46 protein-coding genes and 5 pseudogenes (2 of these 51 only partly in view) are annotated in these 57,671 nt (G+C 61.3%); 31 read left to right on the plus strand and 20 right to left on the minus strand.

Annotation, left to right across the window (positions count from 1 at the left end; all coding sequences use genetic code 11):
* Together gmd and AC0NID_RS01560 are read right to left on the minus strand one after the other, a co-directional pair.
* Nucleotides 1–88 carry the 5' portion of a GDP-mannose 4,6-dehydratase gene (gmd, locus tag AC0NID_RS01555; protein WP_473458485.1) on the minus strand. It extends 1,004 nt beyond the left edge of the window, so only the first 88 of its 1,092 coding nucleotides appear in the window; the start codon lies at nt 86–88; the stop codon falls past the left edge of the window.
* A gap of 141 nt (nt 89–229) precedes the next feature.
* Nucleotides 230–1,219, minus strand: a complete 990-nt coding sequence (locus tag AC0NID_RS01560) for a nodulation protein NodZ (protein WP_473458487.1) — start codon at nt 1,217–1,219, stop codon at nt 230–232.
* Nucleotides 1,220–2,095: 876 nt separating this feature from the next.
* Between AC0NID_RS01560 and AC0NID_RS01565 the strand changes: the two genes are divergently transcribed.
* Nucleotides 2,096–2,521 (plus strand): nicotinate-nucleotide diphosphorylase, encoded by a 426-nt coding sequence (locus AC0NID_RS01565; protein WP_473458488.1) that lies wholly within the window; start codon nt 2,096–2,098, stop codon nt 2,519–2,521.
* Here the strand turns inward: AC0NID_RS01565 and AC0NID_RS01570 are convergent.
* From AC0NID_RS01570 to AC0NID_RS01595, 6 genes and pseudogenes are all read right to left on the minus strand, one after another.
* Nucleotides 2,516–3,106, minus strand: coding sequence for a NodA family N-acyltransferase (locus AC0NID_RS01570; protein WP_473458558.1), 591 nt, complete (start codon nt 3,104–3,106; stop codon nt 2,516–2,518). The genes AC0NID_RS01565 and AC0NID_RS01570 overlap by 6 nt on opposite strands.
* A gap of 473 nt (nt 3,107–3,579) precedes the next feature.
* Complete coding sequence (fabG, locus tag AC0NID_RS01575) at nt 3,580–4,317, minus strand: 3-oxoacyl-[acyl-carrier-protein] reductase (RefSeq protein WP_473458490.1); 738 nt, start codon at nt 4,315–4,317, stop codon at nt 3,580–3,582.
* Between the two features lie 231 nt (nt 4,318–4,548).
* Nucleotides 4,549–5,757: a beta-ketoacyl-[acyl-carrier-protein] synthase family protein gene (locus AC0NID_RS01580; RefSeq protein WP_473458492.1), complete on the minus strand. Its 1,209-nt coding sequence runs from the start codon at nt 5,755–5,757 to the stop codon at nt 4,549–4,551.
* Entirely contained in the window at nt 5,758–6,039 is a 282-nt protein-coding gene (locus AC0NID_RS01585) for an acyl carrier protein (RefSeq protein ID WP_473458494.1), read from the minus strand. It abuts the gene before it with no gap.
* Between the two features lie 831 nt (nt 6,040–6,870).
* Complete coding sequence (locus tag AC0NID_RS01590; protein WP_473458496.1) at nt 6,871–7,257, minus strand: SGNH hydrolase domain-containing protein; 387 nt, start codon at nt 7,255–7,257, stop codon at nt 6,871–6,873.
* Nucleotides 7,258–7,345: 88 nt separating this feature from the next.
* Nucleotides 7,346–7,579, minus strand: a pseudogene (locus tag AC0NID_RS01595) (IS66 family transposase); the annotation flags it as partial.
* A gap of 1,155 nt (nt 7,580–8,734) precedes the next feature.
* Between AC0NID_RS01595 and AC0NID_RS01600 the strand changes: the two are divergent.
* The 11 genes and pseudogenes from AC0NID_RS01600 (at nt 8,735) to AC0NID_RS01650 (ending at nt 21,070) form a co-directional block, all read left to right on the plus strand.
* Complete coding sequence (locus AC0NID_RS01600; RefSeq protein ID WP_474033412.1) at nt 8,735–9,802, plus strand: cytochrome P450 family protein; 1,068 nt, start codon at nt 8,735–8,737, stop codon at nt 9,800–9,802.
* Between the two features lie 16 nt (nt 9,803–9,818).
* Nucleotides 9,819–11,021: a cytochrome P450 gene (locus tag AC0NID_RS01605; RefSeq protein ID WP_473458500.1), complete on the plus strand. Its 1,203-nt coding sequence runs from the start codon at nt 9,819–9,821 to the stop codon at nt 11,019–11,021.
* Nucleotides 11,022–11,115: 94 nt separating this feature from the next.
* Complete coding sequence (locus tag AC0NID_RS01610) at nt 11,116–12,405, plus strand: cytochrome P450 (protein WP_473458502.1); 1,290 nt, start codon at nt 11,116–11,118, stop codon at nt 12,403–12,405.
* A gap of 1 nt (nt 12,406) precedes the next feature.
* Nucleotides 12,407–12,715 (plus strand): ferredoxin, encoded by a 309-nt coding sequence (locus AC0NID_RS01615; protein ID WP_473458560.1) that lies wholly within the window; start codon nt 12,407–12,409, stop codon nt 12,713–12,715.
* Nucleotides 12,702–13,547, plus strand: a complete 846-nt coding sequence (locus tag AC0NID_RS01620) for an SDR family oxidoreductase (RefSeq protein ID WP_473458562.1) — start codon at nt 12,702–12,704, stop codon at nt 13,545–13,547. Before AC0NID_RS01615 ends, AC0NID_RS01620 begins: the two co-directional genes overlap by 14 nt.
* Nucleotides 13,547–14,890 (plus strand): cytochrome P450, encoded by a 1,344-nt coding sequence (locus AC0NID_RS01625; RefSeq protein WP_473458504.1) that lies wholly within the window; start codon nt 13,547–13,549, stop codon nt 14,888–14,890. Before AC0NID_RS01620 ends, AC0NID_RS01625 begins: the two co-directional genes overlap by 1 nt.
* Before the next feature lie 148 nt (nt 14,891–15,038).
* The gene (locus AC0NID_RS01630) at nt 15,039–16,037 is read left to right on the plus strand and encodes a polyprenyl synthetase family protein (protein ID WP_473458564.1); all 999 of its coding nucleotides are present in this window, start codon (nt 15,039–15,041) and stop codon (nt 16,035–16,037) included.
* A 277-nt stretch (nt 16,038–16,314) separates the two neighbouring features.
* Entirely contained in the window at nt 16,315–17,865 is a 1,551-nt protein-coding gene (locus tag AC0NID_RS01635; protein ID WP_473458506.1) for a hypothetical protein, read from the plus strand.
* Nucleotides 17,862–18,763, plus strand: a pseudogene (locus tag AC0NID_RS01640) (terpene synthase family protein). Before AC0NID_RS01635 ends, AC0NID_RS01640 begins: the two are co-directional and overlap by 4 nt.
* An 85-nt stretch (nt 18,764–18,848) precedes the next feature.
* On the plus strand, nt 18,849–19,898 hold the full coding sequence (gene fni, locus AC0NID_RS01645; protein WP_473458507.1) for a type 2 isopentenyl-diphosphate Delta-isomerase: 1,050 nt from the start codon (nt 18,849–18,851) through the stop codon (nt 19,896–19,898).
* Nucleotides 19,899–20,350: 452 nt separating this feature from the next.
* Complete coding sequence (locus tag AC0NID_RS01650; RefSeq protein WP_473458509.1) at nt 20,351–21,070, plus strand: hypothetical protein; 720 nt, start codon at nt 20,351–20,353, stop codon at nt 21,068–21,070.
* 181 nt (nt 21,071–21,251) lie between these two features.
* On the opposite strand, the gene AC0NID_RS01655 is transcribed toward AC0NID_RS01650, so the two are convergent.
* Nucleotides 21,252–21,542 (minus strand): hypothetical protein, encoded by a 291-nt coding sequence (locus AC0NID_RS01655; RefSeq protein WP_473458511.1) that lies wholly within the window; start codon nt 21,540–21,542, stop codon nt 21,252–21,254.
* Between AC0NID_RS01655 and AC0NID_RS01660 the strand changes: the two genes are divergently transcribed.
* On the plus strand, nt 21,526–21,975 hold the full coding sequence (locus AC0NID_RS01660; protein WP_473458513.1) for a hypothetical protein: 450 nt from the start codon (nt 21,526–21,528) through the stop codon (nt 21,973–21,975). The two genes, AC0NID_RS01655 and AC0NID_RS01660, sit on opposite strands and share 17 nt — an antisense overlap.
* A gap of 305 nt (nt 21,976–22,280) precedes the next feature.
* On the opposite strand, the gene AC0NID_RS01665 is transcribed toward AC0NID_RS01660, so the two are convergent.
* From AC0NID_RS01665 to AC0NID_RS01680, 4 genes are read right to left on the minus strand one after another with little or no spacing between them, the layout of a single operon-like run.
* The gene (locus AC0NID_RS01665) at nt 22,281–23,507 is read right to left on the minus strand and encodes a Wadjet anti-phage system protein JetD domain-containing protein (protein ID WP_473458514.1); all 1,227 of its coding nucleotides are present in this window, start codon (nt 23,505–23,507) and stop codon (nt 22,281–22,283) included.
* Nucleotides 23,504–26,932, minus strand: a complete 3,429-nt coding sequence (locus AC0NID_RS01670) for an SbcC/MukB-like Walker B domain-containing protein (protein ID WP_473458516.1) — start codon at nt 26,930–26,932, stop codon at nt 23,504–23,506. Before AC0NID_RS01670 ends, AC0NID_RS01665 begins: the two co-directional genes overlap by 4 nt.
* On the minus strand, nt 26,929–27,576 hold the full coding sequence (locus tag AC0NID_RS01675) for a DUF4194 domain-containing protein (RefSeq protein ID WP_473458518.1): 648 nt from the start codon (nt 27,574–27,576) through the stop codon (nt 26,929–26,931). Before AC0NID_RS01675 ends, AC0NID_RS01670 begins: the two co-directional genes overlap by 4 nt.
* Entirely contained in the window at nt 27,566–29,125 is a 1,560-nt protein-coding gene (locus AC0NID_RS01680) for a Wadjet anti-phage system protein JetA family protein (RefSeq protein ID WP_473458520.1), read from the minus strand. The genes AC0NID_RS01675 and AC0NID_RS01680 overlap by 11 nt, the downstream gene beginning before the upstream one ends.
* 1,054 nt (nt 29,126–30,179) lie before the next feature.
* On the opposite strand from AC0NID_RS01680, the gene aepX reads away from it, so the two are divergent.
* From aepX to AC0NID_RS01705, 5 genes are all read left to right on the plus strand, one after another.
* Nucleotides 30,180–31,079 carry a phosphoenolpyruvate mutase gene (gene aepX, locus AC0NID_RS01685; RefSeq protein WP_473458522.1) on the plus strand — a complete coding sequence of 300 codons (900 nt, stop codon included), beginning with the start codon at nt 30,180–30,182 and terminating at the stop codon, nt 31,077–31,079.
* Entirely contained in the window at nt 31,051–32,274 is a 1,224-nt protein-coding gene (locus AC0NID_RS01690; RefSeq protein ID WP_473458524.1) for an aminotransferase class I/II-fold pyridoxal phosphate-dependent enzyme, read from the plus strand. Before aepX ends, AC0NID_RS01690 begins: the two co-directional genes overlap by 29 nt.
* Nucleotides 32,275–32,278: 4 nt before the next feature.
* Nucleotides 32,279–33,079, plus strand: coding sequence for a phosphocholine cytidylyltransferase family protein (locus AC0NID_RS01695; protein WP_473458526.1), 801 nt, complete (start codon nt 32,279–32,281; stop codon nt 33,077–33,079).
* A gap of 16 nt (nt 33,080–33,095) precedes the next feature.
* Nucleotides 33,096–33,710: a CDP-alcohol phosphatidyltransferase family protein gene (locus AC0NID_RS01700; RefSeq protein WP_473458528.1), complete on the plus strand. Its 615-nt coding sequence runs from the start codon at nt 33,096–33,098 to the stop codon at nt 33,708–33,710.
* A 631-nt stretch (nt 33,711–34,341) separates the two neighbouring features.
* Nucleotides 34,342–35,442 (plus strand): pyridoxal phosphate-dependent aminotransferase, encoded by a 1,101-nt coding sequence (locus AC0NID_RS01705; RefSeq protein WP_473458530.1) that lies wholly within the window; start codon nt 34,342–34,344, stop codon nt 35,440–35,442.
* A gap of 252 nt (nt 35,443–35,694) precedes the next feature.
* On the opposite strand, the gene AC0NID_RS01710 is transcribed toward AC0NID_RS01705, so the two are convergent.
* The 6 genes from AC0NID_RS01710 to AC0NID_RS01735 all read right to left on the minus strand — a co-directional run bounded on the left by AC0NID_RS01710 (nt 35,695) and on the right by AC0NID_RS01735 (nt 43,094).
* Nucleotides 35,695–37,167, minus strand: a complete 1,473-nt coding sequence (locus tag AC0NID_RS01710; protein WP_473458532.1) for an alkaline phosphatase family protein — start codon at nt 37,165–37,167, stop codon at nt 35,695–35,697.
* 491 nt (nt 37,168–37,658) lie between these two features.
* The gene (locus AC0NID_RS01715) at nt 37,659–38,519 is read right to left on the minus strand and encodes an ABC transporter permease (RefSeq protein ID WP_065012176.1); all 861 of its coding nucleotides are present in this window, start codon (nt 38,517–38,519) and stop codon (nt 37,659–37,661) included.
* A 12-nt stretch (nt 38,520–38,531) separates the two neighbouring features.
* Nucleotides 38,532–39,467 (minus strand): ABC transporter permease, encoded by a 936-nt coding sequence (locus AC0NID_RS01720; RefSeq protein WP_473458534.1) that lies wholly within the window; start codon nt 39,465–39,467, stop codon nt 38,532–38,534.
* Nucleotides 39,467–40,459, minus strand: a complete 993-nt coding sequence (locus tag AC0NID_RS01725; protein ID WP_065012170.1) for an ABC transporter ATP-binding protein — start codon at nt 40,457–40,459, stop codon at nt 39,467–39,469. Before AC0NID_RS01725 ends, AC0NID_RS01720 begins: the two co-directional genes overlap by 1 nt.
* Nucleotides 40,456–41,505: an ABC transporter ATP-binding protein gene (locus AC0NID_RS01730; protein ID WP_065012177.1), complete on the minus strand. Its 1,050-nt coding sequence runs from the start codon at nt 41,503–41,505 to the stop codon at nt 40,456–40,458. Before AC0NID_RS01730 ends, AC0NID_RS01725 begins: the two co-directional genes overlap by 4 nt.
* A gap of 23 nt (nt 41,506–41,528) precedes the next feature.
* Nucleotides 41,529–43,094 carry an ABC transporter substrate-binding protein gene (locus tag AC0NID_RS01735; RefSeq protein WP_473458537.1) on the minus strand — a complete coding sequence of 522 codons (1,566 nt, stop codon included), beginning with the start codon at nt 43,092–43,094 and terminating at the stop codon, nt 41,529–41,531.
* 207 nt (nt 43,095–43,301) lie between these two features.
* Between AC0NID_RS01735 and AC0NID_RS01740 the strand changes: the two genes are divergently transcribed.
* The 3 genes from AC0NID_RS01740 (at nt 43,302) to AC0NID_RS01750 (ending at nt 46,428) form a co-directional block, all read left to right on the plus strand.
* Nucleotides 43,302–44,216, plus strand: coding sequence for a LysR family transcriptional regulator (locus AC0NID_RS01740; protein WP_473458540.1), 915 nt, complete (start codon nt 43,302–43,304; stop codon nt 44,214–44,216).
* Between the two features lie 179 nt (nt 44,217–44,395).
* Entirely contained in the window at nt 44,396–45,559 is a 1,164-nt protein-coding gene (locus AC0NID_RS01745; RefSeq protein ID WP_473522346.1) for a pyridoxal phosphate-dependent aminotransferase, read from the plus strand.
* A complete protein-coding gene (locus tag AC0NID_RS01750) occupies nt 45,556–46,428 on the plus strand; it encodes a phosphonopyruvate hydrolase (RefSeq protein WP_473458544.1) in 873 nt (290 codons plus the stop codon). Before AC0NID_RS01745 ends, AC0NID_RS01750 begins: the two co-directional genes overlap by 4 nt.
* Nucleotides 46,429–47,788: 1,360 nt before the next feature.
* Here AC0NID_RS01750 and AC0NID_RS01755 read toward each other — a convergent pair.
* The gene (locus AC0NID_RS01755) at nt 47,789–48,715 is read right to left on the minus strand and encodes a LysR family transcriptional regulator (protein ID WP_473458546.1); all 927 of its coding nucleotides are present in this window, start codon (nt 48,713–48,715) and stop codon (nt 47,789–47,791) included.
* 116 nt (nt 48,716–48,831) lie between these two features.
* On the opposite strand from AC0NID_RS01755, the gene AC0NID_RS01760 reads away from it, so the two are divergent.
* The 10 genes and pseudogenes from AC0NID_RS01760 to AC0NID_RS01805 form a co-directional block, all read left to right on the plus strand.
* The gene (locus AC0NID_RS01760; RefSeq protein WP_473458548.1) at nt 48,832–49,818 is read left to right on the plus strand and encodes an NAD(P)H-dependent flavin oxidoreductase; all 987 of its coding nucleotides are present in this window, start codon (nt 48,832–48,834) and stop codon (nt 49,816–49,818) included.
* A 60-nt stretch (nt 49,819–49,878) separates the two neighbouring features.
* The gene (locus AC0NID_RS01765) at nt 49,879–51,234 is read left to right on the plus strand and encodes an MFS transporter (RefSeq protein WP_473458550.1); all 1,356 of its coding nucleotides are present in this window, start codon (nt 49,879–49,881) and stop codon (nt 51,232–51,234) included.
* Between the two features lie 59 nt (nt 51,235–51,293).
* Nucleotides 51,294–51,692: a tautomerase family protein gene (locus AC0NID_RS01770; RefSeq protein WP_473458552.1), complete on the plus strand. Its 399-nt coding sequence runs from the start codon at nt 51,294–51,296 to the stop codon at nt 51,690–51,692.
* A 105-nt stretch (nt 51,693–51,797) separates the two neighbouring features.
* Nucleotides 51,798–52,694: an alpha/beta hydrolase family protein gene (locus AC0NID_RS01775; RefSeq protein ID WP_473458554.1), complete on the plus strand. Its 897-nt coding sequence runs from the start codon at nt 51,798–51,800 to the stop codon at nt 52,692–52,694.
* A 719-nt stretch (nt 52,695–53,413) separates the two neighbouring features.
* A pseudogene (locus tag AC0NID_RS01780) lies at nt 53,414–53,557 on the plus strand (IS6 family transposase); the annotation flags it as partial.
* Nucleotides 53,542–54,088, plus strand: a pseudogene (locus tag AC0NID_RS01785) (transposase); the annotation flags it as partial. The pseudogenes AC0NID_RS01780 and AC0NID_RS01785, both read left to right, overlap by 16 nt.
* Nucleotides 54,089–54,518: 430 nt before the next feature.
* Complete coding sequence (locus AC0NID_RS01790; RefSeq protein WP_473562975.1) at nt 54,519–55,322, plus strand: TIM barrel protein; 804 nt, start codon at nt 54,519–54,521, stop codon at nt 55,320–55,322.
* Nucleotides 55,323–55,438: 116 nt separating this feature from the next.
* A pseudogene (locus tag AC0NID_RS01795) lies at nt 55,439–56,141 on the plus strand (IS6 family transposase).
* A 262-nt stretch (nt 56,142–56,403) separates the two neighbouring features.
* Nucleotides 56,404–56,883 carry an Lrp/AsnC family transcriptional regulator gene (locus AC0NID_RS01800; protein WP_473459506.1) on the plus strand — a complete coding sequence of 160 codons (480 nt, stop codon included), beginning with the start codon at nt 56,404–56,406 and terminating at the stop codon, nt 56,881–56,883.
* Between the two features lie 302 nt (nt 56,884–57,185).
* Nucleotides 57,186–57,671 carry the 5' portion of an aminotransferase class IV gene (locus tag AC0NID_RS01805; RefSeq protein WP_473459508.1) on the plus strand. Its footprint extends 474 nt past the window's final position, so the window shows 486 of its 960 coding nt (coding positions 1–486); its start codon is at nt 57,186–57,188; its stop codon lies off the right edge, out of view.

Raw genomic sequence — 57,671 nt, forward strand, 5'->3', positions numbered from 1 at the left:
GCACAGAATAGCCCTTTTCCAAAAGCAATTCTGCGAGGTAGGAACCGTCTTGCCCCGTGACCCCGGTGATTAAAGCGACTTTTGACAAGCTTGAATCCTTTTGATTTTTACGCGCCGAAGAAAATGCTCGCCTGCGGCGGGATTGCGTGGCGAGAAGGGGCGCATTGGGCAGGGCGAACGGGGCCTCTGCGCGAAGGCAAGGGAGAGTTCGAGCGGGATGCCAACCCCTTCATGGGGCCGGGGAACGGTCGGAAGGGTTATCAATCAAGATCAAACGACGCGGGTCATTCAGATCGAATTCGACAATTCGTGGCACGAAGAGGCGGGCATAGCGGGAGAAGGCGCTAGTCGGAGGAAAGCGAATTACAGTATCGCATCTACCGAGGAGATACATCTCAACGAGAGCGGAAATACCCCCCTCAGTGCCCAGTGCTGCACTGTTTAAGGGGCCGGCCTGATCCGCTTGGAAGCGTTTTGGGACGGCGAAAAGTTCGGGAAATACGGCCGACAAGTGATCAACAACCTGGGCGCTGTCTGTACACAAGAACACCCTTACAGGCCTTGGATGCGGTTGCGCTTTGGCCATACGAATGGCAGTGCATACCTGCTCTAAGGCAACCTTTGGATCAGCCCAGTAAGGTGCGTGATCCATGATATCTCCGCCGTTGCCGTGGCGGACATGGACCCCGATTATGCTGTGCCCGGCAAAGTGTTCCTGGTAGAGCGCTTCAATCCGATCCTCAATTTCGACCCTCGGTCTGATGCTCCGAAATATCGTTCGCTCGGCTTGCTCATCGCAGCGCCACATCAAGCAAGCATCACACACTACCGTGTTGGCTTCACAATCATCCTGGGCTTGGAAAAGATCGTTAAGCTCGTCACGTTCTTGGAAAATCTGTTCATCCGGACGGTACACGCAGTCGATGGATGGCTTGTTCCACCACGACGGGAAGAAGGGACCGGGGAATGAGACGTGGTTGATCTCGTCATCGCAAATGACCCGTACACCACCAATCTCTTCAATTGGCTTGAAGAAAGCCGGAAAGGCATTCGCAAACGGGTTGTCGAGGTAACAAGAGCCGCGCCAATCTATTGCTAAAGCCCGTCCCGTCCGATGTGCGTAGTCCCATGCCGACGCGAGAGACCACAGGCAATCACCGAGACCCTCGCGCCGTCGAGAAACAACGAACCGATCTATCCTTGAGCCATCAACAAGCATTTAAATTGCCTCTTTCCAAAACACCACAAACCTCAGCTTTGCTGCTGCCTTTGAGGCAAGCGCCTGCGCAATTCGGGGGAGCTTGTCGTGCTGCGCCAATGCGATGTAGCTCCTGTCCACTCTGGCTGATTACGTCAACCGGAAGCTCAGGGCGTGGCCTTGCGTCGATCGCGGGGTGCCTCGCCGCGATGGACGCGCGCCTAGGCTGGTATTCGGCGCACGCCAGAAAATGCTCTTCAGAGCCAACGCAAACATCAACGACTTTCCCTAAAGGCTTACATCCTTTGAAGTCATTCTATGCAACGTGCCGCAACATCCGTAAAATCGTCTGTTTCGATGAAACGCATCCACGTGATGGATGGCTAGTGACATGGGTTCCAGGGCGTTGACCTGAACCCTCTCGTTGTGCGTCACTGCTAATCCCAGCGGAACCTTACGGCGGCAGCACGCAGCATGACCCAAGTCAGCCGGCCATGATCGCGACTGCAACGACGACATCCGAACGGAGCCGTTGACATGACTTCACTTGCACACTTCCTCAGATCATCATGGAGCCCATCGTGCGCCCCCTGCCGCTCTGCTGGAAGACCTGGGCAGAGCCGGCGATATCACGAGCGATGCAATTATCGCCGCCGATGCAAGGCCACGCTTTCGCTTAACGCGCGCCAAGCGCGGGTGGGTGCGGGGCTCGACCTGTGGCGTTTTCTTTCTTGCTCGGCGATCCAGCAATCGATGTGCAAATCCGGCGGCCGGTCAAACCAATACGATCGTAAACGGGCCGGCGCGCAGCCTGCTGACGGCCGAGCGGACCGCGCTCAATTTTCTGTGCGGTCTGAGCGACATTGCTACGGCTACGGCCGCGTTTGTCGAAGCGATATGCGGTCAGGCGCCAATCACCGCTTCGCGCTCGACGACGCGGTGCTCATCAAGGACAACCACATCGCCATTGCCGGCGACATCCGCACCGCAATCGAGCGGGCGCGTAGCGCCACAGGCCACATCGTCAAGATCGAGGTAGAGGTGGACAGGCTGGACCAGTTGGAGAGAGCCCTTACAGTGGGGGTCGACGCCTTGCTCCTCGACAACATGTCGGTCGAGGAGCTTGCGCAGGCTGTGCCTATGTCGGGCGCCGCGCGATCACCGAGGCCTCGGGGCCCGAGTAGCGCGGGCGAGCGCCCCGGCAATTGCGGCGACCGGCGTGGACCTCATATCGTGGCTGGCTTACCAGCAGCGCGCCCATTCTCGACATCGGTCTCGTGCTCGGCGCCGGCGCCATCACCCGGCACTTCAAGATGTTCATAGCTCCGGACCGTTCCGAACGATCAGGGTGCCGGATGGCCACTCGCTCATCGAGCGTCCAATCGGCACAACCACGACGAGCACGTCCTCAACGCGCGTGGGCGGCAGGTCGAGATACACATCTGCGAGAGTGGACCGCACGCGAACGCCCGACACAATCGCCGCCAGGCCGCCTCTGCAGAACCTTTCCATATGGTTCCGCATCGCGTGCCGAACGGTGCCGAAAGCGAATGGAACCCCAAGCTGCTGCATTACTGGATATAGAACGCTCATTGAATGACTGATCCCTTGTCCCTCAAGATCCGGACGCACCCCGTACAACCCCAGGTCGGCCACTAGGAGCTCGACCTCGTCAACCTTGATGAAGCGGCGTAGTATCCCGATATGAGCCGCTACGCCGTGCGCGTCGTAGCTGATTGCGCGGAGCTCCGGCCTCGCACCGGCCCAGCTACGGCCGCCTTCGAATGGCTCTGAGTTGAAGGCCCCAGTCGGTCCGTAGGTCTTTCGGAAAAACTCGGAGAGTTCGGCATGGTCGGCCTGTTGCAACTCATTTTCCCAGCACAACCTCCACCGCACGTCAGAGCACATGGAAAACCTCATCTTTTGTTGCTATTTTGTTGGGGAAGCGCCTAGCAGGGGGACGCTTGTCGAATCGAGCCGGCTCGATGTAGCTGGCGCACCGAAGAAACTAGCCGCAATGAACATGCGGCCCCGTTGTGTTCCGAGCACACCGGAAGGCGCACACCAGAATAATACTGTTCTGAACCAATGCAAAAATTCGATGACTACCTTGTGGCTTACATCTTTGAAATCTTGCTATGCGACGTTCTGCGAAATTGGCAAAATCGTTTCTTTGGATTAATGCATCCAAGCTATGGATAGGAAAAGACATGCGTTTCAAAGAACTTGATCTAAATCTCCGCCCGGCTTGATCAGGAGGCTTCGACCCGGCCAGTTGCCCGACCGACCCGCTCGTCAGTTGCCAGACCAACCGACTGCTTTGGGTGCGAACCTTCCCCCACCGTTGATAGCCGTCATTGGGCCGCACTGAACTTTTCACGCTAAATCATCGCCATGCCGCCATTCACGTGGATGGTCTGGCCGGTGACATAGGCGGCTTCGTTGGAAGCGAGGTAGGCGACGGCGGAGGCGACTTCGGCGCTGGTGCCCATGCGCCGTGTCGGAATCGCCGCCATGATCGCCTCTTTCTGCTTGTCGTTGAGCTTATCGGTCATCGCCGATTCGATGAAGCCCGGCGCGACGCAGTTGACGGTGATGTTGCGCGTGGCGATCTCCTGCGCCAGCGACTTGGAAAAGCCGATCATGCCGGCCTTGGAGGCGCAGTAATTGGTCTGGCCCGGATTGCCGGTGACGCCAACCACAGAGGTGATGTTGATGATGCGGCCATGCCGGCGCCGCATCATCGGATGGGTGAGTTCGCGGGTCAGCCGGAACACGGCGGTCAGATTGACCTCGAGCACCGTATCCCAGTCGGCGTCCGCCATGCGCACGAACAGCCCGTCCTTGGTGATGCCGGCATTGTTGACGAGAATGTCGACGCCGTCGAGATCAGCCTCTACCTTCTGGCCGAGCGCCTTGACCTCGTCGCGATTGGAAAGATTGGCCGGGAACAGCTTGACCCGGTCGCCGAGTTCAGCCGCCAGTGTTTCCAGCTTTTCGACGCGGGTGCCGTGCAGGCCGACGATTGCGCCCTGCGCATGCAGCACCCGGGCGATCGCCTCGCCGATGCCTCCCGATGCGCCTGTGACGAGCGCCTTGCGGCCGGTCAGATCGAACATTTATCGATTCCCTTTCTAAGACCGGCTTCGCACGGAAGCGGTCACTGGCGCCCTGCGCCTTCCAGACATTATCGGGTACATCTTTGGACAGGTCCTCGAGCCGAACTCGAAGGGCCTCGCTTAACCTTCCGGGTAGCGGTACCGTCCAAGTCGCTTCAACAGTTGAGAATTTTGCAAAAAACGGACCCCGGATACCAGAGATAGAGTTCCTGGAGGCATCTCGTATGGCTTCTACACCTGCTTGAACGCTAGAACTGCATTCATACCGCCCATAGCAAACGCGTTGCTCATCGCCACACGCACCTTACGCTCGCGCGGCACGTTGGGCGTGACATCGAGATCGCAAAGGGGATCTGGCTCGCGATAATTGGCGGTCGGCGGCACGACGCCCTCTTGGATCGCCATCACGCAGGCGATCATTTCAAGCGCGCTCGCTGCACCGAGGCAATGCGCGTGGGTGGACTTGGTGGAGGAGATTGACATCGAGTAAGCATGGTGGCCGAAGACGCGCTTGATCGCCGCCGTTTCGGTTTCGTCGTTGGCCTTGGTGCCGGTGCCGTGCGCGTTCAGGTAGTCCACGTCCTCGGGATTCAGCCCGGCATCGGCAAGACAGGCGCGTATCGCTGTTTCCGGGCCTTCGATAGATGGCGCGACTATGTGAAAAGCATCGCCGGAAAAACCGATGCCCGCGACCTCGGCAAGGATCGTAGCGCCGCGCGCGCTTGCGTGCTCAAAGCTCTCCAGCACGGCCATCCCCGCGCCCTCGCCCAGCACCACGCCCTTCCTGTCGCCGGAGAAGGGGCGGCAAGTGTCCGGGGCGAGTACGCGCAGTGCTTCCCAGCCCTTCATCACGAGCCAGACGAGTGGCGCGTCACTGCCTCCGGCAACCATAACGTCGGCGCGGCCGAGCTTGATCTGATCCACTGCAGAAGCGATTGCGTGGTTGGCCGACGCGCATGCTGATGCCAGGCCAAAGACCGGACCACGCAGGCCGAGGTTCATGCTGACTTGGCTGGCAGCGGCGCTCGGTAGCACCTTAGGTGCAGTGAGGATGGGAGCACGTCTGCCGTTGTTGAAGTCCAGGACACGATAGCTCCCTTCCATGGCTCCCCAGCCCCAGCCGCAGACGCCCACTGCCGTGCCGAAGCGATGAGCGTTATCTTCATAGAAGGAAAGTCCGGCTTGCCGCATCGCTTCGCGCGCTGCAAGCACCGCGAGCAGGCTGAATCGGTCCATCGAGACAGACTGGCTGCGTTCGATGTCATGGGCGGGTAGCTCCTTGATCTCGGCACCTATATGGCCCTCAAGCCCATGAAGCTCGGGAGTCACGATCGGGCCGATGGCGGAGCGCCCTTCACGCATTCCTGTCCAGATGGAGGCGGCATCAGTGCCCAGGCCGCACAGCCCGCCTAATCCGGTGATGACGACACGCCGATCCATTCAAGACGCCTTGCTTAGCAAGCCGCGGACGGCTTCCACCATATCGCCGACACTTTGGAGATTCGACCACGCCTCGGCCGAATTCATTTCGATCTTGATGCCGTAGGCCTGCTCCACATCCCAAAGGAGATCCGCCAGACCCAGCGAATCGACTCCCAGCGAGGTCAGTTCCGTGGCAGTCGTTATTTCGCCGGTGATGGGCACACTCTCTCCCTCGCCGCTCTCCGATTCGAGGCGGTTCTTGATCGTGGCAATGATTTCCGTTGTGAGTTGGTCAGCCATTCTGTTCCTTTCATAATAATGCCTTTTGACGTGGGTGCGGCGCCATGCCTCTGCCAGTCACCTCGCGAAAATCGTCCCTGACCAGGCTTGTGCCACTCACCAACAGCAATCGGAGCACGTCTGAGCTCATGGAAAAACTTCTCCTTTCGGGCTCTTTTTTCGCTGTCGTCACACGATATGGGAAGCGGGCGATCAGGGCGTGTGGGGTGCTGTCAATGCGAGATTCCGGAAAATTGATAAAATCGTTTGTTTCGATGAGATGCATCCACCCTGTGGATAGAGAGCCGCGACCGAACTGTGATGGTAGACACCAAGTCTCATACCGGAAGGGGAGCTCGGCTCCAGTATGTCATTGGCGCGCTCTCGATAAGAGGCGATCGCTTCTCCATGGCGCATAGGCCACGTCGTTCCCAGAGGAGCCGGTGGAAAACAATATGCATCTGATCTTTCGGCTACAAAGCGCGTCATCGCGGCCTCATCCGCCTTGCCGATTTCACCATTCTGACCATAGAATTTGATGCCATTGCGATCGGCTGGAATGTGCGACCGGTGACCATAAGTGCCGCCGTGCCGTGTCTGCGTGCATATAGTGCCAGGGCAGGCGTAGGTATGGCGCCGCGATCCATCGGCTGGAAACATTTGCGGCCAACGCCGCCATGCAATTGTTGACTATCGCCTGACTGCTGTCAGGTGGTCGCGGCCTATGAAGACCGAACTATTCCGGCTGAACCCGGCTCGAAATTAAACGCCAAGCGAAAGCTTCGGTATAAAGTCCGCTGGCCTTGCCGACCAATTCCGAATCCAAACCTCGAACGCCGCTTGACCCGAATTTCATGACTTCGCTTTGCTGGTGGACAGGCAGGGTGGGTAATGTTGCAGTGGGCTAGTGCTTCTATTGAAAGCGCCATCGTTCTCAGCCACCTGCTGTTCAGATATGCGGTTTCCACAACACGGTAACGGCCGATCAAATTTGCAGAATGATTCTTTTGAATCAGGGGCGTCAAATGGGCTCGAAATGACAACGGTCCTTATCTCCGGCCGATTTTTCAGGATACCCAAAACCCTGTCATTGAAGCGAACACAGTCCTCGGCGAAGGAGGGAGACGCTGCGCGCTTGGAGAAGGCAGCAACGCCGATGGCGGGGAAGCACCCGCTCATTGTGAGCTGAGCCAGGCCGGCCTCTCCGATCGTTTTGGCCAAGCCGGGAACCAGTGCCATGGCAAATGAATCGCCCCAAACCAGCAATTCGGGCCTGCCCGTCGTCTGACAGGCCCCTTCCCAGGCCGTAATTGATCCGTCGGCTCTCGGAAAAGCGGTCGGGATGATGATCGACGATGCGATCGAAATCCTCGCTCAGGGCACGGCTGTGCCCTTTATGTCCCGGCTTGGCGCCACCCGGCTTCGCCTTGTCGCGTCGCTCCTTGCGGTCGGTCGAGGGAGGATTCGACGACGTTCGCGACGTCTTCTCCGGCCGCTGCAACCGCAGCACCAAGTCTATCAGTTCGTCCTTCGACAGCTGCTGCAAATCACCGCGATCCATACCGTCATGGATTCAGGCTTCGACCCCGTTGGCAAGGGGGTGGGCAATTACTCAGCCCGAAAGGCGACCGCGCCGCCACCTCTTTGACGGGCAGCCCCAACACGTCGGCGACATATCCGAGCGCTAGCAGATCGCTCTCCATTCGATTGCATCCAAGTTGAAGCCGGACTTAGATATTCTCAAATTAAATGCCTATCCTCGTCGAACGACTGCATTCTCCAAGTTAACTGACAAGCGATATATGATTTACCAAACGTTTTCTGATTAACGATTTGTAGCACGGATATAAGCCTTCATAATTATTTATGAACTCATCGTTTCAGACATTTGAAAAGCAAGTAACCCTTTCCGATTCTGATCCTGACAATGGATTTGGCACAACAGAAGCAGGCGCGATCTCATCTGACGTGGCATGGGATGATGAGAGATGATGACACTGAAGGAGCCGGGGGGAGCTTACGGCGTCAATTTCTATCTCTGCGCCTATGTCTGATGACAGAAGTCTCCATGTTCTTGAGGCTGCTCCGAACCGACTGGACCGACGATGGCGTCGGCACCGTCGACATGATCCGGCAGACCGGCAAGTCCAAGAGCTGCATATGGCGTTGGCTGAGCGCTTCGCCGCCGAAGGCTTCAAGGGCTGTTGCGACAAGGCGCGGCCCTCCCGTATTGCGGCTCTCGGGCCCGAAGCCCTGCCGAGTGCGGTTCCGATACGTCGTGAGAGGAATCGGATGACGTGCCAGAATTGTGAAATATATTGCGTTATTATGTAATTTTAGAAGTCTCAGCAACAAATAAATTTAACATTCTTTTAACTTGAATTTTGGGGCTTGTTATTCAATTAACTAGGGCGCCCGAACCCGGCAAGATCAAGAGGGTTAGTCGAAATCCAATTTTGCTGGTGCTTTTTGAGGGATGAGACGCTACGAATTTTGCGCGAAGCTGCAAATGATTTGTAGCTTACATAATGGTTCTTTATGGAGTTGTTTGCATGCGCGTAGAAAACGATCATTGCGATGTGATCGGTGTGTCGGCCGCTCCCACGCAACTTAATAGTCTGTCTGGTGCGATTCTGCAGCAGGGGGGATGGCGCGAGTGTCGCTGCCAGCCAATGTGGTGACCTGGGCGGCAGGCCGTCACCAGACGCTCAGGCGGATGTTTTCCGACCAGCGTTTCAACAGGGACTGGCGACAGTGGCGGGCGCTGCAGGACGGCGAGATTCCCGAGGATCATCCGCTGATCGGGATGTGCAAAGTGGACAACATGGTCACTGCGCATGGCGCCGATCACCGGCGCTTGCGCGGCCTGCTGTCCAGGAGCTTCGCGCCCAGTCGTATCGCCTTGCTGGCGCCACGGATCGAACAATGCGTCGATCGACTCCTGGCCGAGATGGCGCAGCGCGGCGGCAGTGCCGATCTGATGTGCGAGTTCGCCGTTCCGCTGCCCACCAACGTGATCGCCGAACTGTTCGGTTTGCCGGACGAACAGCGCGAGGAGATCGTTTCGCTCACCTACAGCCGGGCCAACACCTCCGCCACAGCCGCAGAGGTGCGACAGACGCGGCAGCGCATCCCGGAGTTCTTCCGTCGCCTGGTCGCGCTCAAGCGGGGCCAGCTCGGCGACGATCTGGCTTCGGCCCTGATCGTCGCGCGCGACAACGGCGAGCTCGTTTCCGACAGCGAGCTCATCGACATGCTGTTCATGGTGCTCTCTGCGGGCTTCGTGACCACCACCGGCGTCATCGGCAATGGCGTGCTAGCATTGCTGACGCATCCGCAGCAACTGCACCTGGTGCGCAGCGGCCAAGTTCCGTGGTCACAGGCGATCGAGGAGATCCTGCGCTGGGGCAGCGCAGTGGCCAATCTGCCGTTCCGCTATGCCACCCAGGACGTGGAGATCGACGGATGCATGATCCGCCGCGGCGACGCCGTCCTGATGGCCTTTCATGCGGCGAACCGGGATGAAAGGGCCTTCGGTCCCGGCGCCGACAAGTTCGATGTCACCCGGCGGCACAACCCGCACCTGTCGTTCGGCGAGGGGCCGCATTCCTGCCTGGGAGCAGAGCTGGCGCGCCTGGAATTGCGCTGCGCCTTCCCCGCGCTGTTCGGGCGGCTGGAGGATCTGGCGCTGACCATCGCTGCGGAGGACGTCGTCTACATGCCGTCTTACGTCATTTGCTGCCCGCAGCGCCTGCCGGTCACCTTCCGCCCTTCCATAGCTTAGAGAGTGAAGTGCCACCATGTTCGAACAACCCCTGCCGAAGCTGCCGATGTGGCGCGTCGATCACATCGAGCCCTCGCCCGAGATGTTGGCGCTACGCGCCAACGGTCCGATCCACCGCGTGCGCTTCCCGTCCGGGCACGAAGGCTGGTGGGTGACAGGCTACGACGAGGCCAAGGCGGTGCTGTCCGACCCGGCGTTCCGGCCCACGGGAATGCCGCCGGCGGGATTCACCCCGGATTCGGTGATTCTCGGTTCGCCGGGGTGGCTGGTCTCGCACGAGGGGGGCGAGCATGCCCGGTTACGCACGATCGTGGCGCCGGCCTTCAGCAACCTCAGGGTGAAGCTGCTCGCGCAGCAGGTCGAGGCGATCGCCGCGCAGTTGTTCGAGACGCTGGCGGCCCAGCCCCAGCCCGCCGACCTGCGGCGCCACCTCTCCTTTCCGCTTCCAGCCATGGTCATCAGCGCGCTGATGGGCGTGCTCTACGAGGATCACGCCTTTTTCGCCCGGCTGTCCGACGAGGTGATGACGCATCAGCATGAAAGCGGCCCGCGCACCGCGTCGCGCCTGGCCTGGGAAGAACTGCGCGCCTACATTCGCGGCAAGATGCGGGACAAGCGCCAGGATCCGGGCGACAACCTGCTGACGGATCTGCTCGCAGCGGTCGACCAGGGCAAGGCAACCGAGGAAGAGGCGATCGGCCTGGCGGCGGGCATACTGGTGGCGGGGCACGAGAGCACTGTCGCGCAGATCGAATTTGGCCTGCTGGCCATGTTCCGCCATCCGCAACAGTGCGAACGCCTGGTCGGCGATCCGTCCCTGGTGGACAAGGCGGTGGAGGAAATCCTGCGCATGTACCCGCCGGGCGCGGGCTGGGACGGCATCATGCGCTATCCGAGGACCGACGTGACCATCGCGGGCGTGCATATTCCCGCGGAGAGCAAGGTGCTGGTCGGCCTGCCGGCGACGTCGTTCGATCCGCGCCATTTCGACGACCCGGAAATCTTCGACATCGGACGCGACGAAAACCCGCACCTGGCGTTCTCCTACGGCCCGCACAACTGTATCGGCGCGGCGCTGGCCAGGCTGGAACTCAAGGTGGTGTTCGGTTCGATCTTCCAGCGCTTTCCCGCGCTACGCCTAGCCGTGTCGCCCGAAGAACTGAAGTTGCGCAAGGAGATCATCACTGGCGGGTTCGACGAGCTCCCGGTGCTCTGGTGACGCGCGGACGCCGCCGAGATCGGGATCTTCTCCGCAATTTGCCGGCGCGCCTGGGTGCGCACCGGTCAGATCAGCCAGCCAACAGGTAACCAGGATGGACGTGCAAGGAACCAAAGCAGCATGCCGGGACGCCTTCGCCGAACTGGCGTCGTCAGCGTGCATCCACGACCCGTATCCGTTCATGCGGTGGTTGCGCGAGCACGATCCGGTGCATCGCGCGGCGTCGGGCCTCTTTCTGTTGAGCCGCCACGTCGACATTTGCTGGGCGCTCAAGGCCACGGGCGATGCGTTTCGGGGACCGGCGCCGGGCGAACTGGCGCGCTATTTCCCGCGTGCGGCGACCAGCCTGTCGCTCAGTCTGCTGGCGTCCACGCTAGCGATGAAGGACCCCCCGACGCATACGCGTCTGCGCCGGCTGATCTCGCGCGATTTCACCATGCGCCAGATCGACGACCTGCGGCCGAGCATCGCGCGCATCGTCGCAGCGCGCCTGGACGGCATGGCGCCCGCGCTGGAGCGCGGGGAGGCGGTGGACCTGCATCGGGAATTCGCGCTGGCCTTGCCCATGCTGGTGTTCGCCGAACTGTTCGGCATGCCCCAGGACGACGTGTTCGGGCTCGCCGCCGGCATCGGCACCATTCTGGAAGGCCTGAGTCCGCACGCCAGCGATCCCCAACTCGCCGCCTCGGACGAGGCCAGCGCCAAGGTGCAGGCCTACTTCGGCGACCTCATACAGCGCAGGCGCACCGATCCCCGCCACGACATCGTGTCGATGCTGGTCGGCGCACACGATGACGATACCGACACGCTGTCGGATGCGGAGTTGATCAGCATGCTGTGGGGCATGCTGCTGGGCGGCTTCGCCACCACTGCTGCGAGCATCGACCATGCGGTCCTGGCGATGCTGGCGTATCCCGAACAGCGACACTGGCTGCAGGGGGACGCCGTGGGGGTGAAGGGATTCGTGGAAGAAGTCCTGCGCTGCGATGCGCCCGCCATGTTCAGCTCCATTCCGCGTATCGCCCAGCGCGACATTGAACTGGGCGGCGTGGTGATTCCGAAGAACGCGGACGTGCGCGTGCTGATCGCGGCCGGCAATCGCGACCCGGAGGCCTTCGCCGATCCCGACCGCTTCGACCCCGCGCGGTTCTACTGCACCAGTCCTGGCATGTCGAGCGACGGGAAGATCATGCTGAGCTTCGGCCACGGCATCCACTTCTGCCTCGGTGCGCAACTGGCCCGGGTGCAGTTGGCCGAGAGCCTGCCGCGGATCCACGCGCGCTTCCCAACGCTGGCATTGGCCGAGCAGCCGACCCGGGAGCCCTCCGCGTTCCTTAGGACGTTCCGCGCGCTGCCGGTACGGCTGCATGCGCAGGGGGGCTGAGATGCGCGTCGTGGTCGACCAGGATCTGTGCGGAACCACCGGGCAGTGCGTGCTGACGCTGCCGGGCACCTTTCGCCAGCGCGAACCGGACGGCGTGGCCGAAGTGTGTGTGGCGACGGTCCCGCAGGCGCTGCACGCCGCCGTGCGGCTCGCGGCCAGCCAGTGCCCGGTCGCCGCCATTCGGGTCATCGAAAGCGACTCTGGCGATGGCGAGCGCGCCAGCGCCAACCCTGCGCCTTCTCCGGCGGAGGCCTATCGGCATGCCGCAAAAGACCAACGCGATCCAGGAGGACCCGATGGGACGGTTTGAAGGCAAGGTGGCCGTGGTGACCGGCGCCGGCGCCGGCATCGGCAAGGCATGCGCCCTCGCCCTCGCGCGCGAGGGCGGCAGAGTCGTGGTGGCCGACATTGATGGCTCGGCGGCCATCGCCTGCACCGCGCAGATCGCGGCCGAAGCCGGCCACGCGCTGGCCCTGGCCATGGACATTGCCGATGCGCAGGCGGTGGCAGCGCTGTTCGAGACGGCGGAGCGGCACTTCGGTGGGGTCGACCTGCTGGTGAACAACGCGTGCGCCATGCATCTGACCACGCGCGACCACGCGATCCTCGACCTGGACCTGGCGGTCTGGGATCAGATCATGGCGACCAATCTGCGCGGCACGCTGCTCTGCTGCCGGCAGGCCATCCCACGGATGATCGCCCGCGGCGGTGGCGCCATCGTCAACATGTCGTCGTGCCAGGGGCTCAGCGGTGACACCGCGCAGACGTCCTACGCCGCGTCGAAGGCGGCGATGAACATGCTGTCGGCCTCGCTCGCCACCCAGTACGGTCACGCGCAGATCCGCTGCAACGCGGTTGCGCCGGGTCTCATCATGACCGAGCGTCTCCTCGCCAAGCTGGACGAGTGCATGCAACGGCATCTGCGCCGGCACCAGCTCCTGCCGCGCGTCGGCCGCCCCGCGGATGTGGCCGCGCTGGTGGCTTTCCTGCTCTCCGACGATGCTGCCTTCATCACTGGACAGGTCCTGTGCATTGACGGCGGCATGCTGGCGCATGTGCCGACATACGCCGACGGTGGCAACAGCCGCGCCGCGCGGCCTGCCGGCGACATCGCCGAAGCGGCTGCGGCGCCGCGCTGCTGATGGACATGCTGCTCAACCCGCTGGACCGTCGGCACCGGCTGCGGTACGACATCCCGGTCGTGCCCGGCGCTTTCCCCCTCGTCGGCCATCTTCCCGCCATCGTCTGCGACCTGCCGCGCCTGCTGCGGCGCGCGGAACGGACGCTGGGCAGCCACTTCTGGCTGGATTTCGGCCCTGCCGGCCACCTGATGACCTGCACGGATCTGGATGCGTTCGCACTGCTCCGGCACAAGGACGTGTCCTCGGCGCTGATGGAAGAGATCGCGCCCGAATTGCTTCGCGGAACGTTGGTCGCCCAGGACGGCGGCGCGCACCGGCAGGCGCGCGATGCGATCAAGGCGGCGTTCCTGCCCAAGGGGCTGACCCATGCCGGCATCGGCGACCTGTTCGCGCCCATCATCCTGGCGCGGGTGCAGGCGTGGCGCGACCGCGGCGACATAACCATCCTGCGCGAAACCGGCGATCTGACGCTCAAGCTCATCTTCAGCCTCATGGGAATCCCCGCGAACGACCTGCCGGGATGGCATCGCAAGTACCGGCAACTGCTGCAGTTGATCGTCGCGCCCCCGATCGACCTGCCCGGACTGCCCTTGCGGCGCGGCCGCGCCGCCCGCGACTGGATCGACGCGCAGTTGCGCCAGTTCGTCCGGGACGCGCGCGCGCATGCCGCGCGAACCGGGTTGATCAAGGACATGGTGAGCGCCTTCGATCGCAGCGATGATGCGCTCTCCGATGACGTCCTGGTCGCCAATATCCGCTTGCTGCTGCTTGGCGGTCACGACACCACCGCCTCGACGATGGCCTGGATGGTGATCGAGCTGGCGCGGCAGCCTGTGCTGTGGGACGCCCTGGTCGAGGAGGCGCAACGCGTGGGCGCGGTGCCGACCCGGCACGCGGACCTGGCGCAGTGTCCGGTCGCCGAGGCGCTGTTCCGCGAAACGCTACGCGTGCATCCGGCGACCACGGTCCTGCCGCGTCGCGCGCTGCAGGAATTGCAGCTCGGCCAACGGCGCATTCCCGCGGGCACCCATCTGGGCATCCCGCTGCTGCATTTCTCGACCTCGGCGCTGCTGCACGAGGCGCCTGATCAGTTCCGCCTGGCGCGGTGGCTGCAACGCACGGAGCCGATCCGGCCGGTGGACATGCTGCAGTTCGGTACCGGCCCACACGTCTGCATCGGCTACCACCTGGTATGGCTGGAACTGGTGCAGTTCTCCGTCGCCTTGGCGCTGACCATGCACAAGGCCGGGGTGCGGCCGCGGTTGCTGAGCGACGTCGAAAAGGGCCGGCGTTATTACCCGACCGCACATCCGTCCATGACAATCCGCCTCGGATTCTCATGATCTGGAATCGCACGCCCCGTGTGGCGAGGCAGCGGCGCCGGCGACGCCCGGCATTGCTGCCTCGGCGCACGCGCTCGGTGCGACACCGGCAACACCGCGGCGGCTCGGCGCTCGCCGTGGCCGCGTCAGGTACAAGGACATGAACAACATGCAGACCGGTTCCACGCTACACGACGACCGAACTGGCGTTTCCTCGCTCGGCGGATTGGGCGCGCAGGCGCGCGGCGCGTCCGGCAGGCTGCTGCCGGAGATCTGGATGCAGGACGGTGCAAAGCGGGTCGAACAGGCGCTGGCGCGTCTTCTCTGCGCCGAAGACGACGGTGAGACCGAGCTGATGACGGCGATGCGCTATGCCACCTTGCATGGCGGGAAGCGCACCCGCGCCCTGCTCTGTCTGGCTGCCGGCGCACTGGCCGACACGCCGGCGCACATGCTCGACGACGTCGGCGCCGCCATCGAGATGATGCACGCCTGTACCCTGGTCCACGACGACCTGCCCGCGATGGACGACGACGTGCTTCGCCGCGGCCTTCCGACCGTGCACGTCAAGTTCGGCGAAGCCACTGCGATCCTGGTCGGCGATGCGTTGCAGGCGCACGCCTTCCTGACCCTGGCGAGCCTGGATGCGCCGGGCCACAACCGTATCGCGCTCGTGCGCGAACTGGCGCAGGCGGTGTCCGCCGAGGGTGCCGCAGGCGGGCAGGCCATGGATCTGTCGCTGGTCGGAAAGCACGTCGAGCTGGACAGGATCGTGGCGATGCACCGGATGAAGAGCGGAGCGCTAGTGCGCGCGTCCGTTCGCATGGGCGCGCTATGCGCCATCGCGGAGGATGCCGCGCACGCTGCGCTGTACTGTGCGCTCGATCGCTACAGCGCCTGTTTCGGCCTGGCGTTGCAGGTGGTCGACGACATTCTCGACGCGACAGCGGATACCGCGATGCTGGGCAAGACCCCCGGCAAGGACGCGGCGGCGCAGAAGCCGACCTGCGCGTCGATCATGGGGCTGCAGGCAGCGCGCCAGTTCGCGCTGGATCTGTTGCGCGACGCCGGGGAGGCCATCGCCCCGATGGGGCCGCGTGCGGAACGGTTGGCGCAGATGTTGCAGCGGGCCAACGCGTATCTGTTCAAGCACGCGCCTTGCGCATGAGCGTCCGCATGGAGTCGCCCCTGTGCCGCTGCGATCGGCCGGCGGCAGCGGTGCATGCTGCACTGTGTCCGAGTCCGCGGTGCCGATCGCAGCGGTTGCCCAGCACGGCCGCGGCGCACGCGTCGGACCGGCGCCAGCATCGGGGCGCGTCGCCGCGCCGGAGCAGGGCGACCGTCCGGCGCTGCCCGTGCGCTGGGCCGCGACGGGCCTGCGGCGACGTGCCCGGCGTCTGCCCGATCCTGGTTCTCGCCAACCTTCTGCAGAAGGAACATCCCGCTTGAATGCGCTGTCTGAACAGATCCTTTCCGAATTGCGCCACCTGCTGAGCGAGATGAGCGACGGTGGCAGCGTCGGTCCGTCCGTCTACGACACGGCGCGAGCTCTGCAGTTCCACGGCAACGTCACCGGTCGGCAGGACGCATACGCGTGGCTCCTCGCGCAGCAACAGGCCGATGGCGGATGGGGAAGCGCGGACTTCCCGCTGTTCCGCCATGCGCCCACGTGGGCGGCGTTGCTGGCATTGCAGCGTGCCGATCCTCTTCCCGGCGCTGCCGACGCAGTCCAGGCTGCAACCCGGTTCCTCGAGCGCCAGCCCGATCCCTACGCGCATGCGGTGCCGGAAGACGCGCCGATCGGCGCGGAGCTGATCCTGCCGCAGTTGTGCGGTGAGGCCGCATCCTTCATGGGCGGCGCGGCGTTTCCGCGCCACCCGGCGCTGTTGCCATTGCGGCAAGCGTGCCTGGTCAAGCTGGGGGCGGCGGCGACGTTGCCGAGCGGCCATCCGTTGCTGCACTCCTGGGAAGCCTGGGGGACGTCGCCGACCACCGCATGCCCGGATGACGACGGCAGCATCGGCATCAGTCCGGCGGCCACCGCCGCGTGGCGTGCGCACGCCGTGACACAGGGGAGCAGGCCGCAGGTCGGGCGCGCCGACGCGTATCTGCAGGCGGCATCGCGGGCGACGCGCAGCGGCATCGAAGGTGTCGTGCCCAACGTCTGGCCGATCAATGTGTTCGAGCCATGCTGGTCGCTGTACACCCTGCATCTGGCCGGGCTGTTCGCGCATCCCGCGCTCGCCGAGGCGGTGCGCGTGATCGTCGCGCAGCTCGACGCCCGCCTGGGCGTGCGCGGTCTGGGCCCGGCCTTGCACTTCGCGGCCGATGCGGACGACACCGCCGTTGCGTTGTGCGTCCTGCGCCTTGCAGGCCGCGACCCGGCGGTCGATGCGTTGCGCCATTTCGAAATCGGCGAGCTGTTCGTCACCTTCCCCGGCGAGCGCAATGCCTCGGTGTCGACCAACATCCATGCCCTGCATGCGTTGCGACTGTTGGGAAAGCCCGCCGCCGGGACCAGCGCCTACGTCGAGGCCAATCGCAACCCGCACGGTCTATGGGACAACGAGAAATGGCACGTTTCGTGGCTGTATCCCACCGCACATGCGGTCGCTGCGCTGGCGCAAGGCAACCCCCAGTGGCGCGACGAGCGCGCGCTGGCGGCGCTGCTGCAGGCGCAACGCGACGGCGGCGGCTGGGGCACCGGTCGCGCGTCCACATTCGAGGAAACCGCCTATGCGCTGTTCGCGTTGCACGTGATGGACGGGAGCGAAGAGCCGACAGGGCGCCGGCGCATCGCGCAGGCGGTGGCGCGTGCGCTGGAGTGGATGCTCGCCCGCCATTCGGCGCATGCACTGCCGCAGACGCCGCTGTGGATCGGCAAGGAACTGTATTGCCCCACCCGGGTCGTGCGCGTGGCCGAACTTGCCGGGTTGTTGCTGGCGCTTCGTTGGGGGCGGCGCGTCCTGGCCGAGGGACCAGGAGCGACGCCATGATCCAGACCGAACGCGCGCTGCAGCAGGTGCTGGAGTGGGGGCGTTCCCTGACCGGGTTCGCCGACGAGCATGCCGTGGAAGCGGTCAGGGGCGGCCAGTACATCATGCAGCGTATCCAACCGAGCCTGCGCGACACCAGCGCCCGCACCGGCCGCGATCCGCAGGACGAAACGCTGATCGTGGCGTTCTATCGCGAACTGGCGCTGCTGTTCTGGCTCGACGATTGCAACGACCTTGGCCTGATCGCGCCGGAGCAGCTCGCCGCGGTGGAGCAGGCGCTGGGGCAGGGAGTACCGTGCGCGCTCCCCGGATTCGAGGGCTGCGCTGTGCTGCGCGCTTCGCTGGCCGCGCTCGCCTACGATCGTCGCGACTATGCTCAGCTTCTCGACGATACCCAGTGCTACTGCGCGGCGCTGCACGCCGGACCCGCGCAGGCGGCAGGGGCGGAACGCTGGTCCTACGCCGAGTACCTGCACAACGGCATCGATTCGATCGCCTACGCGAACGTGTTCTGTTGCCTGTCGTTGCTGTGGGGGCTGGACATGGCGACCTTGCGCGCGCGTCCGGCGTTTCGCCAGGTCCTGCGGCTCATCTCCGCGATAGGGCGCCTGCAGAACGATCTGCATGGACGCGACAAGGACAGGTCGGCCGGCGAGGCCGACAACGCGGCGATCCTGCTACTGCAGCGCTATCCGGCTATGCCTGTGGTGGAGTTCCTCAACGACGAGCTGGCCGGCCATACGCGCATGCTGCACCGGGTGATGGCGCAAGAACGCTTTCCCGCGCCGTGGGGACGGTTGATTGAGGCCATGGCGGCCATCCGCGCGGAGTACTACCAGACCTCGACCAGCCGCTACAACAGCGACGCTGCGGGGGAGGCCAGCGTGCGCCGGCCTGAACGCGCGGGAGACGGCGGCGTGCGCGCGCTGCCGTCGGTCCGATCCGACGCAACGCCGTCGCCCGATGCGACGGATGGAACGAGCATGAGCGACACCGCCCTGAGCCGGCGCAAGGACGACCATCTGGACATCGTGCTGGATCGGCGAACGGCGCCGGCCACGGTCGCCGCCGGCTGGGAGTACATCCGTTTCGAACACTGCGCATTGCCCGAGTTGGACTTGACGCAGATCGACCTGCGCGCCTCGCTGCTGGGCAAGACCATTCACGCGCCGCTGCTGATCAGCTCCATGACCGGCGGCATGCCACGCGCCGAGGCCGTCAACCGACATCTGAGCGAGGCAGCGCAAGCCTTGGGGATCGCCATGTGCGTCGGTTCGCAGCGCGTGAGCCTGCAATCCCCCAACTCACAGGGGCTGACGCGCGCGCTGCGCCGCCTGGCGCCAGACATTCCCTTGCTGGCCAATATCGGCGCCGCGCAACTGCGCGAGGCTGACGGCCTGGACCTAGCGCGCCGGGCGGTAGATGCGCTGGAGGCCGATGGACTCATCGTCCATCTCAATCCGCTGCAGGAAGCGGTACAGCCGGAGGGCGACCGCGACTGGGGAGGCGTCCTGGCGCAGATCGCTCGGGCCACGCGCAGCGTGGGCGTGCCGATCGTGGCCAAGGAAGTGGGGTCGGGCCTGTCCGCCTCGGTGGCCTGTGCGCTCGTCGAGGCGGGCGTGGCGGTGATCGATGTCGCCGGCGCCGGCGGCACCAGTTGGGCCGCGGTGGAGGGCGAGCGCGCCCGCGATGCCGCCGACCGTGCAGTGGCAATGGCGTTCGCCGATTGGGGGATTCCGACCCCGGCCAGCGTGCAGGCGGTACGTCGGGCGCTGCCAACGGTGAAGCTGATCGCGTCGGGCGGGATTCGCGACGGCGTCGACGTGGCCAAGGCCATCCACCTGGGCGCGGACATCGCCGGGCAGGCGGCCGGCGTGCTGCGCGCGGCGACGGTGTCCACCGAGGCGGTTGTCGCGCATTTCGAGATCGTCATCCGCCAGTTGGCCGTCGCCTGCTTCTGCACCGGCTCGGCTGATCTGGCGGCATTGCGTCAGGCGCGCTTGTTGCCCTCGGCGCATCCGCCCGCCGGTTGATGCCTGCGTCGCCCGCACGTGGCGGCGGGCGCAGCTAGCAGGCTGCTGAAATGCCTATGCCAAACATAGACTACTGATCCACCTTGGCGAAGCGGTTCGATGCGCGGGAGCGATGTGTTCATGGAGCAGCTGTTCACGATGAAGCGGTTGGAGGATTTCGTTCCAGCCGATCATCCACTGCGCCCGATCCGGCTGATTTGTCGAAATCCTATTCTCTCTTGAGCCGGTGTCGTAGAAAGCGACCCATACCTAACAGTGCACGTACATTTAACAGAAGCGCTGTTAAATAGGGGCATGGTGTTAGAAAGAATTCCTGCCGCGCGGTTAGAAGCGCTCGCTCAGGCGGCGGAAGCGTATGTCCAGCACGCCTTCGGGCGGCGGCTCGAACTCACGCCGATAGCGCCTACAAACGTCCCACACTTCGTGCTTGACCGCTACTTGTTGTGGGAAGGTTGCTGGACGGTCGCACTCTGGTTGTCATGGCGATTTGCGAACCCCGGCAAGGCGCCACAACGGATTACCTCAAGCATCGTGATCCTGTCCGTCGCCAACTTGGCGTCGATCTCATTCTGCTGCTGCTTGACCATGTGCCGAACGCCGTCCGGCGCCAGATGGTGGAGCGGCAGATCGGCTTCATCGCGCCGGGTGCGCAGCTTTATGTCCCGGAAGCATTGCTCGACCTGCGCGAGCGAGCGCGGACGACCGCGATCGCCCCCGCAGACCAGATCAGCCCTACTACGCAATTGGTGCTCCTCGCGGTCCTGCAGGGTATCGCCCTTGAGGAGGAACACCTCACCGACCTTGCCGAGCGACTCCATGTGTCGATCATGAGCATAAGCCGAACACTTGATGAGCTTGAGGTACTCCAACTTGCAAAGGCTCGCCATGTCGGCCGACAACGCCGTCTGCACATGCTTCTGGGTGGTCACGAACTATGGGAGGCAATCCAAGAGCGGTTGCAATCCCCAGTGCGCAAGGTTCGCCTTGTTAGTGGCCGGGTCGAAAACCAAATCGCACCGCTCGCTGGCGAGAGCGCGCTTGCCCGCTACACCATGTTGGCGGCGCCAAGGGTCCAGACGCGCGCCATTCTGTCGATGCGTTGGAAGCGCCTCAAGGAGAGGCTCGCACTCAGCCCAGCCACGGCGTTCGATGACGACCGGTTAGAGATTTAGACCTGGACCTACGACCCGCAGATCCTCGCGCGGGATGCTGTCATAGATCGGCTCTCGCTGTATCTCAGTGTTCGGGGGAGCACGGACGAACGCGTCGCGCAAGCGGCGGAAGAACTATTGGAGAGGTTTGAATGGTAATCGGGGTGGACCGCTTCCTCGCTCATTTCGCGGGCCAGGAACATCAATATGTGCTGATCGGTGGTGCCGCCTGCGCGCTTATCAGAACGAGGTCGGCCTGGACTTCCGCGCCACCAAGGATCTCGACATCGTGCTGATCGTCGAGGCGCTGGACGCTGCCTTCGCGGAGCGCTTCTGGGCCTTTGTCGAGCACGGTGGGTACGAGATCAGAGAGCGAAGCCAGGGGGAGAAAGTTCTCTACCGCTTCCAGAAGCCGAAGACCGAAGATTTCCCTGCCATGATCGAGCTGTTCTCGCGGTCGCCCGAAGGGCTGACGCTTGCCGAGGACTCGCATCTTACGCCGCTTCCTATCGACGAAGCGGCCGCCTATCGACGAAGCGGCCGCGAGTCTGTCGGCGATCCTGCTCGACGAGGACTATTACGCCTTTCTCAAGTCGATGGTGCGCGATGCCGGCGGCATCCCGGTGCTCAACGAGGCAGCGATCATCCCGTTCAAGGCCCTCGCGTGGCTCGACCTTAGCTGGGAGCGCGATGCGGGCGGCAAGGTTGACGAAAAGAACATCAAAAAACATCGCAACGACGTGGCACGGCTGCTGAAAGTCTTAAGCCCCGAAGCCAGCTATCCGCTGCCCGAGACCGTTGCAAAAGACATGCGGGCGTTCGTCGAGCTGGCGACAGCGGAGGTCGATTATAACCCCGAGCAGTTTAAGGTGAATATGACGCGAGAGGATGTTGCAGACCGGATCCGTGCCGCCTACCAGCTCTGATGGCATCCCGTGGTCATCTCCGTCTATCTCTTCAGTGCTAGAAAATCCCGGATGTTAGCGAATGTATCTGGATCGTAGATTGCAGCCCTTAGACGCTCCCGTAGCGACTGATCATCCCGGAACAACTTCACCATGTCGCGAATGAGAAATTCAGCCAATTTTCCAGTCCTACCGCTGAATTGGCTATCTAGTAGGTGGCGCAGATCTTGCCATGAGAGATCGTCCATTCTGCCACCTGAGATTTGTCGGGCACTTTAGCAGAAGCGCCGTCGTTCGGCCCCAGCAGTCACCTCCTCACCCAAGCGTTAGAAGCTTTTTCCGAGCTCCGCGGTAGCAAGATTCTCCGTGATCGGGCTTATGGGATCGAACTCCTCCTGCTCATGCACGAGACCACTCGTGGTGAGGAGGTCCGCCAAGCCCGCGATCGCGCTTGCGAGCATGTCGCCGACAGGACCGGCCACACCCGGTGCGGGTCTGCCGAAGCGGCGAAGCAGTTCGACGTTCATCATATGGGCGCGCAGCGGAATGTCGACACCGGCAAGATGTCTCTCGATGTGCCGGAATATTCGGACGCCTCCGGCGTCCATATCTCCCCAGTGAAACGTCGGCACCTGCGCTTGGGCCGCCAGCCTTGTGACCGTCGCGAGCGTCGGTCGCGAAGGGAAGCCACCGGAATAGATGACGAGGGCCCGTTCGGACCGTGCGACCTCCCGAATGTGCCGGACGAATGACGCGAAGTTCTCGATCGTCAGGACGTAGTCGGGCTTCGTCAGGAGACCGATCCCGCCGGCGCAGTCGGTAGGTATTCCGACATAGGGCATCGCCGGAAAGGACCGCCCGTCCAGCGATACGTCACCGTGCAGCAGGATCGGTTGCGGCAACCGCCTGATACCGGCGGTGGCAAGCAGTTCCTCCGGATCGAGGCGAGTCTGCTCCTCCATGCCCACGAAGATCTTCGCCATTGCTGCGGCGACTTGCCGAACATTCTTCTCCAGCGCTTTACTGTCGCCGACCGTCAACCGCGAGAACGTCCGGAAGTCCTGCTCCCCCTGCGGATCGCCCGACATGCGACCACGTGCTGCGATGGCGAGGCCGATCACGTTTGCAAGCGTTCGCCCGTCTCCATTCCGAATTCCGATGTGGGAAACGCCCCGCGTCCAGGCCGCGACGGCGTCATCGATCAAACTGGCGGCGCCGGCCGGCAGCCCCGGCTGCGACCGCAGTTCTGAGACGGCTCGGTATGCCAGTTCGCCAGCCGGCCGTCGTTCGACCTTGCGGTAGAGCACCCCGGCATCCTTCAGCCTTGCACCGGTTACCCGACGCTCCGTCTTCGGGCCGGTTTGGACCAGCTCGATCCCGCCTGCTCGCTCCAGCGCTGCGAGTTCCTCATCGAAGGCGTCCCGCAGGTCGATGTTGGCGAAGCCGTCATTGTCAATCAAGGCGATCAGGTTTCGCACGGCGGGGTTGCGTTCATGCCGCGTGAGCAGATCGTCGATGAGTGAAATGACGGTCGAAAACCCGCGCCGTCTCATTCGGCCGCCTTCGCCTCGAGACCAAGCCGCTCCGCGAGTTCGCCATCCGTTGCGTGCTGGGGGTTGATGGCGCGCATCTCCTCGCGGACGCGGTCCTTGACCCGGATGGATTCGGCGAGGGAAACGTCGCCGCTGCGGAATACGTCGATGATATAATCGAGGTTCTCGTAGACGACCGCGCGTTTCTCGGTCGGCGCGGCGATGACGACCTGAAGGCCGATCGCCCGGTAGAATTCGAGCAGCGTCCGCTGGTTGGGACCATCCATTTTGCTGAAGGCCTCGTCGAACACGGCAAGCCCTATTCCAAGATCGCTTGGAGCGGTTGCCTGGCGGACGCCGTGGTAGGCGCTGGCGAGGGCCGCTCCGATGACGACGTAGAACGGCACCTGGCGTTCGGCACCGCTGGCCACGCCGCGTCGGCGGTCGAAGCTCGTCGTCCGCCCGGTGGCGACGTCGCGCATCCTGAGATCGTAGGTGAAATAGCTGCGGTAGTCCTGAAAGACTGTAAAGTCGAAGGACTCGTCGGCGAGAAGCTGTTCTATCTGCCTGAGCGCCCGCGCGTGCCGCTCGTCGCGCGGCTCGGCCCGGCCGAACAGAGCGTCCAGCACGCGCTCGTCGGTCTCGCTGTCCTTGGCGAGATGATAGAGGTCGTCGAACTCCGGTTTGACGAGCTCCGCCAGACGATAGATCTCACCGTGAAGCGGGCGTTGCGCCGCCGACAGCTTCTCCATCTCCGAATGAAGCTGCCCGAAGCGGCTGTTCAGCTCATGAATGAAAGTCGTCTTGAAGAGACGCGAAACCCGATCTGCCGCCTCGTCCGCTTGCTCGCGGTACCGGATGAGTTCGTTGTCTTCCAGCATCGCAATGCCGTCTGACACCCACGGTTTCACCGTGCCGATGATCGGCACGTCCGCATAGCCCTCGAGTGCGTCGGGGAAGTCGATGGCATACCTCCCAAGGGCCGCCCTGATGTCGTGACTGAGCTCTCGATACCCCTGCTTCGCATCGTCCGCAGCCTTCTCCATGTCGGAAGCAATCCTGGCCGGATTTCTAGCGGGATGCCCCCTATATCGCTGTCGGAGCGATCGCATTTGTGCCGCGGAGGTCACGACACTGCGGAACTGTCGACGGCGATGGGCGAGGCACAGGTAAGAGCCGACGCTCTGCTCGCCCGCGCCCAGCCTCTCCTTGACCTCCTCAATCTTCGTTCTGAGCGACGCGCGACTATCGATCAGTTCATCGCGATCAGTCTTGAGGCTGTTCAATAAGGTCTGCAACCGCTTCTCCGCGTCGAGTAGTTCAGGGTCGACCTGGGCCGATATCCGATCGAGTCGGCGCCGCGCGTCGGCACGCCTGTCTGCCAGATCCCCCAGCGCCAATGTGAGCGCTTCCAACTTGTCTTTCTCATCGACCGGTCTGCTGCAATCCTCGAGCCGCCGCATCGCGTCCTCGAAGAAGCGTTTCTTCTCAAGATGAACCCTCAAAAACTGCGAACGCTGTTCGATCCGCTCCCGGAGCGTGGTCTCCATCAGTGGTGCCGCAGCCCGCCCAATCTTTAGGCCGTCCGGCCGGCGCATTTCGGTGATCAGGCCGTCGTAATACGCACCATCGGCCATTACTGCGCGGCCGCTGCATAGAAGCTCATCCTGGTTCTCCGCAAGCCGAACGTTGCCTATCCTGAAGACTACGAACGCCATGGCCAGCTTATCGTCGCTGCGGATCATCGAAGCTAGCGTACCGCCCTCGGGCACGGTGGATCTCGACTGGAGCTTGCGGGTGTTGGCTACGCGGCATCCCGGATAAGCGTCGCGTCCATGCCGCAGGATCTCGGTCGCACGGTACGCGTGCTCTGGATCGACAATAATGGCCTCGCGGTCGCGGGTGAGCAGCGCCTCTAGCGCATTGCGCCACCGTTCGTCGACGATGTCAGCGACTTCACAGAGTGTGCGTGGCGTCATGCCTTCGCGGCGCAGGGCCTCCATAAGTCTCGAAGTTGCGGCATTAAGGGTGATCTGTCCCCGTCTGGCGTTGGCAAGCTGCTTGCTATCCTCGGCTGCCTCAGCCTCAAGTTGCTTGACCCAGACGATGGCCTCGTCTCGTTGGTCGGTCGCCTTTTCCATCCGGGCGCTCGCGGCTTCTGAGACTGCACCCAGCAGTTGGTCCATCTTCGCCGGATCGCGTGGCCAACCGGGCGGCGCGATCCCACGGCTGGCCTCTTCAACGCGCTCGAGCGCACGGAACAACTCGCCTGGGTTTATGACGCTCAGCTTGTCGCGCAAATCCAGGAGTTGGATCGCGCGCGCAGCGCTGAGGTGCCGAGTTAGGAGGCGCTCCATGACGCCCGCATGGTCCCGCTCCAGCCCTCTAATCTCCTGCTCAACGATGGCGCGCTGTCCCTGCGCGCCGGTCGCGGCGAGCTGTCGCTGGACGGATGTGAGCGCCTCGGTCTGATGTTCTATTTCCTCCTCTATCCGCGCGAACTCCTCCATGACCACATGAAGCTCGTGCGCCTTCGACCTTTTTTCACCGATATTCGTCAACAGCCTGGCGAATCCTTCGACCAGCAGGGCGGTCCTCCCAATCGCGCGGCAGGTAAGTTCCTCGGCGAGAAGCCGGTCGAATTCCTCTATCTGGGCGCGGATTGCGCGAAGCACCTCCAATCTTCGATTGAGGTCGGCAATGGTCTTCTGGATCTCGCGGTAGCGGCGGATAGAATCGCGTAGCTCGGCGATGTCGATCGGCTTGGGCTCGAGCAGGTAGCGGTGCACGAACTGCTCGACAGACGAGATGTCCGTGAAGGAAAGCGCGGCCACGAAAGTGCGGACAAACCGCTCGGGATCCGACGCGCGGCGCCCTGTGAACAGCGCGCGCATGTACTCGCGAATGAACGTCTTGGCGTCGTCCGGCGTGAGAAGCTGACCGCCCATTTCACTGCAGGCCTGGTCGAGCCGACGGCGGACGACAGGCCACACGGTCGGCCGGGACGCGTCTTCGCTGATATCCAGCAGCATCGAGGTGTCGACGCTAATACCCTCGGCGACGAACCGTCCCAGTACCTCTGTCTGTTGTCCGCGGGCGGCCTCAATGGACAGCCCGAGACTCACAGGCATCCGCCGCCTTTCCGTGTCCTCGAAGACAAGCGCGATGTGGCTTCTAGCCTGGTTCCTGAGGAAAATGTCCTGGTTGAGTTGCCCGAGACAGTAGCCCCCGAGCGTGCGGTCCGAACGGCCGCTGCTCTCGCCAGCGGACCGGTTGAACCGGTACAGACGCGACGAACCGCCGGCCATGATCGCCTGTATCAGATCGATTATTGTGGACTTGCCGGATCGGTTCTGGCCGAGGATGGCCGCATCGCCGGCCAGATCGAGGTCGGCCCGTACCATCATGTGCCAATTCACTAGGACGATGCGCCGCAGTTCCATCATGCCTCGCCTCCCACGACCTGATCGTCTGCGTCGGGCGTGGTGGCGACTGGACGCGACAAGATCTGCTCGAGCGACGCGACGAAGTCGTCGCCGGCGACGCTAGTGACGAGCGCGCGAATGTCGAGATCCATATTCTGCGCGTCCGCGTCGAACTCACCGAGGCGAACGATCGCCTTGCGTTCGAGCATCCGGAGCACGTCGCGGAACTCGTTTGGCGCAAGCGCCGCGCGCCGGCTGCCGGCGACTATCCCCTGATAGGCCGCATACGCCTCGTTGAGTGTCGTGCGGGTAGTTCCGTTGGTGTAGATTTCGCCGAGTTGGAGCGCCTCTTCCCAGAGCCGTCGCATGATGAGTAACGCGATCGTCTCATCGATACGCAGCCGCGGCAGCGCCGTGCGCTCAGGATCGGGCAAGATCCCCGCCCAGCCTTCGGTCTCCCGGTGGACGAGACGGTAGCCGCCGACATCAAAGTAAGCCTCGACAAGCTTCGCGAGCTCTGGACGGTGCAGCGTTTCCAGCAGCGTCGCGGCCCCACGGTCCTCCACGTGGACGAACTGATTCCGCATCAGATGTGCGATGAGTTGCGTGACTCTTAGGAAACCGCGCGGGTTCGAGTTTTCGAGGGCGTTGAACTCAAGCAGCATGCCCGACCTCGAGGGTGATGCTGTCGTCGAGGCGCTTCACGTGAAAGCCGCCGCAGTCCAGCCACTCGTTTGACACTGCGTCGTCGGACACCACGAACTCGAACCGGCCCTTAAGCGTCTTCGCGAGCCGCGAGTCGGCGTCGGCACCGAGGCCGCCGGCGACCATCACTCGGATGGCTTCGAAGGCCAGGAAATCATCGACAGTCTCGATTCTCATATAAGCCGCCGTGGTCTTGCCAAAGGGCGGTACCCGTCTTTCGAGGAAACGGCTAACCTTTGCCGGCGAGATGGTCAGGCGATCCAAGTACTCCCGCTCGAGCTGACGCCTGAATTCACGTATCGGATCTGGCGGCGGAAGGGCAAGGTCGGCGTCGGCGATCTCCGGCCGCGAGCCGCGCGGCTTCGCGAGGAGCTCGGGCGCAACCACGGTCATCCGGGGCTCAATCAATCCTCGTACCGCAAGATCGTCCACGCCCCGCGAGAGAGCATCGTCGAGCCCCTGGATCACATGCTCGCTGCGTTGGAGGAAGTTGGTCCGGCGCCCTGCGTACCTGACCACGTTACGCAGCCGCGTCTCGAGCCTGGACCGGTGCTGCTGGATCGCCTCGAAGGATTCCTCGATCCGTTCGAACACGCGGCGGATCCGGAACAGGTCCTCCTGCACGAGGTCGCGCGCCGCTTGCCCATCGGGAACGAGCCGGGATTCAAGATACGCGTCGGCTACGGCGGCCAAGTCAATCTCGGAATCCTCCAACTCGTCGAGCGAGGCGAGAATGGTCCGCCGATGCCGATACGGATGCGCCGTGGTCGAGATGGACGTGTAGTCTCGCAGGAGCACCCGCTCGACGAAGTCCTCGAAGTAGTGTCGCAGCCGCTCGGCAAGCGTGTCCGAGGAGAGCACCTGCCGATCAACCTCCCGCAGGGCCGCGAGCACGCTTCTCATGTAGCGTCCGAAACGTGCCGAGTCATGGGCGGCCTTGTTGAGGCCGAGAGCGTTCTCCGCGGGTTTCTCCCGCACCGCACGGATCGCATTCCTCACCTCCACCACAAGGCCGCCGAGTTGCTCGGCGCCGCCCTCCTTCAAGGAGCACAGGAATTCGGCGAGACGCATTGCTCCGGACGGCATCTCCACGGTTGTCTTGAGGCCATAGCTCGCCTCGTCCAGCCAGCCCGTCTGCAGCATCCGGTTGTAGATGTGCCGGGACTGGCTGATCGCGGTCCCGGTGGCTTGATTGTCCGCGCCTTGGACGCGTCGACGCCTGACCCGCCGACCGGTCCGCGTCACGAGGCGGTCGAGATCGACGGCGGCTTCGTCCTCGGCCCAGAGGCTAGGCTCCCTCGTGATGCAGTTGTAGATCACGCCGACTACCTCTGCCTCGGTCGGGAACAGGAGGTCTGACCGGTAGAAGTCGTCGTAGACGGCGAGGATCGCACGCTCATATAGCAGCCGGTTCCCGCCAGAAAACACCGTGAAGATGTCTGGGCCGAGTTGACCGAAAAGTTGCGGACGCGACGCATCCGATACTGAAGATACTGCGGAATTTGCCAAGATTCCCACCCCGATCAGGAAGTTGACGGGAGCCCGTCTGAAGGTCAAGTGCTTAAAGATGATGCCTGCCGGTAAGGCAAGGAAAATGGTTCACCGGCTTCGGGCAATGATGAACAAAACGGACGTTTTTCGGATATTGGATATCAGCGTTGGCGCCAGAATGCTGCGTAAAGCGGCCATCTACCCGCTTCCCTCTGCTCTTTTCGGGGCATCAACGCGGTCTAGAGAGTTTGGCTGGTAGATCGAGGCGCTCGCGCGAAGCAGTAGAGCCTTTTTCAAGGAGATCCGTCTGCGGGATTTTGAGCATGTGCGCGTGAACTATGACAGCGATTTCGGGCTCAACGGAATACCCTTACATGCCCCAATTGTCGAGGTTATCGGCGCGATTGCGCCGGCTACTGGGACCGCCGATTGGAGCGTTGCTCTGAATAGATTACTTGGAAACGGAGCTTGTGTTGCTGTGTAACAAACTGAGTAACAGGGGCCGAAAAAAGATCAATATTTTCCATGCGAGGGCGAGGAGGTCGAAAGACGCTCCGTCATTCGATCTGTCGGAAATGCGCGAGGTCGCCGAGATGCGCAGCCCCTGAAGTGCCAGCCCTTGGCCAAGCGGTGCCGCGCCGGACCCGGGCCATTCTGGATGCCGCCGAGGAAACGAGCCGGCAGCAAAAAAGGCAGGCATCAGGGCCTGGGAACTGGGAAGACGGTGGGCATGCCGGGTTGTCGAGTGAGCGACACAGGTTGTTCGGCTTGGCTCCTGCTCTCACCATCATTCAAGTTATTGAATAGTATCGAGAACACTTTTTCTGAGGCTTTCCTGCTCAGTTGGCACGACTTTTGATGCTTCCTTCTAGATGGCGGCAGAGCTGCCGACCGATGTGACGTCGTGGTGATATCGCGATCGGTGGAACGAAGGGAGGAAAGCAGCATGCCACATCTGCGTCGGGTGTGTTCACTATCGCAAAAAGGACGTGACCTGCGGAACCCGGGCGGCAAAACAAGCGAATCTACGCTTCATGACCTCATTTGCACTGGTGACGGACCGTCATTCCTTATGGAAGCCCATGACGCGCTCTCCGCGGCGATCGCGCAGCGGTCCGGTTTCAAGGCGCTTTGGGCGTCCGGCCTCTCGATCTCCTCCAGCCTCGGCTACCGCGATGCGAACGAGGCCTCTTGGACCCAGGTGGTCGACGTCGTGGAACGGATGGCGGACGCAGCGGAAATTCCAATCCTTGTCGACGGAGATAGCGGATTCGGCAATTTCAACAATGCCCGTCTGGTCGCTCGCAAGCTGCGGCAGCACGGCGCGAGCGGCGTTTGCCTCGAAGACAAGGCGTTCCCGAAGATGAACTCCTTCGTCAGGGACCGCCATCCGCTGGCGGAGATCGGCGAGTTCTGCGGTCGCCTGAAGGCGGTCAAGGATCAGGTTCCGGATCCGGAGTTCGTTCTCGTCGCTCGTATCGAGGCGCTGATCGCCGGATACGGTCAGCAGGAGGCGCTTGCACGAGCGCACGCCTATGCGGACGCTGGCGCCGATGCGATCCTGATTCACTCCTGCAAGTCCGATGCGGAGGAGATCTTCACCTTCACACGAGCCTGGCAGAACCGACTGCCCGTCGTGATCGTACCGACAAAATACCACCGTACGCCCGTTGCTGATTATCGCGCGGCCGGTATTTCCACGGTCATCTGGGCCAACCACAACCTGCGCGCCGCGATGTCGGCGATGCGTCAGGTGTGCGACCGCATCATCCAGGAGGAGAGCATTGCCGGTGTCGAAGGTGAAGTCGCGACGCTCGACGAGCTGTTCGAACTGATGAACTACGGCGAGCTCTCAGCGGCAAAAGAGAAATACCTTCCGCGGGCAGTGGACGGCCAAGGACCGCAGCGAGAGGTTCCTTCGAAAAGAATGGATGGAGACGCGCATGTTGGCGCAACGGACAAACTTGTTTAAATCGTCGGGGACCGCGGCCGCCCGCGCCGCGGCGAAGGCTGCCGCCGATGCCGGGATGGAGATTGTTGATCTCACGGCCGGCGAGATCTCGAGCGATCTGGCACCGACGATCCGGGACGGAGCGATCGAGGCGATTCGACAAGGCCTGAACCGCTACACTGACACCATCGGCTCGATGGAGTTGCGCGAGGCGCTGGCACGGAAGGTATCGGTCGAGACGGGGCAGCTTTGGCGGGCCGACGAGCTCGCCGTGACGAACGGCGCCAAGCAGGCTCTTTTCAACGTGGCGATGACGCTGATCAATCCCGGCGACCAGGTCATCATTCCCGCGCCCTACTGGACAACATTCCCAGCGCAGATTCAGATCGCCGGCGGCACCCCAGTCCATATCGACACGCGAGGAAACGGCTACGTTCCACGGATCGACGACATCCAACGCGTCATCACGCCGCTGACCCGGGCCATCGTCGTCAACACGCCCGCCAACCCCAGCGGCGCCGTCTACGACGCGGAGACTCTTTCGGGCATCGCCCAGCTGGCGATGGATAAAAACCTCTGGATCATCTTCGATGAATGTTACGGCCCTTTCACCCATGATGGCCATCGGCATCATCCGGTTGTGTCACTGACCCCCGAGGTCCGGGCCCGGACGGTGATCGTCAATGCCTTCTCCAAAAGCCTGGCCCTCACCGGCTGGCGCGTTGGCTATCTCGCTGCGCCGAAAGAACTGATCTCGGCTGTCAAGGCGCTTCAGTCGCACACGACATCGAACCCGAATGTCGTTGCCCAGCATGCAGTGCTGCACCACCTCCGTGAGGGAGATGGCGCCTTTGAGGCCCGGCTCAAGTGTCGATTGACGGCGGCGCGGCAGGCTGGGCTTACTGCCCTCTCCGAGCTGCAGCGCGTTCCGGTACCTGAAGCACAGGGCGGGTTCTATTTCTATCTCGATCTGTCCGGCCTGTTGCGGCCGACGCTCGCCAATGACGCCAGGACAGCCGACGACATCGTGGCCGCGCTGCTCGCCCAAGCCAGCGTGGCCGGCGTGTCAGGCACTGCCTTCGGCGATCCCATGGGGCTCAGGCTCTCCTATGGCGTTCCGCCGGAGCAACTCGAGGTGGGCCTCGAGCGTGTAGTCGGCGTCCTTAACGGCTGGAACCGAAAGAATCGTCGCAGCAAGCAAAATAGAAGGGGTTAGACCCATGACTGCAATTGGTCCGAGAGAGGCGGTGATTCTTGCCGCCGGGTTTGGCTCGCGCCTGCGTCCGCTCACCGATCTGCGGCCGAAGCCGCTGGTCGAAGTCAACGGCACGCCGATCCTTCACAACGCCTTGCAGAACCTCGAGGCAGTCGGCGTAAGGGAGGTGACGATCGTCGTCGGCTATCGCAAAGACGCGATCCAATATTCCTGCGGCCGACGCTTCGGTGGGCTCGATATCAATTATGTCGAGTCGACGGTCTTCGACCGCACGGGCAGCGCCTATTCACTCTGGCTGGCACGCGACGCGTTACTCTCGGGAGACTGCTATCTTCTTGAGGGCGACGTCTTCTTTGAGGAAGACGCGCTTCGGCGCTTGACGATAGATGACGCGGCGAATTCAGCCGCAGTAGCGCCTTTCCATCCGTCGATGGAGGGCTCTGCAGTAATTTTGTCCGAAGGCGGATTTATTTCCGAGTTTCGGCTTAAACAAACAGCTGCGGACCTGGTTTCCGGCGGCCCGGCTCTCTTCAAGACAGTGAATCTCATGCGCTTCTCCGACGCGACACTGCGCACGATAATCGTGCCTGCCCTTGATGATCTCATCGGTTCCGGTTCGATCAAGGCTTACATGGAGGAGTTTCTTGCTCATCTTATCGAAAGCCGCGGCCTCCTGCTTGCGGCTGCCCGCTGCGATGAGCTGCGATGGTACGAGATAGACAGCGAGGCCGATCTAAGGACTGCGGAGAACATATTCTCACCCTTATGCGGATCGCCTTTCCGGCATCAAATCGCGTCGAGATAGGATCGGACGGCTTCCAATGATCATCTATCTTTCAGACCGCGCAAACCAGATCACCATGCTTGGCCTCCTGGCATCAGGAACCGCGCTCTATTTTGCGCAATCGGGCAAACCGGAGCTTGCAATCGCAGCAGCGCTCTGGGCGGTCTTAGCAGACCATTTCGACGGAGTGGTCGCGAAGCGAACGAAAAACCGGTCGGCAGAGACGGCCAGTATGGGGAAGAGTCTGGATGGATTTGCTGATCTCCTGTACGGCGCCGTCATTCCGGCTGCGGTACTCATGCAAATCGGAACAGGCGGTGTCTTACCGTTTGTAACGGGACTTGCTCTAATACTCGCTGGTGCTTTGCGATTAAGTTATTTCAGCAATTTCGGGATGTCCACAAAAGGGTATTTCACCGGCGTTCCGCTTTCCTACGACGTTCCGCTCATGGCAGTTCTTCTGCTTATCGCAGCGTGGATTCCTGTTCCACTGTGGAACAATGCTACATGCGGACTCTTCTTGTTGCTCGCGGTTCTGCACGTGCTGCCCATCGCCGTGCCAAGTATGAATCGCGCAATGTATGCAGTGGTCACCGTCTTCGCGGTCGTGGCGTCAATATTCCTAGCTTATCGCGGCTTTTCGGCCGGGTAGCCAGCCGAAGCCAGTCCGTCTCTCATCTTCGAAAAAGGAACCCGCAAATGAATGGTCCGCTCAAATGGACGATCGTGGCGCTGTCGCCGAACACCATGTTAACCGCCCTCTTTATGCAGCGGTAGCGCTCGATGCTCTCCTCCTTCATCCTGGCAAGACGACCGGGCGCAGTAATTGCAGATGTCGGGGCGGGAACCGGCGAGCTCACCGGCATGTTGGCCTACGCAATCGAACCGAGCGAGGGAAAGTCGGATCGGCGACCCTTCGGACCGCCTGTCGAACGGTTCGAATGGACGGTCGGGTTCAGCGGAGGATCATGGCGATCTGGAACCTCAACGACCCCGATGACTTCTTGGTGAAAGAAATCGAAGCGGAGATTGAGGCGCGACCCGGGTCTTCAACGGGTTCAAAAAAAACATCTACAAATTGTTTGGCAGGCAGCCACCTACTCGGACATCTTGAGATCCTACCACAATGTCCCGAGCCAAATCGGCTCCGAATGCTGGGCGAGACCTTAAACCTGATTGCCAATCGCGTAACTGGGAAAACCGAGGGCATCACACTCATCACACTCTGGCATGGACGGTTCGGTCAATCTGACCGAACCAAAAGTGGATTGGGGGCCTAGATCATGCAACCTAAACCAATGCCTAGCGAGGCGCTTAGTCGTTCACTCGTTCACGATTTTCCCGGCGGATATTGGCGTTATGGTGTCACCGATCATGTTCTGCTGGTGAATCTATACTTTCCGCCCCATGGTTTCTATACCGCGCTTGGCGAGCGGCTTCCCGAGCTGATCAGTTGCTATCCGTCACCGCAGCCACATCTTGCTGAGCAGTTGGGCAGCTTGATTTCCCAAAATCCGCAGAACCTCGCTGTTGGCAATGGCGTTGCGGAACTGATTCATGCGAGCATCCAAGCGCTAAACTGGCGCTTAGCCGTTCCGACACCGTCCTTCAATCCATACGAGCAGGTAGTGTCGCCCGAACGACTGGCGCGGTTTCCTTTACCTGCTCCAGACTTCGAGCTCGATATCGAGAAGTTCGCTTGGCATGCGATAGCGCACAACGCCGACGCGGTGGTTGTCATTTCGCCCAACAATCCAACCTCTAGGGGAGTGCTACCGCAGGAGCTTCTCCATCTCACAAAAATACTTTTAGAACGAAACATTCGACTAATCGTCGATGAATCGTTCGTCGAATTCACCTCAGAGGGTGCTTCCGGAAGTATCGAGGGCAAAATACAAGAGTATCCAAACCTAGTGATATTCAAAAGCCTCGGGAAGATATTCGGCGTTTGCGGGCTACGTCTCGGCTACATGCTCGCAAGCGATCACAAGCTGATATCGTCCGTGCGAAGAAATTTGCCGGCTTGGAATGTAAATACTTTAGGAGAGTTTTTCCTCCACGCTCTGCCGAGCTACCAGCGCGAAGCAGAGGAAAGCTGGACTCAGGTGCGCCGGGATCGCGATCAGCTCTATTCAGAACTCGCGAAGATCCCTGATATGCAGGTACTTCGGCCCGATGCAAACTTCGTCTTCTGCCGCCTTCCAGATGATTGGCCAGATGGAGCCACGCTCGCGGAAAAGCTCCTTGCGCACCATAGAGTCCTGATTCGCCACAGTGGGGCTAAAACGCTCAGCAAGGGAACTCGGTACCTGCGTATTGCTGCGCGGACATTCGACGAAAACAGACTTCTTGTAGAGCGCCTTCAGGAGGTTGCCGAAACATAGTGTCGGTACGAAACGGAGAAAGATGGCAAATCAACGGGACCAACGGTCGGGTTAGGCGGCCGTTACGCATTGCTCCAGCCGTTCCGGTGTTAGCGGAATGAACATTTGGGCCGCGATCGTCTTTGCGCCTATCCTGCCTGCGTCGGAATTAAATTATGCGGGCCGCAGGCTCCGCATATTTTCCCCCCGGGGAACGCAGCTTTCATGGGCAATCCTGTCGGCGTAGCCGCTGCTCGAGTTTTTGATGCTCGCTCAGCCTTCCGCCGTGCCGCTTTCGATATGGATCGCCTCTCCAACGTGAATGCGCCGCAGAACCTGCCGGAAGCTGCCGAGCCTTGCTTCGAAGGCCTCGCTCCGAATGTCCGGGATCGCCTGCGATGCATGTCCAAAGACCTCATGCAGGACGCGGCCTGTAACCGTGTTCGGCACGGCGATCCCGAGAAGGTGCAGAAAGGTCGGAGCAAAATCGCAGATGCCGGAGGGGGCCTTGGAGACTGAGCCTTGCGCGGGGAATGCCGAGCCAGCGACAATGCCGAGGGCAGCGAGTTCTTTCGGATGCAATCCGCCATGGACGCCAAGCCCCGTGCGGCGGTCATTGTCATAGGACGTCCCCCCGATGAGGCCAAATGAATCGACGCCATCATCTGCTCGGAAGGAAAAGGACACGTCTGGTGCACGAGGATGATCAGCAAAGACCAGACGACTGCCAAGGCTTCCGGGGGCGATGCCCTCAGTTTCATTCTTTGCGCGTGTGAATACCGGACCACACCACGGCTGGCTGGTAATCGTCGCCACCAGCCGGGCGATCTTCCGGTCACTTGGGTCGGCGAGATAGAGAGCTCCGACCTGCCCAGGCACGACAACGACATCGACATCCGGCGCGGGTGCCGTACCGGCACGAAAATCAGCTTCGCGCAGATTGTCAATCACCGAAACCCGCGTATGACCCGAGATGTGTCCGTGATCCGACATCGCGATAATCTGCACGCCTTTGGCGCGCCCTTCCGCCTCCCACCAGTCGAGCACACGTCCAAACTGGCGGTCGCAATGAGTGATGATGCCGCGCGTCGCCTCGGCGCCGGTGCCATGGAAATGCGAGGTGATGTCGGGCTCGCCATAGGAAAGGATCGTGACGTCCGGCCGGTATTTCGGCCAGACCACGTCGAGAAACGCTGAGGTTATCCAGTCCTGCCCGGCCGTGTCGGGCTCGACTTCTAGCGGTGCCGGCTCCAGCGGGCCAATCCGACGTTGGGCCTCTGCTAGCACATCATCGGGAGTGCAGGCCTCCCGGAAATGGCCCGAGAGGCGAATGTGGCCGAAGTCCTCGGCTTTGTGATGGAAGATGCGTGTCGTGCCGGGTGTATTCGTGGCCAACACGGCCATGCTGCGCCCGGCCCCAGCGAGGATTTCGCCAAGCGTGGGCACCGACATCAGTCCTCCACCGCTTTTGAGGTCGAGCTTGCGCAGGAGCACGGCATCTGACGTGTCGATATAGCGCGGCGGCGTAACGGATCGGTCGACATATCGGTTTCCCACCATGCCGTGTCGACCAGGAGTGGCGCCTGTCACGAGGCTCGGGAAGGCCGCGCGGGTTTCGCTGGGATAGATCGTCCGATGCTTCGCCAGCGTGACACCCAGGTACTGCAAACGGCAGAGGTTCGGCGTCAGATCTGGCAAGACGAGGTCGGGACGAAGGCCGTCAAAGCTGATGATGAGAAACCGCATGATATCTTAATTATAGTTGCCCACATGAGTGAACGTGCAGTTCGTCAGTCGCAGATCGCCAGTTCACTTGACAACGTCCAACAAGCGTCCACGAGACCGCGGATGTATCAGGGCAACGCATGGAAAGGCCCGCCGGGGCGGAGACGTGCCAAAAACGGATTCGAAGGCGTTCCGCAGAGCGCCATAGATTGCTTGCTGATCCGCGCATGGCCGACCGACGACAGCCGTGCGCGCGCAATCGGCGCTGCCTGAACCTTGTCCGGTGCCGCAGATAATCGACTCCGGTTGGATCAGCATCATTCCGTCCAGCCCTGCCTTTTCAAGGACGGTTAAGTAGGCGGGAAAAAGCAATGAGATGTTCCTGTACGAGAGATGATTTACTGGCGACGCCTAGCTGCACCACTCGGTCCAACATGGCGGTATTGAAAACGTCAGACCATCGGCGCTCCGATTTGAAGGGGCTGAGGGCGACGAGTCAGGCTGCTTGAGCGTCAACGCGGGCCTTTATCCAACCGGTCGCGCAGCCAGTCGCCCAACAAGCTTATGGAGAGCGTCGTCGCGACGATCAGCACAGCAGGTGCAAACATGATCCAGGGCGCACGTGTCATATACTCCCGGCCATAGCCGAGCATGTTTCCGAGGCTCGTCATCGGGGGCTGAACGCCAAGGCCCAGAAAGGACAGGCTGCTTTCCATGAGGATGATCTCCGGGAAGGTCAGCGTCATGGAAACAATGAGCGTCGACGAGATATTCGGTAGGATGTGCCGCAGATATACCTGCATTGGGCTCGCACCCAACTGACGAACAGCTCCGGCGTAGCCTTGCGCGCTGGCGGCGACCGCAAGCCCGCGTGCGATACGCGCGTAGCGTTCCCAGCCATAAAGTCCCATCAGTCCAATGAACAGCGGCAAAGCGTTTCCGAAAAACGCAAGCACCGACAGGGAAAGGATGAGGAAAGGCATGGCTGCCTGAAAGTCAGCGAGCATCAGGATGAACTGCTCGACGCGCCCACGAAAGTGGGCCGCAGCAAAGCCCATGGTGGTGCCAACGCACGCCGAAATCAGCGTTGCCCCAAGGGCGACCAGAATTGAGATACGAACAGATACGATCAGTCGCGATAGAATATCGCGTCCGAGTTCGTCTGTTCCAAGCACATGGTGCGGATGGTAGGGCGAGGCCAGCCGGTTAGGCAGATCAAGCGCGGTGTATTGGTACGGAGCGATTCCATCAGCAAGCAGCGCCATTATGACGATAAAAACGATCCAGAGCACGCTGGCGATGACGGAGAAAGGAATTCGGCGGTGTTTCGTGGTCTCTCGCGTGCCAGTCGCCGTTTCGGTTACTTTTCCCATCATGTTCATTGCTCAGCGCCCCCCGGTCGAGTTCGCGTTGGCCAGGCGCGGATCGAGGATGCCGTAGAGGAAATCCACGATGAGGTTGGAGACCACCATTGTGGCGGCCACCAGCAGGAGAATACACTGCACAACCGCCAGATCGCGCGCTGTCACCGACACCACCAGCAGATTGCCGACACCCGGCCAGGAGAACACGCTCTCGACCACAACCGAACCAGCGATCAGATTGCCGACCATGAAGCCGACAATGGTAACGGCAGGAATTGCGGCGTTCGGCAGGGCGTGACCACGCACAACCGCGGACCAGGGGATACCCTTGGCACTGGCAGTGCGAATGTACGGCTGCCCCAGTACCTCCAGCATTGCGCTTCGAATGAACCGTGCGAGCACGGCAGCGCCACCAACGCCGAGAGTGATGATCGGCAGGATTAGATGCTGCAGATCGCCCGTGCCGCCGGTCGGCAGCCACCCAAACCAGATTGCAAGGACTTGTACCAATACGAGACCGAGGACAAAGCTCGGCACCGTATATCCTGCGACCGCCGTGACCATGACGGCACGGTCAATGGCGCTGTCCCGATGCAAAGCGGCATAGAGACCGGCTGGAATACCGATGGCCAGTTTCATCAAAAGCGCAGGAAGGGTCAGCATAAGCGTTGCCGGGATACGTCCCAGAACAAGGTCAAGCGCAGGCCCGCCTCCACGCATCGACCGGCCGAGCTCGCCCTGAAAGATCGCTGCGAAGTAATGGAGATATTGCATCCAGAGTGGCAGATCCAGACCCCACTCCCGGCGAAAGGCGGCCATGGCCTCGGGCGAGGCGTCGTCCCCCATGATGCTGCGGGCCGGATCTCCCGAGAGCCTCAGGACGATGAAGGCGAACGTGACCACCAGCGCGATTGTCAGAACGGCACGCAAGACACGGATAGCAAAGAACCGAAACATCAGGTTCCAACCTTCTTGGTCGGCGGGTTGGTATGGACGGCATGACAAGCAACGGATCGTCCGTCCGGCAGAGTCGAGAATGTGGGGGAGACGCTCACGCACTGCGGCCGCGCGATGGAACAGCGAGGGTGAAACGCGCAGCCGGTCGGACGGGCTGCAGGGTTGGGTGGTTCGCCCTTGAGTATGATGCGCTCGCGCGTGCGCCGGCCTACAACAGGTACCGCTGAGACAAGCGCCTTGGTATAGGGGTGGGTGGGGCTCGAGAGCAAAAGATTTGTCTCGCCATATTCAACGATACGACCGAGATACATCACAGCCGTATGCTGACTGACTTGGCGAACCACTTTCAAATCATGACTGATGAAGAGGAGGGTAAGACGTAGGTCCTTTTGAAGGTCCATCAGTAGGTTGACGACCTGGGCCTGGATCGATACGTCGAGAGCCGAGACCGGCTCGTCGCAGACCAACAACGCCGGTTGCATGATCAGCGCCCGAGCAAGAACAGCACGCTGACGCTGCCCACCCGACAGTTGATAGGGCAGGCTCGAGGCATGACTCGCATTCAGGCCAACTGCATCGAGCATAGTCAGCGCTTCGTTGTTCCGCTTCGATGCAGCGCCGATGTCATGGATGTCCAGTGGCTCCCGGACCTGATCGAGGATCGACAGTCGGCGGTCCAGCGCGGCGAGTGGATCCTGGTAGATCATTTGCATATGGGTGCGCATGCGGCGCCACGCTGGTGTATCGGCGGGCGGCAGTTCATTCCCTCGGAAGAGCACATACCCGCTGTTCGGCCGTTCAAGGCCGAGCGCGATTCGTCCTGTGGTTGATTTTCCCGATCCGGATTCGCCAACGAGAGCCAGCGTCTGCCCCTCTTTTAGAGACAGTGAGACTTCTTCAACAGCGTGGACAGGCACCTTTGTTCCGAAGAGCCCCTGCCGCGTCGAATAGCTGCGCGAAATGCCGTGCAGGTCAAGAATGGTTGCAGTCATGCCAGCACGCTTGCCTTTAGTTTTAAGGGCTGCTGGGCCTCCGTGGCGGGCCCTGCTATGCAGGCGGAGAAGCGGCCGACTTCGGTTTGCTTGAGTGGCGGAATGGTCGCTTCACAAACCGGCATGCGTTGCGGACAGCGGGGCGCAAACGGGCACCCTGGAGGCATGTTTGCCTGCTCCGGCACCTGCCCCTCGATGGAAATGAGCCGTCGCAACGCGCCTCCGAAAGGCGGCAAGGCCGCAAGGAGTCCCTGCGTATAGGGATGCCGCGGACTAGCAAAGATCGAGTCTGACGGCGCTGTCTCGACGACGCGGCCGCCATACATCACTATGATGCGCTCGCAGGTTTCGGAAACGACGCCGAGATCGTGGCTGATGAGAACAAGAGCCATGCCCGTCTCGCGCCGAATGGTGGTCAAGAGGTCCAGTATCTGAGCCTGGATGGTCGCGTCGAGCGCGGTGGTCGGCTCGTCGGCAACCAGGACGTCCGGCTTTCCGGCGAGCGCCGTGGCGATCATGACCCGCTGGTTCTGACCGCCGGACAGTTCATGGGGAAAAGCGTCGAAGCGACGTCCCGCGTCCGGCAGGCCAACGAGCTCGAAAAGACGTTTTGTCTCGCCCCGGATGTTCGAGCCCGACACCCCCTGATGTCGCGCGAGAACTTCGCCAACCTGCCGACCAATTCGGATGACAGGATTGAGCGCGCTGGACGGGTCCTGGAAGATCATCGCCACGCGTCCGCCCCTGATCCGGTCGAGCCGCATCGCTGATGCGCCACGCAGTTCTTCCCCTTCCAGCCGAATGCTTCCCGACACGGTAGCCGTGCGAGGCAGCAACCCGAGCGCAGCAAGCCAGGTAACCGACTTGCCGCTACCTGACTCGCCTACAATACCGATTGACTCGCCCCGTGCGACCGTGAGATCGACTCCCCTAATTACCTGGACGCCGCTGAAGTCGACGGAGAGGCCTTCGATCGTGAGCAACGGTTGCGACGACGAAGCCGCCGGCAAAGCGGATGCTGGTGCAGTGCCGGCGAGATTTGCCATCGCCGTCCCTCCTCGCGTGGTCATCAGTTTTGCGTATAGGCGGCGTTGAACGGACCGAAGTTCAGGTCAAGTGTCTGCCCCGGGACCCAGGCGATATCCTTACGCTTGCCATAGAACTGACCGGAACCGTGGAGGATCACGCAAGGAGGATCTTCCCGGTCGACGATGTCGAGCATCCGGCGGATGATCGACCGGCGTGCCTGCGGATCGGCGGTTTCCTTCAGCTTTTCGCCAAGTCCGAAATATTCTTCGTTGCTCCAGATACCCTCTTTGACGTTCGCCCCAGATGGTCCGAAGACGCGCCAAGCGTGGCCGAGCGGGTCGGGGAAGGTGGCGGTGTTCGAACTGTCGTAGATCGCGTTGATCGGCTTGCTTTCGATCTGGGCGAAGTTCTCCATCATCTGAAGCTCGACATTGATGCCGACCGCTCGCCACATCTCGACCATTATCTGCGCGCCAGAGACCTGGTTGGGATAATAGTTGTTGAGCAATCGGTAGGTGATTGTTTCACCATTGTAGCCGCTCTCGCGTAGGAGTTGACGCGCCAAATCGGGGTCGTATGCGAGACCGGGGAAGTCCTCGATATACGCATCGCCGAAGCTGGGGAGTTGGTAGCCGTTGGGAATGAGTAGCATATCATGCCAGAGCGCCCGGACGATGGCCTCTCGGTCGATCGCGAGGCTGAGGGCGCGGCGCACGCCTTCCTTGCCGAGGATCGGACCGGTCGTATCGATATTCAGCGCCCGGATATTCTGAACGGGGCCGCCGGAAACTTCGAGTTCGGGGTGCTTCTCGATTTCCGAGAACATGTCGGGAGAGAGATCCGTGATTAAGTCCACTTCGCCAGCCATGAGCGCGTTCGCCCGTGAAGCCAGTTCCGGGATGATCCTGAAATGAACCCCTTCTAAGGGCGGCAGCCCACCCCAGTAGGCATCGTGCGCGGCCAGAACGACTTCGACATCGAGAGATTGGCTGACGATCCGATACGGTCCTGTTCCGACCGGCGCAGCCGTCCAGGCATCCCAGGAACCTGCCAATCCGAAAGCACGCTTGCTGACGATTTCCGAGCCCCACGAGGCCAGCCGTTTCTCGAGCAATGCATCATCGCCTTTGGCATGAACGATGACGGTGTGGCTGTCGACGATGTCGACCTTGTCGACGGTGTCCAGAGTCTCCATGGCAGTGACCTTTCCTGCCATGTCTGGGCCAAGCAGGTGCTCAGGACTCAAAGTGAAGGCGACATCCTCTGCGGTGAACTCACCGTCATCATGGAACTTCACACCCTTTCGCAGGAAAAGACGAACTGACTTGGCGTTCACACGTTCCCAACGCTCCGCAAGGGCCGGACGTAACCTCATAGCGGACGTCTGGTCGAAGGCGAGCAGTGTGTCGAACATCTGCGGCGCTATGCGCCGTGTCGCGGTGTGAGCATACAAAACAGGCTCGACGGCGGGCGGGAAGCCGGACATGCCGATTCTAAGGGTGCGGCGAGCGGCGCCCTGGGCCTTCGCTGAAGGTACCCCGGTCATTCCCAGAAGACTGCTGGCCGCCCCGGCTACCAATAGATTACGTCGCGTTATCGAAAACATGTGCGTACTTGGCTCCTGTGTAGCTTCGCGAAGCAACGACATCGCTTCGGGCTGGGGGATTTCTTTTCTACGTCCATGAGCACTTCTCGGTGCCAGGCGAGACAGCGGGATTACTCACCTCATGTGCTACAACAGCATGACAATCATCGAATAATGCGATAGCAAACCTGCGCTTTTGGATGATTCAGGAGGCGGCTACAATCGGTCATGGCAGACGATAAAGATCTTTCGCTCAACGCTGTTCGGGCTTTCGTGCAGGTCGCACGCGACAAGACCGTCACCCGGGCCTCGAAGACGCTTGGCATCACCCAGAGCTCGGTGAGCCGCCACATCGCGGTGCTGGAGGAGTATTTCGGCGCCAAGCTGCTCGAACGGCGCGGGCGTCAAAGCCAGCTCACGGATTTCGGGCGGCTGTTCGCCGATGCCGTCGCCGAACCTCTCGAGACGATCCTCTTCACGGCAAGGCGGATGCGCCGCCGCGGTGACAGGAAGGATGCCAACCGGCTCGTCATCAGAACCTCGCTCTCGACCTTCGCCTATACGCTGCTCATTCCGAACTTGAGCGACTTCTCGAAGGAAATGGGCGGCGTCACGGTCGACGTCATCAGCACCCTGTCGGCCCCTGCCTCGGACGACAGTTTCGACGTGCTCCTGACCCGGGACCTGACAGTAAGCGAACCGGCGGATCGCTGGGATTTCTATGACGAGCACCTCGTCTGCGTCGGATCGCCAAACTGTGTCGCCGGCCGCGGGCTCGAAGCGCTGCGCACCACACCGGTGATTGCAGTCACCTCGCGGCCGGACATCCTACCGATCTGGCTTCGCGGCATGGACCTGAAGACGTCGGATATTCTTTCGGGGGCGCGCTACGACCACCACTATCTGGCCCTCCCGGCGGTAACGACCGGCCAGACCCTGCTGGTAACACCCTATATCATCGTAGCGGACCTGATCAGGCAGTGCCTTCTGGACGTGCTTCCCGGCTCGCGGGCACCGAGCGGCATGCAATATCGGGCCTATGCGGTCGATCGCAGCGGCAATCCGGATCTCGCCCGAGCCTTCTGCCGCTGGCTCACTAGGCTCTGCCGGAAAAAGACCGAAGAGGAGAGCACCGGGAAATAAATGCTGGCCGCGATGATGCATCGCAGAACGCGATCCTTTTGGCCGCGTTTCGCGATGCCACAACTAGCGAGCTAAGGGCGCCCCATCTAGCTCTGGGCATAACTTCCTGCTTTGAGGAAAGTCCATTGCCCTTACTAGCCAAAAGACTGCAGGCCGTCCGCCCATCCCAGACAAAGGCCATGACTGCCAAGGCGAGTGACTTGCGCGAACAAGGTGTCGATATCGTCACGCTGAGCCAGGGCGAACCGGACTTCGACACGCCAGAGGCCGTCCAGCAAGCCGGCATTACCGCCATTCGCAATGGCAAGACGCGATATACCCCGGTTGCCGGCGTCAAGCCTCTGCGCGAGGCGATCCGAGAGAAGCTCTTACGGGACAACGGGTCCGATTACGAGATCGATCAGATCACCGTCGGGTGTGGCGCCAAGCAGATCGTTTTCAACGGTCTCTTCGCCAGCCTCGACGCGGGGGATGAGGTCGTCATCCCCACACCCTGCTGGGTCTCCTATCCGGACATGGTGCTGCTTGCCGGCGGCAAACCGGTGCTCGTCCCCTGTGCTGAGGAGTCGGGTTTCAAGCTGAAGCCGGAGGATCTGGAGGCGACGGTCACGCCGCGCACCAAATGGTTGATGCTGAACTCGCCGAACAATCCGACCGGCGCGGTCTACTCCAGGGCCGATCTGGCCGCGCTGGCCGAGGTCCTACGCCGACACAACCATGTCCACGTCCTTTCGGACGATATCTATGAAAAGCTCGTCTATGACGTGCCCTTCGTGACGATGGCCGAGGCCGCGCCGGACCTCATTGAAAGGGTGCTGACGGTCAACGGCGTATCGAAGTCCAGCGCCATGACCGGCTGGCGCCTTGGCTACGGGGCTGGTCCGAAAGACCTCATCAAGGCGATGAACATGATCGAGGGCCAGACCTCGTCGCATACAAGTTCCATCTCGCAATATGCCGCGATTGAGGCAATTGCCGGCAACCAGGATCACATCGCCGAGTTCGTGTCCGCCTTCCGAAAGCGTCGCGATCTCGTCCTCGAGCAGATCAATCTGGCCGAGGGCCTGAGCTGCCGCGTGCCCGACGGCGCCTTCTATGTTTTCGTCTCCTGCGCCGGCGTCATTGGCAAGGTGGCCGCCACGGGCAAGGTGATCGAGAGCGACATGGACTTCGCCATGTATCTGCTGGGGCAGTTCGGTGTCGCCGTGGTGCCCGGCAGCGGCTTCATGGCCTCACCCTATATTCGCATTTCCTATGCCGCATCAGAGGACGAGTTGAAGCGCGCCTGCGGCCGCATTCTCGCCGCCTGCACCGCCCTGTCCACTAAGCGAGAAGACGTATGAGCAAAGCGAAGCAACTGCGTGACCGCATGGCCGAACGCGGCCTCGTCCGGATCATGGCCGCCCATAGCCCGCTTTCGGCCGTCCTGGCCGAGGAAGCCGGTTTCGACGGGATCTGGGCCTCAGGCTTCGAGCTCTCCGCCCTTTACGGTCTGCCGGACATGAGCCTCATCTCGATGACGCAGCACCTTGACATGCTGCGGGCGATCGCTGGCCGGTCGTCGCTGCCGATTGTCGCCGATATCGACACCGGCTACGGCAATGCGATCAATGTCATCCATGCAATCTCCGAATATGAACGCGCCGGCGCCTCGGCGGTTGTCATCGAGGACAAGACCTTCCCGAAGGTCACCAGCCTCGCCGCCGGCGGCCGCCAGCAACTACTTCGGGTCGAGGAGTTTCAGGGCAAGATCGAGGCGGCCATCAGCACCCGCACCGACCCTAACTTCCTCGTCATCGCCCGGACAGAAGCGCTGATCGCCGGTCTCGGCGAAGAGGAGGCCCTGAAGCGCGCAGCAGCCTATGAAGCGGCCGGCGCCGACATGATCCTCATCCACTCGAAACAGAAGGCGCCGGACGAAGTTGAAAGCTTCGTGCGTGCCTGGAGCGGCAAGGCGCCAATCGTGATCGTGCCGACGGCGTATCCGGAGATGAACGAGGAACGTATCAACGCGCTCGGCAGGATCGCGATCGTGATCTATGGCAACCACGCGATCCGCGCTTCGGTCACGGCGATGAAGGATGTCTTCGCGCGCATCCTCAAGGATCGCGGCATCCACAACGTCAACCGAGACATCGTTTCCGTCGAGGAGGTGTTCCGTTTGCAAAGGATGGATCAGGTCAAAGTCGACGAGGAACGCTTTCTGGAGTAACGGCCGACCGAACATTGTATCTGACTCTGACCAGTGGATGAGCTATCGCGATGACGAAGCGAGAAATTTGCCGGCTGCCGGAAGTCGTCCAAGCCGACATTGGCGCGATGAGGCCGCACGGCTGATCGCTGTCGAGGTGGAACGCATCCGGCGAGGTGGGAACGTGCCGATGACACGAGAGGCATTCGATGTGGCGGAAAGGCTGGCTGGCCACGTACTTGTGGCAGTTGGTCGCTTCCTTAGGAACACCAGTGCGCAGGCGCGTCGCTGCTTGGTCAAGATAGACGGTGTTCCAATGAACGATGGCGCTGACGACGGGATTGAGACCGGAAGCGCGGAATGCCTTGGCTATAGAATGTCCCGTTGCACTTAGTCGGTGGATGCCGTTTCAACGAGTTGTGTGTGTCAAGTTCTTGTGTGGATGCCAGCCATTTTGCAAGGAGGAACCTGAAGCATTGGACATGTGATCGAGTGCGGTCATGTGTCAGGCCTTGATTTGCGGCCGTTCCATGTGCCGCGGGCCGGTATGGTGATGCGCGGATCAGGTCCAAATCAGCAAAGCGAGCTTGCGTGGGCTCTCAACTTGACTCTGGTTTTCCTGACCCCGATCTGATCGACCATTTGCCCATGCAGTTCATGCCTTCCTCACATCTCCGACGTCCCGGTCTCAGGTGCGTTGTTGCAAATCACGCAGGCACCGTCGCCGGCTTCCGGTAGTCCTCCTGTTTCGTCAGCATGGCCCAGATGCCACGCGCCATCTTATTACGCGAACGGGTGTGATGGAGTGGGAGGCGCATCGCGTTCGGCCATCCGTGGAATCGGCAGCCTTGATTAAGGTCTGCGACGTCTGACCAAGGCCATCCATGGCGGAGTGCTCTCGCTGAGGTTAAAGGCAGCCTCTTCGGCTTCGTACCGGGTCAGCCCGGTGAGCGGCCGACCGTATCTCTCGGCGGGAAGCCCTGTCAGGCTATCGATCACAGACCATAGCCCTGGTTGCGACGGCAGAATCTTGTAGCGCCTCATCGAGCCCTCGCTTGCTAGAAGCACAGAGAACTCCCGCTTTACCGCAAAGTTCCGCAGTGCAGCATCAAAATGTTGCGACGCACTATGAGGGATGCAGTTCATATGACGGGCGGGGTCCTTTTGGCGCGCTGCCCGGCTGCCGGGTGCTAGTCGCCGGCCCGGCCGGCCTTGATAGGGCAGCTCTGGGCTTCGACGTGTCACGCAGCTCGGCGTTCCGGCTCGAGCGGCACGGCCAGCTCGTGTATGCGCGCATCGGGGCAAACCCGCCGGGCGATATCGCAAAGATGCTGGTGATGCGTCAGATAGATCTGACTGACCCGTTTTTGCTCGACCTTTCTTAAGCCCGCTGCAGTTGTCGGGCCGGCTCTGGTCCTTCCGGCTGAGGCCGTGAATGCGCCTCAGACGCCACCGCCATGAAAGCCTGAAGTGCCGCGGAGAGATACTCGTCGCTCCGCGTCACAAAAACAGTCGGCGCCGACCGCAGATTGTCAGGTAGCTGGTGTATGATGACCTGTCCGTCGGCTGCCGCATCCTGAACGACCCCCCGAGGTAGCATGGCCATCCCTACCCCGGCGGAGACGCAGCCGATGATCCCGTCCATTGTTCCGAGTTCCATCCAGCGGACATGAGTTACCCCACACGCCGCCAGGAACATGTCCATGCGCCGGCGATAAGAACAGCCCGATCGAAAAGCGAGGACCTTCAGAGCCGGCGATGCGGCCAAGGCCTTCAGATCCGAAAGCTCGCGAAACCGCGGCGAGGAGATCACAACGAGCTCCTCTTCGACGATCGATAGGCTCTTCAGTTCGGGATGAGCGATGGGGCCGGAGACGAACGCGCCATCCAGTTTGCGTCCGACGACCTCGCTGACGAGCTGTTCCGTCGGGGCAGCCTCCACCAGTACGTCGACCTCTGGATATTCTGCAGCATAGCGGATCAGGATCGGCGGAAGGCGAAGCGCTGCAGTGGTCTCCATGGAGCCGATCCTGAGTAAACCGCACGGCGTACCGCGGTCTGTGACGACGCGCTTGGCTTCGTCCAGGAGCTCTCCGACGCGCTCGGCATAGGGAACGAGCTGAATGCCGGTGGCTGTCAGTGTAACCCCTCGCCTGGAGCGATGAAAAAGCGGAGCACCGATTTCCTCCTCAAGCGATTTTATTCTCGCGGTGACGTTGGATTGCACCGTGTTGAGCACACCGGCAGCCCCTCCGATACTGTTTGCTCTCACCACCGCCTGGAAAAACCTGAGGTCGGCGCTGTTCATCGGCCATCTCCTTTTCAGATGAAAAACATCTGATCTAATCGTTTGTCTTAAGTCAAGTGTCGCAATAGCGTCAAAGAAAAATTTCCGGGAACTTCCTCAAGCTGGGAGAAGTATTGATGACGATACGAACGCGTCTGACAGAATTTTTCGAAATCGAGCATCCCATCATCCTTGCCCCGATGACCCCGGCCGCGGGTGGCGCGCTTGCGTCCGCCGTCGCCGACGCCGGCGGTCTGGGCCTGTTGGGTGGGGGATATGCTGATCGTCAATGGTACGAAACAGAGTCGTCGCTGATTACCAATGAACGCGTTGGCTGCGGGTTCATCGCCTGGGCAGTCGAAGCCGACCTTGATCTGTTTGACCGCGCACTTGCGGAGCGTCCGTCCGCGATGATGCTTTCGTTTTCGGATCCGGCGAAGCTCGCGGCACGGGTCAAGCAGGCGGGTGTTCCGCTGATTTGCATGATCCACACACTCGAACATGCCCGGCGCGCAATCGACGTTGGCGCCGACGTTCTTATTGTTCAGGGGACCGAGGCCGGCGGCCATGGCCTGGTCGCGCGGTCAACCATGCCCTTCGTTCCCGCAGTCGTGGATCTGGTGGCAAAGATTTCGCCTTCTGTCATTGTCGTGGCGGCAGGCGGCATTGCCGACGGTAGGGGCCTGGCCGCTTCGCTGATGCTCGGAGCAGACGGGGTCCTGATGGGAACCAGGTTCTGGGCTACGCGCGAGTCGCTCATCCCTCCGGCAGCCAAGGACAAGGTAGTCGCGGCCTCTGGCGACGAGACAATCCGGACTTCCGTCTACGATATCGTCCGTCAGAAGGCCTGGCCCGCTGGCTATACCGGCCGACTGCTCAAAAACGGCTTCATCGACAAGTGGCACGGGCGGGAAGAAGAGCTGCGCACGCTGCATTCCGAAGAATTGTCGAAGGTCGAGGCGGCATGGGCCTCCGGCGACTATGACACGGCCAACGTGACTGTCGGTGAGGCGGTGGGCCTCATCAACGATCTGCCGTCGGCGAAGGACATCGTTCGCCGAACGGTGCGCGAGGCAGGCGAAAGACTTGGGGTCTACGCATTCGATCAGCGCATCGCGAGCTGACTTACCACGGCCCTGAAGAGAGGGCCGACTGCTTTCAAAACATAAAAGGGGAACTGCAGCATGCAACAGCTACAGGAAAGGGGCGACTCCGTGCGCAAACCAGGTATCTGGACCGTCGTCCTTGCATCAAGCGCCGGCACGGTCATCGAATGGTACGACTTCTATCTTTACGGAAGTCTGGCGATTTTCTTCTCAACGCTCTTCTACCCTGCCAATGAACCGACGGCAGCTGTTCTGATCAGCGTCGCAACCTTTGCCACAGGCTTCCTCGTGCGCCCATTGGGAGCCCTGCTGTTCGGCAGCATCGGCGACCGCGTCGGACGCAAGAGCACGTTCTTGATGACGCTCCTTCTGATGGGCATTGCGACCGCGCTCGTCGGCGTCTTGCCAACCTTTGAGACCGCGGGATATTTCGCACCGATCGCTCTTGTGGTCCTTCGGCTGATCCAGGGATTGGCGATAGGCGGCGAATACGGCGGCGCCGCCGTTTACGTTGCAGAACACGCACCGGCGAACCGGCGCGGGTTCTTCACGAGCTTTATCCAGACAACGGCAACCGTCGGCTTTTTTCTGGCGATTGTCGTCGTGCTTACGTGTCGGCTGTCGCTCGGCGAAGAACTCTTCAAGCAATGGGGTTGGAGAATTCCGTTCCTGCTATCATCGGTTTTGATCGTGCTGTCCCTTTATCTGCGCCTCAAGCTGAGCGAATCCCCGGTCTTCGAGGAGCTTCGCAAAGGCGGGAAGACCGCAAAGAGCCCAATCCGTGAGAGTTTCGCCACCGGTGATGGCGTGCGTTATGCAGCCTTTGCACTGTTCGGGGCGACCGCCGGCCTGGGGTGCGTTTGGTATACAGGCCAGTTCTACGCACTGTATTTCTTGCAAAGCGTGCTGAAGCTTGACTTCCTGACAGCGAACATTTGCCTTGCTGCTGCTTTGGTGATCGGAACGCCCCTCATCGTTTTCTTCGGCGCCTTGTCCGACCGGATCGGCCGTCGCAAGTTGATTGTCACCGGTTTCATTCTGGCAGCCGTGTTCTATGTTCCAATCTATCAGGGCATCGCCGCCGCCGTCGCTGCCCAGAACTTCGTTTTGGTAACAGCGCTGATCGTCGCCCAACTCGTTTTCGTCGGATTGGTCTATGGCCCTATGGCAGCTTTCCTCGTCGAGCTCTTCCCGGCGAAATTGCGCTACACCTCGCTCTCGCTGCCCTATCACATCGGAACAGGCGTGTTTGGCGGCTTTGTTCCCCTCATCAACCTGTCGCTGGTTGCCTACACGGGCAACATTTATGCGGGCCTGGCCTATCCCATTGCGATCGCGATCATGAGCGCAGTCGTAAATGTTCTCTGGTTCCCCTGCGCGCTGGCTGGGGAGCCCGAGGCTGCCCCAACCGGCCTACCTGCGAGGGCAATCTGAAACTTCACCGGGACGCCGAGTGCGCGTCCCCGCCCTCTTCCTATTTCCGAGGACGACCCATGCCGCTGATAAAAATTAACCTTCTGAAGGGCCGATCGCCTGGGGAGCAGGACAAGATCCTCGACTGCATCCATGAGGCGGTGGTCAGGGCTTTCCATGTACCGCCAGCCGATCGCTATCAGATCCTGATCCAACACGAGAGATCGCATGTGCGCGCGGAGGATACCGGTCTTGGTCTTTTTCGCAGTGACAGGCTGATCATTATCGAGGTGATCTCGCGAGCGCGGTCAACTGACGACAAACAGGCCTTCTATCGTTTCGTTGCAACAGGGCTTTTGGATGTGTGTGCGATCGACCCTGCAGATGTTGTGGTCAGTATCGTAGAAAATGGTGACGCGGATTGGTCCTGCGGCCTTGGTCGAGCTCAATTCATAACCGGCGATCTTCGCGGAAATTAGGCATCGCGGCGGTGAGACACGTCAATGTCTAATGCCAGTCCGATACGGCCGCGCCATCAGCTTTTGACCGGCCGCGCAAATTCAAACAACAAGGAGAGAGCAGCTATGAAACAGCTACACCGAACCGTTGCAGCGTCACTGGGAATGCTGATGACAACTTTTTTAGTTTCGGCGCAAGCCAAGGAGGCCACCATCAAGTTCCAAGTCGAAGGCCAGACAATCGTAGGCACGATGGTCACGCCGGATGATGTCGCGAATCCTCCCGTCATCCTGATGCTTCACGGTTTCACCGGCAGCCGCAACGAATGGAGTTCGGAGGCGGTGAAGGAAGGCCTGTTCGGGCGTGCCGCGCCGGTGCTCGCAAAGAATGGCATCGCTTCGCTTCGGATCGATTTTCGCGGCAGCGGCGCGAGCGACGGCAAATTCGAAGACATGACCGTCGAAACCGAGATAACGGACGCACAAGCGGCGCTCGACTTCCTATCGACGAATGACAGCGTCGACGGCAAACGTATTTCGTTGATGGGAATGAGCCTGGGCGGTGCGGTCACGACAGCAGTTGCCGGCCGGACGAAAACGCCTTTAAAGTCTGTCGTGCTCTGGAACCCCGGCATCAATCTTCCGGCAGCGTTCATCTCCATTTTTGGCGAGAAGCAGATGGCGGAAGCTGTGACAGCGGGCGATAAAGTCTATCCGGCCAAGCGCGTCGGAGATGGGAAGGAAATTCCCTTGAAAGGCCGCTTCTTCGAGAGCCTATACGCGGTGCAGCCCGCCGGCGAAATCTCGCGCTACAAGGGGCCGCTGTTCCTCGCGGTCGGCACGCGCGACAGCATCGTCTTTCCCCAACCCGTTCTCGCCAAGTCGTTGCTGGCTTATCACGACGGTCCGGAAGAACTGTGGGCTGAACCCGTTGATCATGGTTTCGGCGTTGAACAGAGTGCCAAGACCGTGGACAAGCTGATCTTAGCGACGATCGCCTTTCTAAAGTCCAATGGCGAATAATTTGCGCGTCGAACGGCGCTCGCTCGGCCGCCAATGCCGCCGGAATTGGCGGCGTCTTAGCGAAAGCGGTAACGCTCGCCTGTCAGTTATCCTTCATGCAGGATGCATGCCCGCGTGAACCTGCCCGGTTCCCGAGTACATCCGCCCCGTGACGACCGGAAGAAAAATTCGAGCTGATCGTAGGCCGCTCGCTGGCTGAAGACGGCGCGGCTATGATCGCGAACTGCAACGGCGTACTCTCGACCAAGAAGCACCCAATCAGGATATTACCTTTCGTATCGGCAGTTGGGAAGAAGTCCCGTCGCACGCGGAATGATCGCAGGCGAGCGAGCATGTCCTCGACTGGTTCAATATCCCCATGCGCAATGGAAGCCCCTTCCTTCCGCGGCTAACCCGCTCCTGCCCCGTAACTGCGCGCAGGATTGCTGGCCGGCGTCGCCATCGTCGAACGCGCCGGGCCTGCGATGCTCGAGATGCTTCACGCCCGTACGAGGGGAGCATGAGGATTTGTGGGGCGGTCAAGCCGCGCGGACCATTTCGCCGTTCTCGTGATTGTCGTTCGCCATGCCGGGATACCATTTGCCGGAAGGTCGACCGCAGGGAGCCATCGAGGGTCTGCGTGCGGGTTTTCAGCAGAAGATGTGCGCGAGGCTGTGTTGCAAAGTCTTCGGTAACCAGGCGCATGGCACGGCCTCTGGTAGTTTCGCCGGAGAGTTCAGATGTTCAAGGGCCGCCATTTCGACCAGTCCGTCATTCTGCTTTGCGTTCGCTGGTATCTGGCCTACGGCTTGAGCCTTCGCGATTTGAAGGAAATGATGGCCGAGCGCGGCATCAGTATCGATAGGCGCCGGTTATGGCCATGGTGCAGCGACCACCGACGTCACGACCGGCGCTCCGGCCGGTGACGCGCGTGCCGCGGTCGTGACCGGTCTCTCAGCGCGAGCAAGCGACGCGTCATTAAAGCGCAGATCGAGTCGAGAGCTCATTTGATGAGCGACGAGTGGAAAGCATTCATGGCCATTGGTGAGAAGCTTTGCCAAGCAGGAGACCGTGAAGCATTCCAGTGGTGAGTATGTTCGCGATGCCGTCCACGCCAATTCGGTAGAGGGCTTCAACTCCCGCGTCCGCCGCACCATCGCCGGCGTCTTTCATCATATCAGCCAGCAGCATGCCGACCTTTCCACGAGGTTGGCTTCCGATGGTCACAGCGCGTGGTATCCGGGAGCGCCGTTCGGAAAACCCGGCATGGTCTAGAAGTCTTGAGGACCATCTGGTCGCGCGTGCCGCCGGCGCTGCAGCTACTGAGCGTTTTTCGCGTCGCCACGGGGCGTCAGATGCGCCGAAGCCTGGGTGGAGGAATCATCATCAAATTAACCGTAGCTGCCTTTGGTTGATAAATGCCTCGTACGATTTTGAGCAGTTCTTGTTCCGACCCCATCATGCGAAGATCGTGTGACCCTCCAAGTTTTGGCAAAACGAGAGGCATCCCACAGATGGGGCACTCGGCTGCTGCGGGTCACCTTCGACGACAATCACACTTACTGATCTCGATTTGATTGTTGAACCTCGGTCTTAAGAGCAGCAGTGCTGACCTCGAAATGAGTTTGGCCGCATGGCACGCGCAAGCGGAGCACCCTGGCCAGCCATTGTGCTCCAATCCGTGCTGTTTGCTCTCACAACCGCCTGGAAAAACCGGAGGGCGGCGCTGTTCATCAGCCATCTCCTTTTCAGATGAAAAACATCTGATCTAATCGTTTGTCTTAAGTCAAGTGTCGCAATAGCGTTAAAGAAAGATTTCCCGGAACATTGAAGGAAAGCCAAGCCATGCGCCAAGCAGCGCCCCGCTTTGCACTCGACCACATGGCGACGTCCGGACTCGACGTCAGGGCACTTTTCGCTTTTGCCCGTGACCAGGGCCTGACCGATGTCCAGATCCGCAGCCAACAGCGCAGCAATGCTATTGCACGCGGCATGCCGGCGGCGGACGTCCGGTCTGCCGCCGCTGAAGCAGGCGTTGGGATTATTTCCATCAATGCCTTGCAGCGCTTCAATGAGTGGACACCCGCCCGCAAGGCCGAAGCGAGCAAGCTCGCCGATTATGCGGCGGCCTGCGGCGCCAAGACGCTCATGCTCGTGCCGGTCAACGGGCCCGCCAATGGCGAGCGCCGGGGCGATCTCCGCTTTGCCTTGAAGGCGCTGAAGCCGATCCTCCAGTCGCGCGGCCTGATCGGTCTCATCGAGCCGCTGGGCTTCCAGACCTGCTCGCTTCGATCGAAGAACGAAGCGGCTAAGGCCATTGCCGCCATTGATGGCCAGTCCGTCTTCCGCCTCGTGCACGACACGTTTCATCACACGCTCGCCGGGGAGCCGTTCTTCTCCTGCGACCTGACCGGTCTCGTGCACATTTCAAGCGTGAACGATCCAATCCACTGGATTTACCCGGATCGCGTCCTAGCAGGTTCCGACAATGGCAGCCAGATCCAGGCGCTGCTTGATGGCGGTTATGAGGGCCCCTTCTCCTTCGCACCGTTTGTCGACGCAGCCCACCCGCTGGACGACGTCGCAGGCGCACTTGCCGCGAATATCGATCTCGTCCGACAAGGGCTATTGACGCGAATGGCGGCGTGAGACGCGGGAGTAAATTAGGGGTGCCTGAGACGGCTTTTGGCGTCCCGCGGAGAAGTCATTCGAGGGCGTTATCAACTTAACTCGCGTTCAGGGATTTGCGGCATAGACCCGATGTCATGAACACCGCAACCGTCAGCTACAAGCGCCATCGTTTCCCGCCGCAGATCATCGCCAATGCGGTCTGGCTCTACTACAGGTTCCCCTTGAGCCTGCGTCTGATAGAGGAAATGCTGCTGGAGCGCGGGATCGTGGTTTCGTATGAGACAATCCGCCGGTGGGGCATCAAGTTCGGTCCGCATTACGCTCGCCGCTTGCGCTCGCAAACAGCACAGCCGAAACGATGTCTGGCACCTGGACGAGGTCGTCATCACCATCGCCGGCAGGAAACACTGGTTGTGGCGCGCCGTTGACCAGGATGGCTATGTGCTCGACGAGATTGTCCAGAACCGCCGCAACACCAAAGCGGCCAAGCGCTTGCTGACGCGGCTGCTGAAGAAGCAAGGCGTCGCGCCGAAGCGCATGATCACCGACAAGCTGCGCTCCTATGGAGCAGCCAGGCGACAGGTGATGCCGGACGTCGAGCATCGGGCGCATAAGGGATTGAACAACCGTGCCGAGAATTCGCATGTGCCGCTGCGAAAACGGGAGCGGATTATGCAAGGCTTCCGATCACCAGAAGCACTGCAACGCTTCGTTTCGATCTTCTCGGCTCTGCGCAATCTCTTCGTCCCGCCCCGCTCAAAACGCTCCGCTCTCGCTACACATATTCACCGCCTGCAGGCCATGGCGGAATGGAAAGCCGTGGCCATGGTCAGCTGACATCAGCGGCTGCAGGTCTCAACGCGTGTATATGCAGACAACGTGACATCCCCGTCCTGCGCCCAGTCGGTAAAGAGAGAGCGGCGCCTCAGTCTGTCGAACGCGAGAGTGCACGTACGAGATGACGCACATCCCGCAAAATCACTGGAGATGTGAAACGTTTCGATCTCAAACTGAGGATCAATGGCATGTATCAGCAGGCAGGACGGTTATTCTCTTGCGGTCCAACACTTGTCACCGGCCCGGGGAGTAGCTATCGCTCATGAGCAAGGGAGCATACTTTCCGATGCTTGATGATCTCGATCGGCGCCTCGTGGCCGCCCTCCAGAAGAACAACCGGCTATCTTTCGCGGAGCTAGCCGACCTCGTTGGCTCTTCCGCAGCCTCTTGCATGCGGCGCGTTAACAAGCTCCGCGCGGACGGCGTGATCATCGCCGACATCTCACTGGTTGACCCGAAGGCGTTGGGGAAGTCCCTAACCGTGGTACTGACCGTTGAATTGGACAGGGAGCGGCTGGACCTCGTCGACGATTTTAAGCGTGCCATGCGCGCAGCCAAAGAGGTCACCCAGTGCTACATGGTGACGGGAGACGCGGACTTCGTGTTGATAGTCGCCGTCGAGGATGTGGAGGCGTTCGACGTGTTCGTGAAAACCAAGCTCTACACGAACCCGAATGTTCGGAAGTTTCGCAGCATGATCACTCTGGACCGAGTGAAGTTCGAACCACGAGTCCTAGTCTGAAGCGTGACTTCTGCAACTTTTCCTACATGCCCGCACGCTTTTTGAGGTGAGCATTGCGTCTGCTTCGGCAGATTGCTCATTTCTCCCCACCAATTCCTGCGATCAAATGTGTGGTCGGCGGCGTGCCGGGCTGGGGTGGCTCTGTCCTCAACCCGTACGCCGCAGTCGACGGCTGCCGGCCTTTCCGGCCAAAGCCGCCAATCGACGAAACATCCGCGGTGGCGCGAGGTGTCTTTGCTGCGCGCCTAGAAGTGGGCGGGCAAGGGATGCTCGATCAGCAGGGGTTCGAAGGAAGGACAATCATGACAATCGCCAACATCAAGCCAGCGGCAGACTTGCCGGCAGTGGACACCGCGCATACAGATCCACGCAGTTATCCTCACGGCGTGGCATATATGGACGGTCAGTACTTGCCGATGTCCGAAGCCAAGATATCGGTGCTGGACTGGGGCTTTCTCCATTCGGACGCCACATACGACACCGCGCACGTCTGGGAAGGGCGCTTCTTCCGCCTCAACCTTCATCTCGACAGGTTTTGGGGTGGCGTGCAGCGTCTGCGCATGAAGATACCTTACTCCCGAGAGCAGGTGACGGACATTCTGCACAACTGCGTGGCACTTTCCGGCCACAAGTCTGCTTATGTCGAGATGATCTGCACCCGTGGTGGATCTCCGACGTTCAGTCGCGATCCTCGACAATCTGAGAACCGCTTCATCGCCTTCGCCGTCCCGTTCGGCTCAGTCGCGAACAAAGAGCAGCTCGAACGAGGACTGCATGTATCTGTCAGC

Source organism: Mesorhizobium sp. WSM4821 (assembly GCF_055901555.1).

Coding starts and splice junctions, on each gene's coding strand:
- AC0NID_RS01615 (WP_473458560.1), top strand. CDS start 12,407: ATGCGCGTCGTGGTCGACCAGGATCTGTGCGGAACCACCGGGCAGTGC.
- AC0NID_RS01750 (WP_473458544.1), top strand. CDS start 45,556: ATGAGCAAAGCGAAGCAACTGCGTGACCGCATGGCCGAACGCGGCCTC.
- AC0NID_RS01630 (WP_473458564.1), top strand. CDS start 15,039: ATGCAGACCGGTTCCACGCTACACGACGACCGAACTGGCGTTTCCTCG.
- AC0NID_RS01655 (WP_473458511.1), bottom strand. CDS start 21,542: ATGCGAGTCCTCGGCAAGCGTCAGCCCTTCGGGCGACCGCGAGAACAG.
- AC0NID_RS01730 (WP_065012177.1), bottom strand. CDS start 41,505: ATGGCAAATCTCGCCGGCACTGCACCAGCATCCGCTTTGCCGGCGGCT.
- AC0NID_RS01690 (WP_473458524.1), top strand. CDS start 31,051: ATGTTGGCGCAACGGACAAACTTGTTTAAATCGTCGGGGACCGCGGCC.
- AC0NID_RS01745 (WP_473522346.1), top strand. CDS start 44,396: ATGACTGCCAAGGCGAGTGACTTGCGCGAACAAGGTGTCGATATCGTC.
- AC0NID_RS01725 (WP_065012170.1), bottom strand. CDS start 40,459: ATGACTGCAACCATTCTTGACCTGCACGGCATTTCGCGCAGCTATTCG.
- AC0NID_RS01770 (WP_473458552.1), top strand. CDS start 51,294: ATGCCGCTGATAAAAATTAACCTTCTGAAGGGCCGATCGCCTGGGGAG.
- AC0NID_RS01705 (WP_473458530.1), top strand. CDS start 34,342: ATGCAACCTAAACCAATGCCTAGCGAGGCGCTTAGTCGTTCACTCGTT.
- AC0NID_RS01585 (WP_473458494.1), bottom strand. CDS start 6,039: ATGGCTGACCAACTCACAACGGAAATCATTGCCACGATCAAGAACCGC.
- AC0NID_RS01715 (WP_065012176.1), bottom strand. CDS start 38,519: ATGGGAAAAGTAACCGAAACGGCGACTGGCACGCGAGAGACCACGAAA.
- AC0NID_RS01695 (WP_473458526.1), top strand. CDS start 32,279: ATGACTGCAATTGGTCCGAGAGAGGCGGTGATTCTTGCCGCCGGGTTT.
- AC0NID_RS01790 (WP_473562975.1), top strand. CDS start 54,519: ATGCGCCAAGCAGCGCCCCGCTTTGCACTCGACCACATGGCGACGTCC.
- AC0NID_RS01775 (WP_473458554.1), top strand. CDS start 51,798: ATGAAACAGCTACACCGAACCGTTGCAGCGTCACTGGGAATGCTGATG.
- AC0NID_RS01610 (WP_473458502.1), top strand. CDS start 11,116: ATGGACGTGCAAGGAACCAAAGCAGCATGCCGGGACGCCTTCGCCGAA.
- AC0NID_RS01560 (WP_473458487.1), bottom strand. CDS start 1,219: ATGCTTGTTGATGGCTCAAGGATAGATCGGTTCGTTGTTTCTCGACGG.
- AC0NID_RS01755 (WP_473458546.1), bottom strand. CDS start 48,715: ATGAACAGCGCCGACCTCAGGTTTTTCCAGGCGGTGGTGAGAGCAAAC.
- AC0NID_RS01580 (WP_473458492.1), bottom strand. CDS start 5,757: ATGGATCGGCGTGTCGTCATCACCGGATTAGGCGGGCTGTGCGGCCTG.
- aepX (WP_473458522.1), top strand. CDS start 30,180: ATGGAAGCCCATGACGCGCTCTCCGCGGCGATCGCGCAGCGGTCCGGT.
- AC0NID_RS01565 (WP_473458488.1), top strand. CDS start 2,096: ATGCGGTCAGGCGCCAATCACCGCTTCGCGCTCGACGACGCGGTGCTC.
- AC0NID_RS01720 (WP_473458534.1), bottom strand. CDS start 39,467: ATGTTTCGGTTCTTTGCTATCCGTGTCTTGCGTGCCGTTCTGACAATC.
- AC0NID_RS01600 (WP_474033412.1), top strand. CDS start 8,735: ATGTTTTCCGACCAGCGTTTCAACAGGGACTGGCGACAGTGGCGGGCG.
- fni (WP_473458507.1), top strand. CDS start 18,849: ATGAGCGACACCGCCCTGAGCCGGCGCAAGGACGACCATCTGGACATC.
- AC0NID_RS01590 (WP_473458496.1), bottom strand. CDS start 7,257: ATGGCACTGGTTCCCGGCTTGGCCAAAACGATCGGAGAGGCCGGCCTG.
- AC0NID_RS01710 (WP_473458532.1), bottom strand. CDS start 37,167: ATGCGGTTTCTCATCATCAGCTTTGACGGCCTTCGTCCCGACCTCGTC.
- AC0NID_RS01620 (WP_473458562.1), top strand. CDS start 12,702: ATGGGACGGTTTGAAGGCAAGGTGGCCGTGGTGACCGGCGCCGGCGCC.
- AC0NID_RS01800 (WP_473459506.1), top strand. CDS start 56,404: ATGAGCAAGGGAGCATACTTTCCGATGCTTGATGATCTCGATCGGCGC.
- AC0NID_RS01605 (WP_473458500.1), top strand. CDS start 9,819: ATGTTCGAACAACCCCTGCCGAAGCTGCCGATGTGGCGCGTCGATCAC.
- AC0NID_RS01740 (WP_473458540.1), top strand. CDS start 43,302: ATGGCAGACGATAAAGATCTTTCGCTCAACGCTGTTCGGGCTTTCGTG.
- AC0NID_RS01765 (WP_473458550.1), top strand. CDS start 49,879: ATGCAACAGCTACAGGAAAGGGGCGACTCCGTGCGCAAACCAGGTATC.
- fabG (WP_473458490.1), bottom strand. CDS start 4,317: ATGTTCGATCTGACCGGCCGCAAGGCGCTCGTCACAGGCGCATCGGGA.
- AC0NID_RS01675 (WP_473458518.1), bottom strand. CDS start 27,576: ATGCTGCTTGAGTTCAACGCCCTCGAAAACTCGAACCCGCGCGGTTTC.
- AC0NID_RS01735 (WP_473458537.1), bottom strand. CDS start 43,094: ATGTTTTCGATAACGCGACGTAATCTATTGGTAGCCGGGGCGGCCAGC.
- AC0NID_RS01570 (WP_473458558.1), bottom strand. CDS start 3,106: ATGTGCTCTGACGTGCGGTGGAGGTTGTGCTGGGAAAATGAGTTGCAA.
- AC0NID_RS01670 (WP_473458516.1), bottom strand. CDS start 26,932: ATGATGGAACTGCGGCGCATCGTCCTAGTGAATTGGCACATGATGGTA.
- AC0NID_RS01625 (WP_473458504.1), top strand. CDS start 13,547: ATGGACATGCTGCTCAACCCGCTGGACCGTCGGCACCGGCTGCGGTAC.
- AC0NID_RS01760 (WP_473458548.1), top strand. CDS start 48,832: ATGACGATACGAACGCGTCTGACAGAATTTTTCGAAATCGAGCATCCC.
- AC0NID_RS01700 (WP_473458528.1), top strand. CDS start 33,096: ATGATCATCTATCTTTCAGACCGCGCAAACCAGATCACCATGCTTGGC.
- AC0NID_RS01665 (WP_473458514.1), bottom strand. CDS start 23,507: ATGAGACGGCGCGGGTTTTCGACCGTCATTTCACTCATCGACGATCTG.